We start from the raw sequence: 47953 nt of genomic DNA, 5'->3' as shown, positions 1-47953 counted from the left end.
AAACTCCCCCCCTATCGTTAAATAGAATATTAATAGAGAAATACATTAGAAAGGGAGCCTTTCTGATAAAATAAGTTAAAAGTATTCACCCTGAAAAACGTTAAAATGCTATGAAAAGAAAGAAATCAGCGTATTCCGTTTACAGCGATGGCAAAGTGTTTTATCGCATCGAAGAGATGAACGAACAGTCGGAAGAAGTTGCGATGTTAATCAAAGAGTCGACAAGTAAAAGACTGATTGATAAGCCAGTATTTGTTTCGATACCCGAAAGGAATGGCTTCCTTTTGCCTTGGATTTGGCTTTGTTACAATCCGCACTCGTCCTTGAAAGCATGCGGTCCGCAATTTTTCGCGGAGCTTCTTTCACTTTTCACAAGGTTTGAAAAGCGAGGGCCCGATGGATGTTATCTCACTGTGGCAGAGATTAGTAGAGCTTTGCAAACGGCCCATCGAGCCTGGCACGATAAGCAATAATTGCTAACTACGTTAAAATGGCCTTTTTGAGCGAAAAAGACGTTTTTATGTTTTCAGTAGAAATCCATTCCTTTGCAATCGGAAATACAACCAACGCTTCCCCCGTTCAGTAGGGGGAAGCGCAAATTTTTAACCCGATGAACCGACTTAACACATGGATTTAAACAACTACAGCACGAAAGAATTGGAAATGACCTGCTACAAAGGCTACTCCAAAGTGATTACCCAAATTAGTGTGAAACATTTTATAGAACTGATTCACGGCGGCTTCTACCGCAAGTCGGTAGATGAAATCAGGAAGGCTTTGGTGGTTGGTGATTGCCTGAAAGCCAACGGATTGAAATGCAACCTGCCCTATTACACCATTACCGCCACCTATCGCGAAGAGCGGCTGGCCTACAGCCTGGTTCGGTACAACGACCTCGTGATGCTCGATTTCGATGATATGGAGCCCGAAGACCTCGCCGAACTCCATAAGCTTGCGGATGCCGACCCCTACACAATCGCCGATTTTATCAGTCCCCGGCAACACGGGTTGAAAATCCTGACCTACATCACCTCAGCCGATGCCCTTTCCCTGCGCCAACAACTCGAAGCGAAGCAGCAAGTCTCCTACGCCGAACTCGAAGAATACCACAAACAGATGTTCACCCTGGCCGGTAACTACTACGCCCAACTCCTGCACAGCAAGGTCGATATAAGCGGAAGCGACCTCTCCCGGGGAGTTTACGCCTCCTATGATCCGGACGCGTTTTTCTCCGACGAGCGGATGAACGCCGTGAAGCCACTCAACGTCATCGTCTCGCTACCCACCCGCGAGGAATGTTCGTCGAAGAAGAGCAAGCGTAAATCGAAGTCCGAATCCTCGCCCGACCTCTCCGATATCAGTCAGCAAGCCAGTCTGGATTACAGCAAAGCCCTTGCCTACACCCGTCGCAAATACCGTTTTGAAGAGGGTGGACGCGACAACTTCATCTACTGTCTGGGCAACCAGTGCTACGTTCGTCATGTGCCCGAAACGGCTGCCGTCCGGATGGCCATTCGTGATTTTGGCGGATCGGGCGACTTCGATGTCGAGACTCCTCTGCGCAATGCCTACGTCTACACCTCGCAAACGGACGCTGCCGATCAGGAAACGAAGAAGAATCGGGTGGATCAGATCGTCGATTTCCTGAATGAAAACTACTCCTTTCGGTACAATGTGGTGCGTGATCAGGTGGAGTTTGCTAAGAAGAAAGAGGGAGGAAAGGTCTACAATTCGGTACGTTTGCGCGATCTCAACTCGTTCTATATGGAACTCGTTCGCGCCAATATATCGTGTACGTTGGCGTTGGTGAGGTCGTTGATCGAGTCGGATTTCGCCCCGGACTACAACCCCTTCATCGCTTATTTCGAATCCCTCCCTCCGTGGGATGGGAAGACGGATTACATCAAGCAGTTGGCCGATACCATCGATACCCCCGATCCCGCCTTTCTGCACGATGCCCTCAAACGTTGGCTCGTGGGCATGGTAGCCTGTGCGATTAGCGATCGGGAAGAGAATCAGCTGTTGTTGTTGCTCTACAGCAAGCAGGGTAAAGGGAAGAGCCGTTTCATCCGCAACCTGCTGCCCAGCGAGTTGGAAGGTTACTACCGCAACGGGATGATCAATCCCGACAATAAGGACCATATGTTGATGCTCTCCAGTTGTCTGATAATCAACCTTGAAGAGTTCGATGGGGTAAGTTCGAACCGGCTGGCGGACCTGAAGCGTGTTATCACGCAGGACAGGGTGACGGAGCGTAAAGTGTTCGATTTCCAGTCGCACGCCTTCGTCCGCCGTGCCTCCTTTGCGGCCAGTACCAACAATCCCCACTGTTTGCAGGAGATTGCTGAGAATCGGCGCATCCTCTTCATCTCGGTCGATAACATCCGGTATCGCATGCTGGTGAATCATGCGGGGCTTTATGCGCAGGCATTAGCGCTCTACTACGAGGGTTTTCAGTATTGGTATGAGGGTGATGAAATCAAGATGTTGAACAAGCGTAACGAGCGTTTCCGGCTCAAAGATCCGGTTGAAGAGAACCTGTTCTTCTACTACCGTGCCGCTACTGCCTGTGATTTTACGGCTAAATGGCTTCCTGCCGCTACGTTGTTGGCAACAATCAGTCTCAACGGCCGGGTACAATCCAATCGTCAGGCTCTTCAAACACTGGTTTATGTACTTGAGAACAACAGCTTCCGCAAGCGTGTCAACGCCAACGGGGTGACCGAGTATGCCGTAATGGAATACACCGTTGAGGAGCGTGCCGACAACGCTACGCGGATTGTCAATATGGGTGAAAGCCAGCAACCGTTAGCGTTCGATGAACCTTCTGAGGAGGCATAAGAAGTAGTGTTTTAGGGCAAAAGTATACTTGTTTGGGTGTCTAACTATACTTGCTTTGTGTTTCATGTTTTGTTTGTTGTGATGGTCACCGCAGTTCGAAATCTAGTTTTTACCAACCAGTCTGTAAGGGCTTGTTTCGGCTGCGGTGATAAACCTTTTTCGGGATTCAACCGTCCCCCCATTTCAAGGAGGTCTCTGTGATGAAAGCCTCGGTCTTTGACATTTTGTTTATTCCTTTCGGGGCTTGTTCCCGGTTGGATATTTGGCGTTCAACTTCAAATGCTTTGTCTGATTCGTTGAGCTTGTGTTAAATATCAGCAAAAAGTGAAATTTAGTTGTTTGATTGTATTAATTTAGTTACATTTATACGGTGAAATAAGCAGCTGAAAATAACCGAACGGATTGTAAAAGACTTTGAGTTATGAGAAAGTTGGATGAAACGAAATTAGCCCGGTTGCATACGGCAAGCGAACTACTCGAAGAGGAGTATGGGGGGCACGGAATCTCGAACCGCTTTCCAGCAGCAGACAATCAGATGGCCGTATGGCGAGATACTTCGGGATCGCCGGCAACAGCTTCAGATAACCCGGAAGAGTTGGCGGATCAGGTTGGCACGGCAAGAAGTTACATCGCCCGTGTAGAAAAAGGAGAGACCGGTATGCAGCTTTCGAGCTTCTTCCGCATCGCCCGTACGCTTGGAATTGCGTTTACGCCGACGTTTTATGATTAACCGAAAATAATTGAAATAAAAGATTTGTTTTACAATTGACTTACAGTCACAAAACTAGGGAGGACTTGAATGTGTTGAATGAAAATTTGATCGATTGTCGGTTGGGAATCAGATGGGTAACTGTGTGTGTACTCCTTGCTCTCTTTGCGTTGCCTGCGCTTGCGCAGCAATCCATGTCGTTTAATGCCTTTAAGCGATATACATCGAAGGTGTATGACATTCGGTATACGGAACCGAAAGGGTTTACCGACATGAAGACCGTAGCCTATTGGAGACTTGATGCCGGATGGAGAGGGACTGTGTCGCTGCATAGTTTCGTTTTTCAGTCGAATGACGGCAACTGTCTGCTCATGTATCCTCATTTTATCGAATCTCTCTTTACATGCGCGCCTCCATCAATCGAGCATAAGATAACCACCGAGATAAAGGCGCTTCTTGGACGTACTGATTCGGACGGACGTACACTTGCCGGTGACATCGACTTCGATAAGTACGTCGAAATAGCATCCGCTGAAGAGGCTCGTCGTTGTTTCAATGCGGACTCTGTTTACGTAGCCCATTTACCTCTCAGGGAAGCTTACGAGGGACGGTACGAGCACTGTATCGGGGTGTATGTCGGCAAGAAAGATCGTCCGCGGCTGTACTTCAAACTCTTGCTGACCAAAGAGGGAATGATGCACGAAAAGAGGTACTTCCGAGAGTTGTGCAACAGCGTATCTTATCGAAACGATAATTGGGTGTACAACGAAGAGATGGACAAAAAGGCGCGTATAGATATCGTATACAAAGATCACTATAAAAAATAACCGATGTCGATTTTCAATGAGCCTGTTTTTAGTACACGCAGCTCAAAAAAAAATCAGGGCTCGCTCGAGATGAGTATAGCCCTGATTGTATCGCATGGTTTCTTTTAGTTAGAACGCGTAGCCAAACCCTACATTGAGATAGATGGGGTACATGGCGAATGTAACTGTGTCGAAGTCCTTCTTGAAGATGTCGTTCAGTCCCCAAGTCAGGTCGGCATACACATTGAGGTGTTTGAATGCTCTCCACTCACCACCCAACTGCATACCCCATTGGAACTTCCGAAGATCACTGGAGAAGTCATAGGTCGCAATACTTTCACCGGTAAAGTCGACCCTCGAACCGGTTTGATCCGGAGTACGTAAGTGGCCCTCGTACACATGGCCGGAGAAGTCCTTCTCCAACAGATAGGACACGTACGGGCCTGCCGAGATCTTCCAACGGTTGCTCACCTTATAGTTAGCTACAACCGGCAGCGTCAGGTAGGAGTTCTTCACTTTGGTTTTCACACCACCGGTCCAGATACCTTCCAGTTCCCCACCGTTCGTGTTGATGATCTTCATACCATAATTCTTCACGGTAGCTTCGGTGGTCATATTCTTGTTTTCCAGTCGGAGACCGACAGTCAGCCCCCATTTCTTCTGTTCGTCGAACCATTTGGTGGCGTTACCCTCGATGGAGATGGCGATACCCGGTGCATAGCTGTCTATCTTACGGATCTCGTTAGTCAGCGGGAGTGGAGTAGTTCCACCTACGCTGAATCCGGCTTTTATGCCATATTCCCATCCATGCAGGTACGACCAGATGATTCCCTGATTTCTCTCTTCCTGCGCCAATGCGGAGAAAGTATTTACACATAACAGTGCTGCCAGCAGGCTGATTACTTTATATTTTTTCATTGATTCCTTTTTATTTAGTCTTCACAAACAATTTCAATCTCGTCTACATACAGCGTACTGCCCACAGCTCCTTTAAAGTTAGCTCCGTCTAAACTGGATGAGAGCACAATGGCTAGCTTGTATTTGCCGGCATTCAGCTTTTGCGGATCAATAGTAAGTCCATTCTTGCTTCAAAAGGTAAGTTGAATTCAGTCCACTCATTCGACTCTACCACATCCTCTTTCGCCATCCGTGCCAATGATACCACCTTGGAAGAGGTAAATACATCATCTCCATTCAACATGAATGAGTTGTCGCTTGCTTCGTACATCACCGCGTAGATGTCGCATTTGTCTTTTATACCACTTTGGGGTTTTCCCTCTGCGGTAAATACATCTCCGGCTTTGTATTTATAGTACCCCTTTAGCGTTGTAGGCTTTTTATAAAACTGAAAACCGAATCGGGTCGCTTTACGGGGATCTGTTAATGCATCAGTTACCTCGAACGAGCCGATAAACAGGTTACCCGCAGCGATATACATTTTCACCATCGCACCGAAGCTTCCCGTATCCCGAGTCTCCAGCTTGACGCATTTTCCAACCTTACCGGCAGCTGCCTGTACAGTAGGGTAATCGTTTTTATTGTTAGCCATACCGGTCAGTTTGAAGCCGGGGTTACCGCTCGACCATTGCACCAGCTTGGAAATTTCCTGCGATGAACCCTGATCGAATTCGTAGAATATCTCATAAGGGGTATTGTTCGATTCGAGCAAATCTTCGAAATGGTAAGTCAAAGGCATCTCTGTGAGAACCACGTTTACCTTATACGTAGCCGTCCAATTACCGTCTTCCGAGGTCACGGTAAAATTACGGGAGTGATCAGAGGCGCTGAAGTCGTATGTCGTTGCCGTATCGCCAGCTTTTGATTCGCTAGGTTTGAGCGAAGCTCCAAAGGGAATCGTGAATGTTAATTGCTGTTTAGCTAAATCGGCCCCTTTGTGCACATATACGTTTACTACTTTAGAGTCGGCATTGATATTAGCCATTTGCACATCACTACCTACACAGGCGTCGATGGCAGCTTCGGAGTTTAAGGCCTCGTCTCGTATGCACGACGACAAAGCCAAGGCAAACAAGAAGCAAGTGGTCAGAGTCTTGATTTTCATCTGATTCATTTTTTAGTTACTAATTCAGTCTTTTTTTGTAAAACTTGGCTGCAAAGTTAAGTTTCTTTTTTGAAATAGAACATTTTGACACCGATAATACAACATTTTATAACGAGAACATTTTTTGGGAGATTATTGTTTACCGACGCTTGTCTTCTTGCACCCTTCCCTTCCTAATTCAATCGTGCGCGCGACACCCGCGGTTGGCCGTGAACGATAAAAGATGCTAAAAGGGCGTATCTTTATAACATATTCTCTATTTTTGCATTAATTTAAAATTTGAAGCTCTTATGACGGAATCGGAAAGAAAACAGATCATCGATCTGGTGAAACAGGAAGTAGTTCCTGCCATCGGTTGTACGGAACCTATTGCCGTGGCACTTTGTGTGGCCAAAGCAGCCGAAACGCTGGGCAAGCAACCGGAACAAATTAAAGTGTCGTTGAGTGCCAATATCCTCAAGAATGCGATGGGTGTAGGTATTCCGGGAACGGAAATGATCGGTCTGCCCATTGCGGTAGCGTTGGGAGCGTTGATTGGGAAATCCGCTTATAAGCTCGAAGTACTCAAAGAATGTACACCCGAGGCGGTGGAAAGAGGTAAGCAATTCATTGACGAGAAGCGGATTTGCATCTCGTTGAAAGACAACATCACCGAGAAGCTATACGTTGAGGTGACCTGTGAAGCCGGAGAGGAGTGGGGCACTGCCATCATTTCCGGCGGACATACCACCTTTGTATATATAGCGTCCGATAAGGGCGTGCTACTCGATAAACAGGAATGTGCCAAGGAAGAGGTGGAAGCCGATGCGTTGGAACTCAACCTGCGTAAAGTGTACGACTTCGCCGTGACCGCTCCGCTGGATGAGATACGTTTCATACAAGATACAGCCCGGATCAACAAAGCGGCTGCCGAACAGTCGTTCAAAGGAAACTACGGGCACGCGCTGGGTAAGATGCTGCGCGGTAACGGTTCCCAAGACAATAAGATGATGGGCGACAGCACGTTCTCCCACATCCTGTCGTACACCTCGGCAGCGTGCGATGCCCGTATGGCAGGCGCCATGATTCCCGTGATGAGCAACTCCGGCAGTGGCAACCAGGGAATATCCGCCACACTCCCCGTCGTGATTTACGCCGAAGAGAACGATAAGACCGATGAAGAACTGATACGTGCCTTGATGCTCAGCCACCTCACCGTGATCTATATCAAGCAGAGTCTGGGCCGTCTGTCGGCGCTCTGTGGTTGTGTGGTAGCCGCCACCGGATCGAGCTGCGGCATTACCTGGCTGATGGGTGGAACCTACGAACAGGTATCGTATGCGGTTCAGAACATGATAGCCAACCTCACGGGGATGATTTGCGACGGAGCTAAACCGAGTTGCGCCCTGAAGGTGACTACGGGCGTATCGACTGCGGTCCTCTCTGCCGTTATGGCGATGGAAGATCGTTGTGTGTCTTCGGTGGAAGGAATTATCGACGAAGATGTTGACCAAAGCATTCGCAACCTGACCCGAATCGGTTCCCAAGCCATGAACGAAACCGACCGGATGGTACTCGAAATCATGACCCATAAAGGGTGCTGAGCATAGATAGTAGCCTCATTTAATGGTATTTGTCCGGCGTGAATTTGTATGAATTCACGCCGGACTTCTTTTGTGTCCCCTTCCTGCCCGTTCCTTTTTGGTAAATATTGTTTTAAAACAGGTAATATCTGTTTGGCGACAATTAATCCTCTTCTTGCGATGATTATTGAACCACGCCTGCCGGTGCCTCCTCTATTTTTGTGAAAAGCCGAACTCCTTTTGGGGAAGTTGAACCCCTTGGGAACTCGCTTTAATAGCAATGTTTAACTTTAAATTCTAGTAGTATGAGGTACAGGATTCTAGTTCTATTGGTTACCTTCATGACGTTTGTCGGGAACATGGCTGCCCAACAGCCAACCGGACAACAAGGTAAGGCGCGCACAGTGAGTGGACTCATTGTTGATAAAAATGGAGACCCCATTATCGGGGCGAACGTAAAGATTGTAGATGCGAAAGGCGGAACGATTTCCGATGTTGACGGACGTTTCTCCCTATCCGTTCCCGAAGGTCATAAGCTAAGCTTTTCGTACATCGGCTGTGTCACCCAAGTGATCAGTCCGAAGAAGAATGAACTGAAAATCACCCTTCAGGAGGATGTGAACGTACTCGACGAAGTGGTGGTTTCGGTAGGCTATGGGACACAGAAACTAAAGAATATAACCGGATCTATTGCCAGCGTACAGGGTAAAGATCTGGAAGATATTCCCGTATCGAACCTATCCGAGGCGTTAGACGGATTGATTCCCGGACTATCCGTGGAAGGTGGTAGCGGTCGCCCGGGTGAATCGGCTTCGCTCTATATCCGGCAGGCCAAAGACTTTGTCACCATCCCCAAGCAGGCGGAACTTCGTTGCCGTTGGTGATCATTGACGATGTGATTCAGGTCGATGCGCAGGGACAGCCAACGCTGAGTACGCTCAACATCCTGAATCCGGTAGATGTGGAAAGCATTTCCGTACTCCGGGACGCGAGTGCGGCCATTTACGGTTCACGGGCAGCTCAGGGAGCGATAATCGTAAAGACGAAACGGGGACATTCGGGGCCTCCGCGAATCAGTTATTCCGGTAAATACGGGGTGATGGATGCGGTGAGTCATGCCAAACAGATGAACGCCCATGAATACGGAGTCTTTGCCAATAGCTTCCTGTTGGCCTCCGAACGTGTGAAAACCGGCGATTCCGGCTATATGAATAAACTCTTCAGCGACAACGAACTGGAGGAGATGAAAGGACTCGACTACAACTGGCTCGATAAGGCTTGGAAAGCCGCCTTTACGCAGAGTCACTCGGTCAACGTGAGTGGGGGTAGTGAGAAAGCGACCTATTACGCCGGAGTCTCCTACTATAAACAAGGAGCTAACCTCGGCAATCAGGATTATTCGAAGTGGTCTTACCGTACGGGAATTGACATCACGCTGACCTCCGACCTGAAGTTCAGCGCGTCGCTCTCCGGAAATACCAGTCAGAAGGAGACCTCTTTTACGAAAGTAGCCAATGTGAATGACGGCAGTTATGGCTCGAAGGTGAATGGCGTGGTGGACTACGGGTATCTGGCGCATATGCCCCGCTACATCCCGTGGAGCATGGATTTGAATGGCGAAGAGGTGTATCTGTCGCCCTCGTTAGGCCCTCACCAGACGACAAGTGATATTAACGCGAACGGTAAATTCGGTGCCTGGAACTACTATGCGCTACTCAACAGTGGCTCGGCTTCGATCAACGATAGCAACGGTTGGGATGCTAACTTCTCGATGACCTATCAGGTTCCGTTCGTTCAAGGGCTTTCCCTGCGGGGTAGTTACGCCATTTCGCGTTCCACCTCCGACAATGAGCAGATCGCTCTGCCCTATACCTTATATTATAACCGGAACATGGTGAATGTGGATCAGCATCTTTATGGTGCTTGGCAACCGACTGACTTCGTGAAGACGGATATTACGGAGAAGTCCCGCGTGAGTTACAACGACGGAATCAGCAAAAGAAGTCAGCTGAACTTCTTCGTCAATTACCAGCGTCAGTTTGGCGATCATTATGTGACGGGGATGTTTTCAGTCGAACGAGGAGAGTCGTACGGACATGACAAAAGCCTGCTCTACGAGAACCCTGTGAAGGATCAGTACAACGGGATGTACAATACCGCCGGAACGCTCTCGAACAATACCACCAACGGGAAGAACGAAGCGGGCAGCCTCTCGTATCTGGGACGTGTCACGTACAACTACGCCAGTAAGTATATGCTCGAATTCTTATTCCGTTCGGATGCGTCTACGAAGTTCGCTCCGGAGAATTATTGGGGATTCTTCCCGAGCCTGTCCGCCGCATGGATCATGTCGGAAGAGAGATGGTTTAAGCGTGTTAAGTGGATCGACGGGCTGAAATTCCGCATGTCGTGGGGACGAACGGGACGTGATAACATCGCGCCTTGGTTGTGGAAGCAAACCTATCAGATGAAGAACGACGGAGGCTATAACTTTGGAACGGCACAGGGTGGAACTTTGGGCAGTGCGCTGGCCGCTAATAAATCACCGAACCGCAGCATCCATTGGGATAAGGTGGATAAGTTCAACTTCGGTATCGATGCCCGTTTCCTCCGCTCCCGATTGAATTTCGGACTCGATATCTATTACGACATCAATGATGAGTTACTCAATCAGGCTACGGTGAACGAGCTGGGCACTCCTTTCTTTGCCGGGGGAAGTGTGGCGGATTCGAACTTCGGACGCATTGATACCTACGGGGCTGACGTCTCTATTAGTTGGGCTGATAAAGTGGGACAGGTGAAATACAACGTGGGGGTTAACTTCTCGTTGAATGGCAACCGGGTGAAAACATGGCCGGAATCGGTGGTGGGTTATCCGAGCGACAATACCATTTCCGAAGGATCGAGAACCAAAGACTATATGCCTTGCTGGGGTTATAAGGTCTGGCGGAGAACTTCCTCGGGTGACGGACTGTTGCGCACGAGTGAGGATATCGATAATTACTGGGCTTACTTGACGGAGCATGCCGATGCGGTTGGCGGTACACCCAACTACTTCGGGAAGAAGAAAGAGGAGATGCGAGTCGGTATGTTGGCTTATCAGGACTTGCACGGGCCTATGGAAGATGGCGTACTGACCGAAGCTGACGGCAGATAACGAACAAAGTGGACTTCGCCGAGATCTCTAAGAATAGCCGAAGCAAGGGATTTAATACCTCGATCGGACTGGAATGGAAGGGCATCCGCTTTAAAACTTCCATCGCGACTTCTTGGGGAGGTGCTCCGCTGTACCTCGATCTGATCAAGCTGAAGGCGAGTAAAGACACCGAACCTTTATGGGCACCCGAATATTTCTGGGTGGATATGTTCGACGCGGAGCATAATCCGACGGGTAAGTACCGAACCTGGGACTGGAAAGCAAAGTGGGAGGGTCGGTGATCGCGGATTCGGACTTCTGGAAAATCAGTAACTTCCGTTGTTATGTGCGCAACATCAGTCTCAACTATACGTTGCCCGCCAAGTGGGTGAAGCCGTTGCATATCAGCAATTGTGCCGTTGGGGTGGTAGCCGAGAACCTGTTCGACTTCTACAACCCGTACCCCAAGCGTTATCGGAATATGTACAGTGCTTCCTACGCGTATCCTAAATTGAGGAATATTTCCATGAGCTTAAATGTATCATTCTAAAGAGTAAAACGATGAAGACAGCAAAAATACGATTCTATGTAGCCGTGTTAGTAAGCTCCCTGCTTACCCTAAGTTGCAGCGACCAATTTCTTGAAGACAAGAAGATGTATAAGAGTCTGGAGGATAAAATCTTTACCAACCAGACGCAGACCAATCAATATCTGTCCGGGCTGTATAAGAACTATTTCAGCGGGCTTACCCGTCCCGACGTGAGCATTTGTGGCAAGTACGAGAACTTCAATAACCTGACCGAAGAGGCCGGGGGACTGTCCACACGTACCAAATCGACCGAAGAACTGACACTGGCTTCGGAGTGTAACGCCTATGTAGGTAATCGGTTGAAGGCGAGTATCGAAAATGTACCCTATACACGCATAAGGGATTGCAACTGTTTGCTGGAGCGAATCGATGATGCCGGTGGTGATGTGAGCGAAGTATTCCGCAAGCAGGCCAAAGGCCAGGCACTGGTGTTGCGTGCCATTCAGTATTTCGATCTGGTACGTTTGTACGGCGGTGTTCCGTTGGTCACCAAGGTGTTGGATGCTGACGCGCATAACGAAGCTTCGAAGCTCCCCCGTGCCAGCGTGACTCAATGTATCGAGCAGATTGTGACGGACTTGAATCAGGCAGCCGAATACTTACCCGATTCGTGGGGAGCAGAGGACTACGGACGGTTTACCCGTGCGGCTGCGTTGGCTTTGAAGAGCCGGGTACTGTTGGTGTACGCGAGCCCGATCTTCAACCGGGATTGGGAGAACTCATCCAACGATCGGTGGGTAGCAGCTTTGGAAGCCGGGTTGACAGCCGAAACGGAGTTGTCAAAGGCCGGATATGGGTTGTATGGCTCGTCGGCTAAGGATTGGGAAGAGATGTTTCTGCTCGATAATACGCCCTGTAAAGAGGCGATTGTTGTTCAACTATGCTCTCCGGAGTTAAAGTTGGCCATCAATAACGGATGGGAAAACGCTATTCGGATGGTTAGCCAGAACGGTGGTGGTGGATTGGCCGTGCCGCGGGATCTCTACGACAACTTCCCGTTGGCTGACGGCAGACGGGCGGTTGACCAGGCAGGTAATGCGATCAATGGCTATGATTCGAAAGAGTTCTTCATGGATCGCGACCCTCGTTTCTACCGTACATTCGCCTTCAACGGTACTCTTTGGAAGGTTGATAATAAGGCCGATACGGTTTGGTTGTATCGGTGGATGTACCCGAATCCGATCGATCCGGAGAAGTTGAATGTGAAGTACACGGAGGATAATAATAAGAACAGTCCGGTGGTGGTTCGTAAGATGTCGAACCCGAAAGCTCTTTCGGCCGATTTGGGACATTCGGGGATCGATGTATTCGAGTATCGGTATGCCGAGTTGTTGCTCAACATTGCCGAATGCTATGCCGCAACGGGAAATGTAGAGAAGTGCATCGAGTATCTGAGTAAGATACGCAATCGGGTGGGGATTCCATCGGCTCAGAACTATGGGCTTGGCAACTTCTCCGATAAGTATCAGGCTATCGAGGCGTGTTTGTACGAGCGTCGGGTGGAACTGGCCTACGAAGGCAAACGTTGCTGGGATATTTGGCGTTGGTTGTTGTACGAGGGTGGGAAGTCTACGGATGATCTTTCCCTGAGCGAGAAAAGTACGTGTGAAGCGTTGGGTGTGAAGCCGTTGAACGACATCAGTCGGCAGGGCGCGTATGTGGATGCGAAGTCAGTCAACGGCTCTCCGTTTACCGAAGCGGATCCTTTGTGGACAGCTCGTGCTGCCGTTTGTCTGGACCCGGACTCCGAACGATTTGCCGAACAACAGCTTGCCTTGCGTGACTTCTATCGGGAGAACTTCGAGATAACGAAGCTCACCACGCCGATGGATAATATCGGTACACCTATTTATGGGGGCGACGGAACGACCGTGGTTGGTTATGAGGAAGCGAATATCAGCTGGCGGTCGCACTATTATATATGGGGCTTCCCGGAGAATCTGTTGAACTTCAATACGTGGTTGGAACAGACCGTCGGGTGGAAGGATCATAACAATGCACAGGGGACTTTCAGTTTTCAGGATCGCGAATCTCTAACCGTGAAATAATAGATCTTATACTCCAAGATTCATAGGTGTTAGGGAGGGAAGGCCGGTGTCTGCTAAGGTGATCCGGCCTTCTTATTTGCTTGTTGCCCGTTTCTACATCGTCAAGTTGAAGAATCTGATCTGAAACGTGTCACAACAGTTACCTATGCATGTCACAGTTGTGCCACCACGTTGGCACAGCCTGTCACTTCGGTTCATCTGTCACTTAACAGGTAGGGAAACAAAGTTAAAGCGCCTTTCTCCAACCGACTTCCAACCGTCTGGAAGAAAATCCCCTCCTGAACCTATTACTCTTTGAGGGGTTACCCCTTCTGTTCTTTATACTGAGAAGGGGTGACTCCGGTTTGTTTCTTGAAGCATCGGCTAAAATACTTCGGGTCATTAAAGCCGGTCATAAAAGCGACTTGGGCAATGTTTGGTTCACCTCCGTCGAATAACTGAATCGCTCGTTTAATCCGGATCTCGCTAATCAGGTTGATGGGAGATATGCCGATAACCGCTTTTACCTTCTTATAAAAGGCTGTTCGTCCCATAGCTACTGCGTTGGCAATCTCGTCGATCGTCAGTTCCGAGTTACTCATATTCTCTTCAATGATATTCATAACCTGTTCGATGAAGTTCTGATCATAGGGGATCACCTGAGGTGAAGAAGGAGACAGATCGAGGCTGCCCGGCATTGGCTGGTTAGATAGGAGAGTCAGGCGATAGTTCTCCTGCAACAGCTTTCTTTGTTTTAACAGGGAGGTGATGCGCGCTTTCAGGTAGTTGGTGCTGAAAGGCTTCGTCAGGTAATCGTCGATGCCGTACTCCAATCCTTTGATCCGGTCGTCGAGCGAAGACTTGGCAGACAGCAGAACAATCGGTATATGACAAATCTCTCGGTTCCCTTTGATGGCTTTCACCATATCCAACCCATCCATAACCGGCATCATCACATCGCTGAGAATGATGCAGGGATATGCTTGCTGTGCCTGCTCGTAACCTTCTTGTCCGTTACCGGCTTCGATTATATGATATTCTTTCGAGAGGATATCAGCCAGGAATCTCCGTAGCTCAAGATTGTCTTCCACAATGAGAATGGACAGCTTCTCTTCATTTTCCTCTTCCGAAGCGTTGGTTACCTCGTTATCCAAAGGTGTAATAACTGCTTCTGACATATCTGAAAGAATGAACTCCGTCTGCTTATCCTGCATGAAATGCGCTTTTCCTTTCAACATCCGAACCGTAAATCGACTTCCTTTTCCGATCTCACTACTCACGCTAATATCGCCGTGATGTATCGCTACAAGCTCTTTGACAAGCGAAAGCCCGATACCCGAAGAAGGCTCCAGCATATTCCGGTGGATAATCGTTTCGAAACGTTGGAAGATGGTTTCCAGCTTGTTTTCACTGATCCCTTCTCCTTGGTCAATGACCGAGATGTAGACGGAATCTTCAGCCGATTCTATTTTCAACAGGATAGCTTTATCATTCGGCGTGTATTTGAAGGCGTTTGAGAGCAGGTTGAAAAAGATCTTTTCGAATTTATCCGTGTCGATCCACAAGAGCGAACGGTTACAGCCGGTCTCGATCTTTAAATCGATGTTCTTCTCTTCGGCAATCACCTTGAAGTGTTCGACAACGGTAGGCAGCCATGCAACGATATCGGTTTCCTCAACCAAGAGCTTCATCTTCTTGTTCTGTATCTTTCTGAAATCGAGTATCTGATTAACCAGGCGTAGCATCCGTTCGGTGTTCTTTTGAACAATGCCCAGGTATTCTTTCGCCTTGGATGACAGCTCTTCGTTTTGCAACACTTCGGTTACCGGACCGTTGATGAGCGTTAGCGGCGTACGCAGTTCATGCGAGATGTCGGTAAAGAAATGCAGCTTGATATTGGCTATTTGTTGTTCGACATTCACCCGGTGACGTAGCCGGTAAATATAAAAGAGGATGTAGACAACGGTGACTATAAACAGCGTTAAAATGAACGTATAAAGCATCCAAGCCCAGACCGTCTCTCGGAACTTAGGCGTTACATGGATGGTGAGCGTGTACGTATTATCTGTCCATACCCCGTCGCTGTTGGTCGACTTGATAAGCAGGTTATAGGTTCCGTGCGGCAGGTTGATGTAATTGGCCGAACGCTTTCTGCCCACATAGTTCCAGTCCGAATCTACGCCATTCAGCTTGTACGCATAGCGGATATTCTCCGGGTTGACGTAATCCAAGGCGGCAAACTCGACGGTGATGTTACGTTGTCTGGGCGTCAGCGTGAATTCCGACAGGTCGTTACACGGTATGGGGCGTGAGTCATTGAGTATTTTGATATTTGTCAGCACGATGGGAGGCACGTACTGACTCTTACGGAGTTGAGCGATGGGAAGCTCCATGAAGCCGGTGCTTGTGCCGATAAACAGTTCGCCCTGCGAGTTGATGACGGGCAACGCTTCGGAGTAGAAGGATTTGTGTTTCAGGAAATCACGGCTGTAGTTGTCGAATTGTTCAGTCCGAGGATTGAATTTGGAAAGGGTGTTTTCGGAGATAAACCATAAGTTACCTTTGGCATCTTCAATGGTGGAGAGCACCCAGTCGAAGGGCAAACCGGACTTCTTGCTATACGATTTGAAGGTCATTTGATCCGGCGTAAGGGGACTGGAAACGATCTTATTTACCCCTCCTCCCAAGGTCGAAATATAAACCTCCCTTTTGCGAGTCGTATAGATGTAGATCACATTGTTGTTACTTAGGCTGGAAGCATCGTTCGGGTCTCGTATATGTGTATAGAAACGAATCTGATCCGGAGTCTGGAACGTAGACGAGAAGCAGACCAATCCTTTGGTGGTGCCTACCATGATGATTCCCTCCGCTGTTTCGGCCAAGCAACGGACCTTCGAGAAGTCTGCGTGTGGGTAGAAGGGGAGTTGGTTTCCGCTGTGAATAAATTGTAAGTCCTTCCCGGTTGCAGGCCTTACCAGATTGATCCCTCCACCAAAACAACCGATCCAGATGTTCTTACGACTGTCTTCGAGAATGGAGTAAATATCGTTATTACTGATGCTATACGGTTGAGAAGGATCGTGTTTGTAGGCTCTACCTCATACTGCTTGGCGTCATGCCCCTTTTGTCGGAGAATAAATAACCCATCCCCTCTGGTTCCTAACCAGATGCTACCGTCCGCTAATTGCTTGATGCAATAGACATTGGCCTTAAAGAAATTCTCGGAAGAAGCGACCTGTCCCTGCTTGGTAAGATAGCCTATCAGCTTTCCTTTCGCATCGTAGATTCTGACTTTTTGGTCCTTGGTGGCTACCCAGAGCCTACCCGCGCGATCATATAAGAAGGCACGGGTCTCTATGCCTAGGTCCGAAATCGTGTATGGCGTCTGGAGGAGACTGATCTTCTCCAACTCCCTGCTGCTGGTGTTCAGCCATAGGTTTCCTTGTCTGTCGGGGAAATAGGTATGTGTGGAGGTGTTCAACGCGAATCGATCATCATCTGTCTGATCATGAAAGCTCTGCAATCTGTCATGCTCTCTGTCGTACAGATTCAGACTTCCGCCTTTGGGTTGTATCCATAACCTCGCATAACAATCCTCAAAGATAAAATAAGCTTTATTGTATTTCTCTTCGGTGTATCGACTTGGTAGCGGAGGGAGGTAGGAGAGCTTTTGTTGGGCATGGTTCCATTGGGTAACTCCGAAAGAGGCTGTCGAGATCCATAAAATATCTTTCTGATCGGTATAAAGCGTCTGTACTTCATTTGAAGGCTGTCGGGGTGTTCGCAGGTCTATCGTTTGAAAAGACTCCCGACTGATATCATACAAGAGTAGTCCGTGTTTTTGGGTACCGATAGCGAGTGTCGAATGGCCGATCTCTCTCAACGCGGAGATCTCAACAGACGGTATAGGTAAGGGAATGGTGTGTACGTTTCCCGTTCGTTTGTCGTATCTGGCCAACTGTCCGTCCAGTGTAGCCAACCATATTTCGCCGTTTACCTCTCGCAGATGACAGAATGGTAGGTTGGACCGGATTTGCTTCTTGCCGACAATAGTCGCTCCTTTGTTGGTTAATATCCATTCGTCTAATCCGGAGTCTTGTACGATATTATAGATGGTATCTCCTCGGATGTTCTTCTTAGCGATGCTGTATTGCTCAAATTTAGCTGAGTCTTTGTAGGCTGTTTCGTCAAAACGGAAACAGGAGGCATAGTCACAAATGAGCCATATCACCCCATTCTTGAATGTGGTGAGCCGTCTGACTTGTGCTTCTTTGGGTGGAACAGACTTGAGAACGTCGGTGAATGTTTCAGTCTCCGGACAGAAGATGTACGCTTTCAGATCGTATGTCCGGCACCATATCCGGTTGTACTTACCACTTGCGATGTATTCGATTCGGTTATCATCCAGCGTACAGCCATCCCCGGATTTGGCTTTGAAAGTCTGGAAGGTATAGCCATCGAATTTATTCAGCCCGTTCCAGGTAGAGAACCACATATAGCCTTTTGCGTCTTGGGCAATGCCCATGATCACGCCTTGGGCCAATCCGTCATCAATGGAGTAATGTTCTATCCGGCTAAGTGGTTGGGCGTTGAGTGGAATTAGAAAAGCGAGAAGTAATAGCAGTAGGAGAGTGGTTCTGTTTTTCATAGTATTAGCAAATATCTGTGTTTTTCTTTCACAAATATAAATTAAGATACTGAAATAAAAAAAGATTCTGTCCAATCATTCGTGGACAGAATCTTCAATATGTCTGCAATACTATGCCAATTGATTAGTGGCAGCTACCACCGCATCCGCAACCTTCGTCGCTACAGCCGTCGTCACCGCATCCGCCTCCACAGCTATCGCCGCAGTCGCCTCCGCATCCGCAACCACCTTCGCCGCTCATCATCTTCACCAACTCCTGAATCTCTTCGTTAGTTGCCGGACGGCTTTCAATTACTTGGCCTTCGAAGCTCAAAGCAGCACCGGCAAGTGGGTGATTCAAGTCAACAACCACTACTTCGGGTTTGATTTCAACTACGCTGGCATTCACACGTTGTCCGTCTGAAGTCATCAAGGGAACAACACTTCCTTCTTTCACACGTTCGTTGTCGAAAGAACCGTCAATCTCGAAAACCTGTTTCGGCAATTCGATAACGTGAGCTTCGTCGTACTCTCCGTAGGCATTTTCGGCCTGGATCGTAAAGTCGAACTTATCACCTTTGGCTAGAGCCACTATCTGTTTTTCAAAGTCGTCAAGTGTTGTACCCAGGCCTGAGATGAATTGGAATGGGTTTTCAGCGGCGGCTTCTTCGAATAATTCCTTTTCACCATCTTCCATTGTATATAGTTTGTATGCAACGGTAATGTACTTGTTTTCTACTGTTTCCATTATAATTATGTATTTCTGAATTAATAAATACCGGGTTACCGGGTGCGCAAAGATACAAATAATTTAATTCGACTTGGATATGGTAGCGTAATTTTCAGATTATTAAGTGCTTTTGATGGTCTACAGTGTAAACAATACGTCTGACTATTAGTTGTGTTTCCAACTAAAAAGTAATAGAATAGAGATTAATCACCGTTGTTATCTTACGATTAATCGTTTTTCTTCGTTTTTTTTCTTCGATTTGTTTGGAGATAATAAAAAAGCCCTTACCTTTGCAGCAAGAAATAAAGGAAATAAGATTATGAACAACCTGCATACTTCAATTAACCTGGCAGTCCTGCATATTATTCTCGTCGTGGTGATTCCATCAAGAGCGTGAGGAAGGTTATTTGTGTATGTGTTCGTAACGTATAAGATAAAATTTAGAGCCTTTCTCACTACTGTGGGGAAGGCTCTTTAATTAAAAGCTAGTTTGAAATGAAAAAACAATTACGCAGTTCGTATAGTACGCAAGGCCGCAGAATGGCAGGAGCTCGTGCACTGTGGGCAGCCAACGGCATGAAGAAGAGCCAGATGGGTAAGCCGATTATAGCTATTGTAAACTCGTTCACTCAGTTCGTGCCCGGCCATGTACACTTGCATGAGATCGGACAACAGGTAAAAGAAGAAATTGAGAAACTGGGTTGTTTTGCTGCGGAGTTCAATACGATTGCCATCGACGATGGAATCGCCATGGGGCATGACGGAATGCTCTATTCACTCCCTTCACGGGATATCATTGCCGACAGCGTAGAATATATGGTCAATGCGCATAAGGCCGATGCGATGGTATGCATCAGCAATTGCGATAAGATCACTCCGGGGATGCTTATGGCAGCCATGCGACTCAACATTCCGGCTGTATTCGTGTCCGGCGGACCGATGGAAGCAGGTGAGTTGAACGGAACACATCTGGACTTGATCGACGCTATGATTAAGTCGGCAGACGACAGTGTGAGCGACGACGAAGTGGCACAGATCGAACAAAATGCTTGTCCTACTTGCGGCTCTTGTTCGGGAATGTTCACCGCCAACTCGATGAACTGCCTCAATGAAGCCATCGGCTTGGCACTTCCGGGTAATGGTACAATCGTTGCCACACACGAGAACCGCAAACAACTCTTTAAGGATGCCGCCAAACTCATCGTGGAAAATGCCATGAAGTATTACGAAGAAGGTGACGAAAGTGTCCTTCCCCGTACCATTGCCACCCGTCAGGCATTCCTGAACGCCATGACACTCGACATCGCTATGGGTGGTTCTACCAATACCGTACTCCACCTATTAGCTATCGCGCACGAAGCCGAAGTCGACTTTACCATGGACGACATCGATATGCTTTCCCGCAAAGCTCCCTGTTTATGCAAGGTTGCTCCGAACACACAGAAGTATCATATTCAAGATGTAAACCGTGCCGGAGGTATCCTTTCCATTATGCATGAATTGGCGAAAGCCGGTTTGGTAGAAACAAACGTGCACCGCGTAGACGGAATGACCTTGGCACAGGCGTTGGATCAATACGCCGTTACCAGCCCCAACGTTTGTCAGGAAGCGATCCAGAAATACACAAGTGCCGCCGGAGGTAAATTCAACCTTGTACTCGGCTCACAAGATATGTACTACAAAGAACTCGATACCGACCGTGCCAACGGATGCATCCGCGATCTGGAACACGCTTATAGCAAAGATGGCGGACTGGCCGTACTGAAAGGAAACATAGCCTTGGATGGTTGTGTGGTCAAGACAGCCGGTGTGGCAGAGAGTATCTGGAAATTCACCGGCCCCGCTAAGGTGTTCGACTCACAAGATACCGCCTGCGAAGCAATCCTGAAAGGAAAAGTAGTCAGTGGTGATGTTGTAGTCATTACCAACGAAGGCCCCAAGGGAGGCCCCGGTATGCAAGAAATGCTTTACCCCACATCCTATATAAAATCACGTCACCTGGGCAAAGAATGCGCCCTGATTACCGACGGACGTTTCAGTGGAGGAACCTCCGGATTGAGTATCGGACACATCTCTCCCGAAGCTGCTGCCGGCGGTAACATCGGCAAGATTGTTGACGGAGATATTATCGAAATCAATATTCCCGAAAGAACGATTAACGTCAGACTGACGGAAGAAGAACTGGCTGCCCGCCCAATGCAGCCCGTCACCCGCGACCGATACGTGCCCAAGAGCCTGAAAGCGTATGCCAGTATGGTAAGTTCGGCTGATAAAGGAGCGGTGAGAATGATATAAAGAACCTCTTTTCCGGTTCCCCTCTCCGATAGGAGTGGAAAGAAGGAGATCGGTTCGACTAATATTAATTTGGTAATTTGTGAATAATATGTCAAGTGAAAATAAAACAACAGCAACTTCTCCCGCTCTCCCCCAAGGAGAGGCACCCCAGATATCGGGTGCCGAAGCTTTAATGCGTTCATTGGAGCACCAGGGAGTGAAGACAATATTCGGTTATCCCGGCGGTTCCATTATGCCGGTTTTCGATGCCTTGTACGATCACCAAAGAGCCTTGCATCACATTCTCGTTCGTCACGAACAGGGAGCGGCACATGCTGCGCAAGGTTATGCCCGTGTTGCGAATGAAGTCGGTGTCTGTTTGGTAACAAGCGGTCCGGGAGCAACTAATACGATCACTGGCATTGCCGACGCGATGATCGACAGCACCCCCATCGTAGTCATTGCCGGACAAGTAGGAACCAGTTTCCTAGGAACCGATGCGTTTCAGGAAGTCGACCTTGTAGGTATTACCCAACCAATCACCAAGTGGAGCTATCAGATTCGTCGGGCAGAAGATGTTGCCTGGGCGGTAGCCCGTGCTTTCTATATAGCCAAAAGCGGTCGCCCCGGTCCGGTGGTGCTCGACTTCGCAAAGAACGCACAATTGGAAAAAGTAGCCTACACGCCCACTAAGTTAGATTTTATTCGCAGCTACGTCCCTGTTCCCGATACGGAAGAGGAGACTGTGATTGCTGCTGCCGATTTGATAAACAACGCCGAACGCCCCCTTGTACTGGTAGGCCAAGGCGTGGAACTGGGCAATGCGCAGGAAGAACTGCGTACCTTTCTGGAGAAAGCCGATATGCCCGCCGGATGCACGCTGCACGGCCTTTCCGCTTTGTCGACCAACCATCCGTTGAATAAAGGAATGTTGGGTATGCACGGCAACCTCGGCCCGAATGTCAACACCAACAAATGCGATGTACTGATAGCAGTCGGTATGCGTTTCGACGACCGTGTGACCGGTAACCTGGCAACCTATGCCAAGCAGGCTAAGATCATTCATTTCGACATCGATCCCGCTGAGGTCAATAAGAACCTGAAAGCGGACATCGCTGTGTTGGGCGACTGCAAGCAAACGCTGGTAGCCGTGACCGAACGGTTGAAAAAGAATCAACATACCGAGTGGCTGGATAGCTTCAAGGTATACGAGGAGATGGAGGAAGAGAAAGTTATTCGCCCCGAACTGTACCCGAAAAGCAAAACCCTGAGTATGGGCGAAGTCGTTCGTGCGGTAAGCGACGCGACCAACCACGAAGCGATTCTGGTGACCGACGTAGGCCAGAACCAGATGATGGCTGCCCGCTACTTTAAATATACCAAAGACCGTAGCATTGTTACCTCCGGTGGATTGGGAACGATGGGATTCGGACTTCCGGCTGCCATTGGCGCCACCTTCGGCTGTCCCGACCGTACCGTTTGTGTATTTATGGGCGACGGTGGTTTGCAGATGAATATACAGGAACTAGGCACCATTATGGAACAGCAGGCTCCCGTGAAAATGATTATTCTAAATAATAACTACCTGGGCAATGTACGCCAGTGGCAAGCGATGTTCTTCAACAAACGCTACTCGTTTACGCCGATGCTCAACCCTGACTACATGAAGATTTGCGAAGGATACAACATTGCATCCCGGAAAGTCTACACCCGTGAAGAGCTAAAGGCTGCGATTGATGAAATGCTGGGGGTAGACGGCCCGTTCCTTTTGGAAGCCTGTGTGGTGGAAGAAGGCAATGTGATGCCGATGACCCTCCGGGCGGATCGGTTAACCAGATGTTGTTGGAGTGCTAAAAAGAATAAAGGTATGGAGAAAACATTATATACAATTATCGTCCATTCGGAAAACTTTGCCGGATTGCTGAATCAGGTTACGGCCGTATTCACCCGTCGTCAGATTAATATCGAAAGCCTGAACGTGTCGGCATCCTCCATCAAAGGCGTGCATAAGTACACGATCACTACCTTGGCGGATAATGATACGATAGAGAAAGTTGTGAAACAGATCCGGAAGAAGATAGACGTGCTGCAAGCACATTACTTCACCGACAGTGACATCTACTTCCACGAAATAGCGTTGTACAAGGTATCTACGCCCGAATTTCAGGAAACTCCCGAAGCATCGAAGGTGATACGCCGGTACAATGCACGGATTGTAGAAGTGAATCCGGTGTTCTCGATTGTAGAGAAGAACGGTATGAGCGAAGATATAACCTCGCTTTACGAAGAATTGAAGGCACTTAAGTGTGTGTTACAGTTCGTTCGTTCGGGACGTGTAGCCATCACCACCAGCTGTTTCGAACGGGTGAACGAGTTTCTCGATGACCGGGAAGCGAAATACAATCAAAAACTGGAGGCGAAATGAGTGAAAACAGTAAAATAGGGACTTACAACTTTGTAGCCGAACCGTTTCACGTTGACTTCAACGGGCGGTTGACCATGGGGGTGCTGGGTAACCATTTGCTGAATTGCGCAGGTTTTCATTCGGCCGATCGTGGATTTGGCATCGCTACCCTGAATGAAGAAAACTACACGTGGGTACTTTCACGTTTGGCGATCGAGTTGGATGAGATGCCCTATCAGTACGAAGACTTCCAGGTGCAGACCTGGGTAGAAAACGTCTACCGGCTCTTTACCGACCGTAACTTCGCGATTATCAATAAAGACGGTAAGAAGATCGGTTACGCCCGTTCGGTATGGGCTATGATTAACCTCAACACCCGTAAGCCGATCGACCTATTGGCCATGCACGAAGGGGCGATTGTCGATTACATTTGCGACGAGTCTTGTCCCATCGAGAAGCCTTCGCGCATCAAGGTCGCGAATACCGATCCGTCGGACAAGCTGACGGCTAAGTATAGTGATATCGATGTCAACGGGCATGTCAACAGCATCCGGTATATCGAACATATTCTCGATCTGTTTCCGATCGACTTCTATAAAACGAAACGTATCAGACGTTTTGAGATGGCTTATGTAGCCGAAAGCTACTACGGAGACGAACTATCTTTCTTCTGCGACGAGGTAAATGAGAATGAGTATCACGTAGAAGTGAAGAAAAACGGGAATGAAGTAGTTTGCCGTTCGAAAGTAATCTTCGTATAACGAGGTTACCGGGAACAACTAAATATAGATAATTCAACTTAATAACAGATGGCGTGAAAGCCATCATAAACAAAAACAAAAAAGAAAATGGCACAGATGAATTTTGGCGGTGTTATGGAGAATGTAGTAACCCGCGAAGAATTTCCATTGGAGAAAGCTCGTGAAGTATTGAAGAACGAAATCATCGCCGTAATCGGTTATGGAGTGCAAGGCCCCGGCCAGTCACTTAACCTGCGTGACAATGGTTTCAATGTAATTGTTGGACAACGTAAAGGTGGAAAAACTTGGGAGAAAGCCGTAGCCGATGGTTGGGTGCCGGGTGAAACATTGTTCGACATCGACGAGGCTTGCCAACGCGGAACAATCATTCAATACCTTCTTTCTGACGCTGCACAAATCGAAGTATGGCCGACTGTAAAGGCAAACCTGACTCCGGGAAAGGCTCTGTATTTCTCTCACGGTTTCGGTATCACGTATAAAGAACGTACCGGTATTGTTCCTCCGGCTGATGTAGATGTTATCCTGGTTGCTCCGAAAGGATCAGGTACTTCACTTCGCACGATGTTCCTTGAAGGTCGCGGACTGAACTCTTCATTTGCTATCTTCCAGGATGCAACAGGCCACGCACACGATCGCGTGGTTGCTTTGGGTATCGGTGTAGGTTCGGGTTACCTGTTTGAAACAACTTTCAAACGTGAAGTTTACTCTGACTTGACAGGCGAGCGTGGTTCGTTGATGGGAGCTATTCAAGGCCTGTTGTTGGCTCAATACGAAGTACTTCGTGAAAATGGCCACACACCTTCTGAAGCTTTCAATGAAACTGTTGAAGAATTGACTCAATCCCTGATGCCGTTGTTCGCTAAGAACGGTATGGACTGGATGTATGCCAACTGCTCGACTACCGCACAACGTGGTGCACTCGACTGGATGGGCCCTTTCCACGATGCCATCAAACCGGTTATGAACCAACTGTATGATAGCGTTAAGACAGGTAATGAAGCACAGCTTTCTATCGATAGCAACTCACAACCTGATTACCGTGAAAAGCTGAACGAAGAGCTGCGTCAGTTGCGCGAAAGCGAAATGTGGCAGACAGCTGTTACTGTACGCAAACTTCGTCCGGAGAATAGCTAATCAGCATTGAATAGATAAAGAGAACAAGGAGCTGCCCCGAAAACTGCTCCTTGTTTTTTTATGTCTATATCCGAACACCGGATTGATTCCATTTAATTCCATCCATCATTTATATACGAATGAAGGTTTATTTCAGGCTCTAAAGGTCGTTGCCGATCATCTCAAAGAAGGAGGAACCTTCCTGTTAGATTGCTTTAATCCGAATATTCAGTATCTAGTTGAAGCTGAAAAAGAACAACAAACAATTGCTGAGTATACAACCAGCGATGGAAGGGAAGTGTTGATAAAACAGACCATGCATTATGAAAAAGCAACCCAGATTAATCGCATCGAATGGCATCATTTTATCAATGGGGAGTTTCATTCCATTCAAAACCTGGATATGAGGTTGTTTTTCCCTCAAGAATTGGATTCATACCTCGACTGGGCTGGATTCAACGTTATTCACAAGTTTGGAGGTTTTGAAGAAGAAGCCTTTACCGATCAATCCGAAAAACAGATCTACGTTTTAGCACTTAAACCCTGATATTACAATCTTAGGTATATTGCCATAGAAGTAGGGCTGCCCTTTTGGAAAGGCAGCCCTACTTTTTTTGAATGATGAATGGACTTTATCCCGGTGGATTAATCAGGCCTAGTATACTTGTCAGATCGATATACATCTTATCCAACTTGATTGTACTTGAGGTAGTGGAGAGGTCGATCAATTGGCTGAAATCGTTTACCACTCCGATATGCGTAATCACACGACCGTCCGGCTTGAAGGTACATTCGCCCTCGTTGTTGAAAGTCACTGCTTGCAACTTCGGACGAGTTCCACCTGCACCGTTCGATTCGGTCAGTTTGTTATCATAATACAAGTAAATCGTTGTGTTCGGAGTCCCTTTGAAAGTCGGGTAAGCCGTAACCGCAATGTATTCGCCTGATACCGGTTGTCCGGTTGTCCAGTCGGTTACCGTGACCGGAGAGAAGGCAACCTGGTTGCCTTGCAATGTGAAATAGTAACACCTGTTGCTTGCAAATGCCGTAGTTCCTACGGTAAACAGATAGGTGATCGGGCTTGCCCCTGCGGCGGAATTGTCCATCGTCTTGATCTTTACCACCGGAGCTGTGCTAGTCGTTTCCGGTAAGATAAGCAGATACTCTTGATTACCGGTAGTGGTTCCCGTCTTCTGCACCTGAAAAGGTGTGTATTCTTTGGCTGTAACTCCCGTACCGACTACCACTGTAACGCTGGCAATATCGGCATGTACCACATCGCTGACGATGAAGTCGAGCATGGAACGTTGGTGATTTACCGAAATGCTTCTTGTTGAACTGCCGCTGGTAGCATAGATCATGTTATGCGCAATTTGTACCGGCTCATTATTCTTGAATAAGATATCCTGCGCCATCAGAGCCGCTGAGGTTGACTGATCGAGCTCAACAGCTGCCGGATACGCTACACCTGCCGGATCGGGATAGATCAGCAGATTGGCTGTGGGATGAAAGTAGTTCGGGAAATACCACTTGTCCGTGCCCCCTGTGGGAACCGGCCGCCAGTATTGCTTATCTGTCGCCGAATCGTAAATGCCGCCGAGGAAACTACCTGCTAAATATTCAGTAGTTGCACCGCTTGACTGATAGAAAAGCTTGAAATCCAGTTTCCAGTTAGTCCGAAGCTTAGGATCCTTATTAGTCGGATCGATCGAAGAGTTGATGGAGTAACCTGAAACGGTGGCTCTTGTGCCGGTTTCTATCGTTGCCTGAGAACTCTCCAATGATAAAGCAATCCCTTCCACCGGTGTTGTTTGAGTCTCCTCGCCGGCTTGGTAGTCGTCTGTCTGGCTGCACGCACCTCCCATGAAGGCGAACGCAACTACACTCATGACAATATAAATATGATGTTTCATTCTATGATTCTCTTTAGTTGTTGAATAAAGCAAAGTTGGTATCGGGTTCTAAAGCGTCCGGTATCACCTCCTTGTTAAAGTGACTCTTTAGCGAAGCGTCGATCGGGAGGAAGTAAAGCTTCCCATTGACCGACATGGCTAAGTTGTCGTCGATCACGTACTGATAACTTTTCCAGGTAGCCGCATCCTGTCCCTTGATGTATCCTCCTGCCAATAAGCGGGAAAGGGTAACCAATTGAGTTACGGTGTTGATCTTGTAGTTTCCTTCCGATATCAGTTCCGGCATTTGAATCGGAATACCGATATAGCCTTCGTCAGGTACGAACGTTTCGATGGTGATATGGGCAGACAAACCGTAACCCTGTGGAGTCAGTGTTACCAGATAATCCGTGCAGGCTTGCAATGTGATGCTGGTTGAAGCCGGGATATAGACACCACCCCGGAAGTTTAGGGCGTTATTGTCTTTGTTTCCCACGGTAACCAATCCAATCATCAGCGGATCGCTTACCCCTTTGAGCTCAACACCCGGAGGAAGTATCAGTTCGGCCATGCCATCGTCTTTGCAATAGGCCCAGAAGGCGGTAGACTTGGCTGCTTGGCCGTCTACGCTTGCCATCAGTTCCACGATAAGCGCTTTGATATACAAGCCGTTTGCGTTCTGGCCTGCCAAGCGGAAAGTCAGTCGGCTCTGTTCGTGCTTGAAGTTAAGCGGAATCGGTTCGGAAGTAGGTAAAATATTGTTCGTATTAGCCTCTGCTTTCAAGCGGTCGGCTTTCCGGTAGTCCTCCAATTTACGCTGGTCGGTAATGAGAGGCAGTGCCCGTTCAGTGGCGCTGGGCCATACGGCTACTAAACTCTTCATATACGTATTGTCCAGTTTGAACCGGAGGTTGCCGGTAAACGTCCCGGTAGTAGCGTTATATGTGTATGCACTTGACGTTTCTGGATCTCCCGGGCGACTGGTAGTCGACTTGATCGTAATCTGGTCGCCTGTGTTGAAGAAAGCACCTGCGGCACGCGTTGTGCCTTCCTGATTCATACTCGCTATCGTAGGATAGAAAGAAAGCGTGGTCTCTTCGGTCTCTGCCGGATTTTCGTTGTCACTCTGGCAAGCCGACAACAAGGAAAATGCGGCAAGCGTTGCGAAAGTATATAGGATTGAATTGATTTTCATATCTATCACCGTTTACTTGTTTTCAATATAAAGTGGATGCTCCCATATCAGTGTAGGATAGGTAGTAGGAGCGGCACCGACGTCAGCCCACGAGTTGTTCCAGCTAAGAGCCGGCCATTTCGACTTACCGTTTGAAGTAGGGTCACCCTCGAACAACGGCCAACTCGGCCATCCGCTAACGAAAGACGTTACCCCGTTTGTGGTCGAGTTCGGTATTTCAGTGTATGCATTGGCGATGCTTGCGGATGATCCGGTAGTTATGTTACAGAATCCGTTGGCAATCTGTTTCGACCCGATTGTTGGCGGATTATTTCCTGTGCCCGGCGTAACTGTTCGCACAAAGCCGGTGACGTGTGTAGTAGTCATCGCGCTATAACTGTTGGTAATAGTACCTGCACTCAGTAAGCCGCAGAAGCTACCCACAGATGCGTTGGAGTATTTACTTTTCACCTCTTCCGTATCAGCGTTTACCGAGATAATAGCAGTCGAAGAGACTGATTGCGAAACATACGAGTCTTTGATAGAAGCCAGATTCTTTTGATTACCCGCTTCTCCGCAGAGTCCGCCTGCAATTACATTCTCACCATCGACTACGATATGCGGATCACTTACTTTGCATCCACGTATGGTGCTGGTTGTATTGGCATAATTCTGCATGCGTTCCTCCATCAAGGCTTCACGTATAGCACCCGAAACTTCGGGTGGAACATCGATTGTGATTAATTGCTTGATGATATCTTCGGGAATGGCCGGATTCACAATACCGCATAAGCCACCTACATAGCAGGTATCTTTCAAGGCTGTGTTTGTAAAGTCGACTGTTATCGAAGGAGAAACCAGGTTGATATTCTTCAAGGTTGCTTCCCCGATCACGCTACCGAATAAGCCGAAGCCTTGTTTGCCTGTTTGATCGGTGTTGTTGCTCGTGGGGGCAGTGTTTATGACCAGATTCTTAATGGCATGGCCGCCACCGTCATAGGTTCCCATATAGTATTTGGGAGATACCCAGTTGGTTATGCCTCCTGCTGCCAAATCGATGTCGCACACCTGATAACCACCGCCTCCGCCTGAAGCGGTTGCCTGAAGCGTCTTAGCGTCGTAAACCAGATTTTCGGAAGTTGGAATGAAGATCTCTCCCGAATCCATATTGTATCCGTAGCGATATACAATTCGTTGTCCGAAGTCCAGCGTTTCGGGAACTATCAGTGTCAGTTCATCGCTTTGGAAAAGCAAGTCGCCCTTCTCAATCTTGTTGTCATCGTGATTCTTACCGTCATGATGTTTGCTGTTCAGGGTACTCTTCCAGATATAAGCGTTGTAGCGACGGACATACTTTCCTCCGCCATCCGGTACGAAGTTATCCATCCGGTCTACCCAATACTCGCGGCGGTCAACACCGGAAGTGTAGGTGGTGCTATACGGGTCGATACTCGGCAATAGCTTGATGTCGCCATTCTTGTAACTGGTGTCGGTCGTCTTCGGAAAGCTGGCGGGGTTGTTGGCAACTAATACCACTTCTACCTTGAACGTTTGTTGTGGTACCAATTCGAGAGCTACATAATAGGCGTTTGTCGGATTTACATTGGCCTGCGCACGGTAGGGAATGTAAGTCTGATTCTCGTAATTGCTTTCCGTGATGGGGTACTCCGTTTCGTCCGACTGTACGGCGAAATCGTGTACGAAATCCTTGTTGTATGGATAAAAGGCGACAATCGTCATCCGGTCATAGATGTAGATGCTGCTTCCGTCTACGGGAACCAACTGCGAACCGCTAATCTTACATTCGAGGTTACGGATGTAAGGTTTGGTTAGGTTGTTGGCACTGTAATCGTCCTGATAGTAAACATAGAGGCCGATGTGGTTTTTGTTATCGACCAGGTCGTTTATCTGACTCGGGTTCGTCAATTCTCCCAAACGGGTAGTGGCCCCGGTGGTACTGCCTACATATAGGTTGAGGGCAGTACCTTTAGATGCAGGGGTATCCAGCGTCTCTTCCGAACATCCGTGAAAGGAGAGAGATAGTAGGATTACTCCCAGACAGGCAATATATTTCATTGTTTTATTCATCGCTTCGTTTTTTTATTATGATTCGGGTTATGGCTTGCGCACGGGAATCGGCCAGGAAGAATCTGCTGCTACCAGCTGGAAGCCCCAAACGCTTCCGCCGGCTACCGACAATTTGTCGATAATGGTTGCACTCCGAATGGTTGTTGCGGGAAGTTCCGCTGCTTCTTGTGTGAAGCTGCCAACAGTGGCCAAGGTTTTGTTTCCAATAGCGACCTCATCGCTTACTGCCTGGTTCTTACGAGCTGTTCCTGTCAACCAGAAGCATGTGTTGATCACCTTGCTGGCGGCTCCCTCGTACTTACCGCAGATACCTCCCAGATTCGTAGCGGCTTTGTTGAGAGATCCCGTGCTGATACAAGCGGTGATCGCTCCGGCCGTGGTGCTCAAGTTCTCTCCACAGATACCTCCAACGGTAGTGGCATTCAATATGTTTCCGGTGCTAAGGCAAGCAAGTACCCGGCCTGCTGCCTGGTTTACTCCACAGATACCACCCGCTATTTGCGCCGTACCGGCTTCGATATCAGCCTCATTTACACAGGCTTCGATCGTTCCCAGATTCTCGGCACAGATACCACCGACGTAGCCCGTAGTTGTTGCCGGCTTAATCTTACCGGAATCGATGCGAACATTTCTCAAGATTCCCCGGTTGGTCGTAACCAATCCGGTGCCCGCTGTCTGGAAATGAAGGATGCTGAATCCGTTGCCGTCCAGTGTGGATCCGCTGGGGAATGCTGAAGGGCTAAAGGTGAGCGGACTGTTGTTCATATCGATGTCGTTGATTAACCGATACTCTTTGGCTTCCGGGCTCTTCATTAGCAAGGCGAATTGCAGCGGTGTGCCGACTTCATAATATGCGCCCTTCTGCACCAATCCGTTTGGATCGAGTGTGAAAGCCAAGCCGTTGGTAGTGTCATATGTGATTGCCACGTTCTTGATAAGCAAGCCACTGTCTGTGTACAAGTCAGCGGTTAAGCCAGTTGCAGTATCCAGATTTTTCGGGAGGGTAACGAACTTCATGAACGTGTTCGAACCGTCAACCTCTGAACTGCCAATGTATTGGTACGTGCTTCCACCGTTGGTGTGCTTCAACACCATCTTCTTGATCAGGTTGGCGGAAGCATTAGTATAACCTCCTTCCACAGTCACTTTGGGTCTGTAAGGATCGTATCCCCAGTTACCGGAGGTGGAAGACGTTGCCCAGTCGTTCAGTGTCAACGTCAAGCCAATCAATTGCAAACGTTTGATGTGGAAGGTGAGTGTATAGGATAAGCCCGGTTGCAATACAAAATCAGATTTTACAGTTCCGCCCACACCATTGTCTTTCTCCGCTTGCGGTATATTTATTCCATCAAGATCGGCAGCCGTAGCCACATAGTCGTCTATTTTGACGTACGAGAATACCCGGCTGGCGGCATCGTTCAACTTAGCGCCCGAAGGTAGCAAATATTGTGTTCCGACACCGAGAGTGTAATCGCCCGACCCGGCTGTACTGGTTGCTACACCGGTGAACATATTATAAGTTCCCCGGTTGAGTGCGGCCGCATTGCTGAGTTTCAAAGATAACGTGCGCGGTTGTTGGTTTTCCACACTGCCGTCCACCTCGATTTTAATATCGACCTTCGTCATTAAATGTTTGAACGTGATGTATTTGATCGGGTCTTCCGAATAACCGGAGATTACCGTGCCCGATTCATTGCTTCCCTTTCCCAATAAGACGTCGTTGGCCCACTGGCTGGTTCCCGAGGTTAGCGGTATTTCTCCATTGGTTGCTGCTGCGCCCGTATGAGCGAACAGATTGATGGCTGTCTTGCCCAAGGGATAGTATACACCGGAGATCAACTCATTTCTACCACCCGAAGCGTCCTTTCCTACACTCATGGCCATGTTGGAGAAGTATGTTTTGTCTGATGCGGCCGTACGTGCAGAGAGGAAGAACTTTACATTCTGAGTCTGATAGTCGGCTAAAGGGTTACCGGTATTAATCAGCTGCCCGTCACCTGTGGCGCGTGTCAGGACTCCTGAGAGTTCTACAGGAGTGTTTCCCTGCGTGAGATTGTCATCCTCCAACTGCTCGTTGGAACAAGCGGCGAGGAGAGTGAGTAGCAGGCAGGTAGTACACCTTTATATAGTTGTTTACACATGTCTTTATTCACTTTACTTTGTTATTCAATTACTACCGTACTCGTTCCCTTGTAGTCCCATTCAACCAATTGTCCTTCGATCTTGATCGTTGGCGTGATAGGCGGAATAGCTGTGTATTGCAGCTTGACCAATAGAACGGTGGTTTTACCCATCTCAAGAGTAACAGGCGTCTCGTCGAGCTGCTTGAACTGGTCTAAAGTGTATTCTCCACCCACCTCAGTATCGATGCTTGTGTCTTTCACTTTGAAGACCAGACTGCTCAAGGCTACCGTATTCACACCGGCGGTTTGTGGCAATAGATAACTGGTTGAAGTTGTGGAGTTATCGTATGGTATCGTTGCCGGAGTTCCCGTTGGCGATACCAGCGTATAGGCTGTTTGCGAGGCCGCTCCACCTGCCGGGTTGGCCAGTGTCCACTGCGAAGAAACCAGGTTGAAACTACCCTGTGTAACTTTCGTGTTAACAATCAACGACGTGATTCGTAACTGATTCACCGGATGTCCGCTAGAGAGCACATTACCGTCCTGATCTACTGCGATCACTCTTACCACCAATTTAGCCATGGCATGTTTGAAGTCGAGTAGAACCGAAACCCTTGATTTATTATAGTTGCCCACCACGTTGGTGTATAGCAAATCGGGGAAGAAGCTACCTGCAGTACCATTCTGTACAGTCAGGTTCATATCACTTGTCGGACGAGTGATCCGGGATTCAACGCTCGGTATGGGGCTGTATGCCACGAAACCCAGGTATTTGTTAGGTTCGAAAGGCCAATACTTGACCGAACTTAACGAGATGGGGTATTCCAAATATCCATGTTCCCAAGTAGCGTTACCGATTGTACCCACTTCATGATTCAGGTATAAGTTGCTTGTTAGCCATCCTGATGCGGCGGGTAACGGTGATTCGGTCGCAACATTGGCGGCTACGATACCCACCTTGTCACCGTTGGTGAACGTGGTGGCACGTGTCATGCTTGCGACCGCAGCTGTCGGAAGATTGGTGTTGAAGGATATAGGAACTAGCTCCGTGTCCGGTGCTGCAACTTCATTGTTGCAGCCGGACAAAGCCAATAGTCCGAATATTCCCATCACTGTAGTATGATAAATATATTTCTTCATTATCTTGAGCTTTTCGGATTATTGTATGATGATACTTCCACCCGTTCCATTAAGCCATGGGGCTACGGTTGCACTGATTTGTAACTCCGTCTTTGCTAATGTGATGTTGAATACATGGTTCTCACCTGCCTTGAAGTTGTAGCTCTCAATCTCGGCATTGTAAGTCTGTCCGTTCAGCGTTATAGTAGCAATTGCGGTCTTGCTGCCACCGACTGTTCCGATAACCTGAGGCATAACCAATGCTTGATAGCTAGCAACGGCCGTACCCTTACCCTCAACTGTGTTCGGAGTAATCGATGTCGGAGAGAAGGAAGCGGTTGCTGTGCCGGTAGGAGTTGCCGTGCCGGCCACTACATTCACGGTACCCGATAGCTTGAAGTTAGTCAGTTTAATAACACTCGGAACCAAATCGGAAGCGGTAAATCCTGCACCGTTGAATAGGTTAATCGTTACCTTGCTCAATACGTGTTGGAAGTTCAGTGATACATTCGCGCTACCGGCGTTAATAACTCCGTTAGTGCCCGAAGGAGCAGCGATTATAATATCGTCTTTATGTGCATTGGTAACCCCGGTGCTCTTGCAAACCCATGGGAAAGTACTAGCACCCGAAGCAACCGTAGGCAGATCTGCGGAGAATACGCCGGTTAGCTTCTCACCTGTTTGGAAATCATCTCTGAACCAAGGAGAAGTCGAAGTGATAGCATTGTTGTTGTAGGTATAAATAGTCTGTGCACTTGTCACATTGCTACCCGATACTTTGTAGAATTTAATCTGGTCACCGTTCTCAAAACCACTAGCTGATGCGGCTGCCTCTGCAAATGAAAGGAAGAGGTTGTGCATCTGGCTTGTCCAATCGGTTACGCTAACAGATACTTTCAGGTCGGATGCCTTGATGTCGATAATCAGGTTGGTGATCTCTCCGGCTTTGTATACGATATTCGCGTCATGCGTAAGCTTATACTGACGATTGCCTACGAGTGGGAAGTCGATAACAACGATATTCGATCCGGTAGTAACCGTCTGTGGTTGCAAGTAAGCCGAAGTAACGATGTCGGTATTGTTCGGAGAATCCAGTGTGATTGTACCTACCTGAGTTCCCGGTGTATATACACCTGATTCATCGTTCCACCGATTTGATAGCCCGGAAGGGTGATCTTAGCTGCTTTCAATTGAGCCGCTGTGTAGGTGCTCGATGTCAGTTTGATTCTTACCTGAGCAACACGGTGTGCCATGTTCAGGTTGAGAGCCGTATTGGTTTTACCGCCATCGTTTACCAGCGGAGTAGCTGTGATATAATCTTTCGATTGATTGTTAGCCGGAGTAGCGTTTATTTCCGGACGTGTGATCGAAGCATACAGCAAACCGGTATTATCGATGTTCTCCCAATAGAGAGGAGCGGATGAATCGCTGTATTGCCAGTCGTTGGCTGTTGAGTTGTAGGTGAAGTGGCCCGGAACCGCTGCGCTGCTTGTGTACAGGAAGAGTTGGTCGCCATTCTTCAAGTCGCCTTCATTAGTTGCGAGGGTTGCTTTACCGATTTGTACCGTCTTGTTGATCGCGTCTTGTTCTACCCAGTCAACCACCTTGGTGCTGATTAAAACATTGGCTTTCTTCACGTCCAGAATCAATTTGTAAGCTGTTCCCGCTTGGTAGATAAAGTCGGAAGCGTCTTCTTTCACTTCATACGTACGGCCGTTGATAACTACTTTTGCAAGTAGGTTTCCTTTGGCAATGGTTTGCGGAGGGAATATGGCAACCCCGTTTTCCGGAGTGATCGTTCCCGTGCCTGTACCTACTACGAATGTACCTGTTGTTTCGTTCAATGTACCGCTGTTCAGGTAGTTCGGCAAAGTAACCGCTGCCCCTTTCAGGTCGGCTGCTGTAAATGTTCCGTCAGTCGATTTTAGTTCGACAGTCAGTTTGGAACCAACATGCTTCATCAATAGGTTTACCCCTTTGTATTGGCCTACGGCTACATCGTCCGAAACCAAAATATCATCCATCTGTGTACTGTTTAGTTTGGCAGCCAACACAGAAGTAGCGCGGAAGTCCACCGGATCTCCATAGATGTTTTCCCAATAAAGCGGGGCGAGTGGAGTCCATAGATCGGCTGTTTCGTTATAGGTAAAGTTACCGGCCAATGCAAATTCCGGATTGGCTACGGCGGTACCTGTTGACGTTTGAGTCTCTTTCAGGTAAAGTTTCAGTTGTTCGTTATCTTTAAAATCGGCGTTCGTACCCAGATCGGTTACCAAACGTACCACTTCCATCGACTTCGTAGTGCCTTCGCTCCATGGTTCGATTGTAGCTGTAATCACCGCCGGAGTAGTTCTCAGCTTCACGTTGAACGTGTATTTATAGCCGCTTTTCAATTCGAGATCGCTAGCCATCGTCGCTGTGTAGGTACCTCCGGCAGCTGTTGTAACCGCGAAAGTAACTCCTTCACCAACCGCGCGAGGCAGCAAGATACCTTGTCCGCTGTTGTTCTTCAACGGGATTTGGATATCGGCATTGGAGTCGTCTTTGACCGACAGCTTTTCGCCCATCAGGTCGTAGTCGGCTTGGGTCTTCATCCCTTTCAGAACGAGTTTACAACCCGTCAGGTCGATAGGCGCGTCTGCATCTAAGTTTACAATCACCTTTGATAGGCGGTGGTAGAACTTCAGATCCACATTCGGCTGATCTTTCGAATTGCTATTGTTGGTATGCACCGCTGTCATCAAGTCGATAGATGCCAAATCGGTCTGGCTTACCACATCGACTGCTTTCACGAAATTGGCAGGCAGTGAGCTGGTGTACGGATAGTATGCTTTGAAAGTAACTTGGCTTCCGTTGACCGGAAAATACATGATCTTATCTACCGAACTTGGCATGAACCGTCCGTCGCCGAGCGATGTCAGGTAGTCTTGGTTGCTGTAACCCTGCACAACACCCACAGGTGGTTGTCCGCTTCTCTGTGCGGGTAGGGGATACTCTAACATGGTAATTCCGATGTGGTCATTAGCTGCCCAAACAGCATCTGTGGCGCGAGTAACGCCGCTTTTCTCAGACGAACCGACTCCTGCTGAAATGTTGGCAGGGGTTTGATCCGTTATGGCTGAAAGTTGCTCATCCGAGTTGCAAGCTGTAGCCAAAATGGTCAGTACAGAACAGCCTAGGATTGATTTATGAATAACTGATTTCATACGCTATTGTAATTATAAGATTTTCTAAAAATTAATAAGGTTCATTCTCTTTGTTAATGGGCGTCCATCCATATCTCAGGACCGGACTTCCAATCTTCTATCGTAACTTGGAAGTCGGCTCCCAACTGGATGACAAGCTCGATAACCCAGGGAGAAGTAACCTCCTTGGTATGGAAACCATCCAATTCTTGAGTCAGGTCGAAGGTGTATGGTTTGCTAAGCCCTCCGTTATAGTTGAGGGTTAGGTCGAGTATCTGCGATACGTTTCCGTCCACACCCAACAGGCGGCGTCCATTCGTCTGAAAGCCTTTGTCGTCTGTCGAATTGAGCGGGTAGTTGACCGATCCGGTAGATAGAGCGGGGTGCTCTTTCGGACCATTGTTGGCGAACGCTTTGTTCAAGTCACGCGAAAGTGTGACTCCCTTGATTATACCTGAGAATGAATTGATAAACGAAGTGTTGTTCCCTACGAACTTCACTTTGAGAATCAAGACACGCGTCTGTACCAAGGTCGGTACGTCGTAGTTGATTATTTGCCAATCGGGAACGGTTGCCGGAATATCAATGTTGCGGTAACCTCCTACAAAGTCGCTCGGATCGAGTACCGTACCGTCGGTATCGGTGGCTACACTTACTACGGTGCGGTCAACGGTAACCTTATCGTCAGCCCCCTTTACAGGGATCACTGTATGGGTGCCTTTATACAATTCGAGCACCTTGTCACTACCTATCTCTACCGGCTGGGCGCTGCCATTCGGGAAGATGATGGTGGTCTGGGTGTTCTTCAACTCCACGTGATCGCCCAATCCCAGTTCCACCGGGGTGATAGGCGTTATGGTGTATTGCCCGTAACAGTTCTCCGTATCGTAATCCTTTTTGATACAAGAGTTTAGTAGCAGAGGCAAGACTGCCCATGAAATCTTATAGATTGATTTTATCATTTCTGTTCCTCCTCCAATAAGGTGATGCGTTTCATATTACTTTGAGCAGCCGGTGAACTCATATCCGCTTTCTTCAGGTATTTCTTCGCTGCTTCCAGGTTGCCGCGTTCCAGCTCCATGGCGGCCGCGTTCAGGTTAGCTTCGGGACTATCGGGGAACACACGTACGGCGGCTTCCATGATTTCGTTATACTCGGCAGAACCCTTTTCACAGAGCTGGGCTGCGTTGTACATCTCGAAAAGACTCAGTTGAGACGGATCTTGTTTAGCCATGATGCGCGCCTGTGCCGGGGTGAAGTTCGGAAGAACGTATTCGATTTCATAGTCCGAATGGCGGAGTGCCGGGAACCAGTGCTGGCTGATGTATAGGTAGGTTTCGCCCAAGCGTTTGAGCAACTGCTCTTTGTTGTCCGGGTGGATGTCTTGATGAGCGATTTCGAGAATGCGGTCTCTGTCTTTCAAGTCCGATTCTCTGGCAAAGCGGACAAGGCCCTCCCAATCTTCCGGTGTATAACCAGTGGTAAACAACGAGTCGGCCATGCCGAATTTATCGATGATGTATTTCTTGAGTGCTTGTGTACGCTCTTTCGCTAAGAAAGCATTGTGCGTATACGGACTCTCGGGTGAAGCATATCCGTGAATGCTTATCGACCGTACATCTCTGTTCTTAAACCCTTGCAGGTACTGTCTATCCGTGCCAATTCTACCGGATTCTTGCGGTAGTCGGGGTAAATCACGGTCTTGTTTACCGGGAAGTCAATGTAGGCTGTTCCTTTGAATACACGACGTTTTACCGTTTCATTAACCGGGGTACAGTATTGAATTTCAGGTATTTCGTATAGCTTCGGAATACCGGTCAACTGGTTGGTTGTCGTTTCTTCCTGATTGTTGCCGCATGCGCATAGTTCTTGTTCCAGTAGGACGTTTCCGCCTTTCATCCAAGCTTCATAGGGCACTGAGCCTTGGTAGTTGATCACTTGTTCCTTGTGGTTCTTGCGACGTAGTACCTGACTACCTGCTATCGGCAAACGGTTCTTTCTTTTGGAAATGATTTCGCGTTTCCGTCCGTATATGTACACGGGTGTCAACAGTGCTTCCTGACTGCCGTTTCGTACAACGGGCGTGATGATCAGCATACGGTTCGAACTGATTTTCAAGTCTTTCGGCAATACCAGATCCATATTCACGTCTAAGGTCTTCTTATCGGATATTCGGACGTCAATATTCTCCGTTCGAGCTTCTTCTATGGAGAGATTCTGCCCATTTGCATAATTACATAGCAAAAGGGTACAAAGTAGGAGTAGATTTTTCATTTACTTGATTGGATTTTAGAATAAATAGACGAGACTGAGCGCAGCTTTGGTCGGACCGAAGTAGTTTTTAGTCTGGTCTTTTTTAAGTCGTTTGCCGCAGTCTTTACACTGGTACTTGTCGTAGTGAATGAGCGCATATCCGGCACCGATGTTGGCTTCCAAATTCCAATGTTTGCCTAGCACCCATTGGTATCCATAGGAGATACCGGCTCCGATAAACTCGCCTTCGTAGCGGTTGTCCTTCAGCTTGGTCCACATCCCAAAGGGCATGTCAACACCTCCCACGTTGAAAACGCCGGCATGAGCATGTATACCCACGAAGGAACCACTGAAGCGTTCGCAGAACCAAAAGCGGTATTCCGGTTGCACCATTAGAAGTTTGAAAGACTTATTATCCCCAAAATTCCAAGGATTGTAGTTCACATAGAGATCCAACGTCCTTTTTGGGGAAAGCCCGATCTCTGCTGCTAGATTTAGAGTTGTAGTTGCGTCGGCTATCACGTTTGATTTCAGAGCAACATCCTGAGACCTAGCTGAGTTAGCAATGCATAACAAAGCCACGATAATAAAAAAACCTTTAGATTTAACCATTATTTGAATAAATTACTTGTATATACTGTCCCTTTTATTTATATGTCTTTAGAATGTACAAGTGCTAAGACAAATAAGTGTAAGAAATGGATTAAAATGCAAACGATATTTTATCTATTTTAACTTTAGTGAGGATTTAAACTTGATTTAATTAATTAAATATTACGGAAGTTGACTAAAATATACAAGTTTAAAATGCCGGTTGACGTAAATTGTTTGCACTTTTTAACTCAACTATCTATTTGGATCGATGATATTGCTTCAGAGATACCCTGAGCGAACCTGATGAGTTAGTTGGTGGATTGAAGGTTTGCTCATCCTTGAGTAGAAAATACAAGAATTTGGTGCTATCCTAATCATTAGCCCCTCTTGGCTTTGAAGAAAACTTGTATTTCTTCAAAGCGGTAATTCCGTAGGATTGAGTATTCGTTTTAAGTAAACTGAGCATTTGAGTGAGGTAAACCGCGTAGTAGGTTGGGGCAACCTGAGTACTTGGGCTGCGTAACCGAAGTTCTTGATTCAGGTTACTTGAGTTTTAAACTGTTAATACCTGATGAATAGAGTATTAATAGCTAAAGCCCAAGCTATTAATACTTGAAAAGTTGGCCATATTAAACCGAATTCAAGTGATTCCAGAACCATTTGGATGCTAAAACCATCTAAATATCCGGTAACTATTGGGCTAAACGAAAGCTAATTTGCACCTAAAGTGAGGAAGGACCCTAAGCTTGTTGTACTAAATATCGCGAGCGGGCTTTATCAGCGGATGCCCGCGTGAGTTCTTATTACCGGTTGATAAACTCCAGCAGCTTCCGGTAGAAGGGATGTTTGGCTAAAGTCGTAGCCTCTCCCAGGATAACCAGTTTCATCCGGGCACGTGTGATGGCTACATTCATTCTTCGCAGATCGTTGAGGAATCCGATTTGTCCGCTTTCGTTAGCACGTACCAGACTGATAAAAATCACGTCCCGTTCTTGTCCTTGGAAACCGTCGACTGTGTTCACGGTGATAAGGCTACGGAAAGGCCGGAAGAAACTGTTTCCCTTTATCTTGCCACGTAGGTATTGTACCTGAGCTTTGTAGGGAGAAATCAGTCCGAAGTCGATGCGTTCATCCAAGATGCGCTGTTTGCCGATATGCAAGATGTAAGCTTCCAGTTTTTCCAGCAACAGGTTTGCTTCTTGCTTGTTGATACGTCCGAAACTTTCGCCAACGAACTCTTCGTGATAATCCAGTTCCGACGTATCTATCCAACTCATGGGATCGTCGAAGTCGAGTATTCCCCGGTGACGGATTTCGGGCGCAGCTTCTAACTCCCCGTGATAGAACCACTCGGAGGAGAAGCGCATGATCTCTTCGTGCATCCGGTATTGCATCTTCAACAGAGAAACGGCATCGGGCTTCCGGTCGACAACTTTTTCCATCAGTGTGTGGTCCAACCCTCCCCGGATTGCTTCGATACATTTGATCGTAGGAGGTAGTTGACAGTGGTCGCCCGCCAGCACAACCCGGTCGGCTTTGCGGATGGCTATCCAGCAAGCAGCTTCGAGTGCTTGTGCAGCTTCGTCGATAAACAGGGTAGGGAAGCGGCGGCCATTGAGTAGCCGGTGACTGCTGCTTACCAGTGTGGAAGCTATCACGCGGCTCCGTCGAATAGATCGGCATTGATCAGAATCTCCAACTCGGTGGCCCGATCGCGTAGCCGGCTCATGCGGTTGCGCAAACTCTCCCGTTCGGAGTAGTTCTTCCGGCGCAGCTGACCGTTCAGTTCCCGGATTGACTTGCGGATTCCCCAAAGTTCGGGATAAGCGGGATGATTCTCGAAACGTCTCTCGTAGGTGAACGACAACATCTTATCATTCACTCGGGAAGGGTTGCCGATGCGGAGTACGGGTACACCACGGTCGACCAACTTCTCGCTAATCCAATCCACGGCCGTGTTGCTTTGTGCGCAGACAAGCACTTGCGGTTCGCGGTGAAGCGTTTCATAAATAGCCTCTACCAGCGTAGTAGTCTTTCCCGTTCCCGGAGGACCGTGCACGATGGCTACGTCCCGGGCACATAATACCTTGTTGACGGCTGTTTCCTGGGTACTGTTCAACCACGGAAAGCGTACCGGATGAAGTTCACGGAAACCGGGCTTGGCTGTTCCCAGTAAGATTTCCCGGAGTTCCGCCAGGCGATTCCCTTTGGCAGCGAGCACCTCTTCCAACGCATCGAACATGGCGCGGTAAGACGTTTCGTCAAAGTAAAGCTGCACGCCCAGTTGCTCTTCGGCCTGTATGTCAGCCAAAGCGCTTGCACCGGGTAGTACCACCACCATCCGCTCTTCATCGGCATAGCTGACTGCGGCGGTGAAGTTCATATAGGTCACTTTCCCGTCGAACGATTGTCGGAAGAAGCAGACCGGACGCCCGAATTCAAAAGCGTGTTCGATCTCCTTGTCCTCATTCCGTAGGATCTCTATCACCAATTGGTTCAGTGAGTTATAGTAACTCTTTCCCGGGTAGGCGGGATACCAGCAGAGGCCACGTTTTACTTTACGGGCCACTCCCATGGTTTCGGTTTGTCGTTGGAACTCCTCCTTCTCATACTCATACTCCATCCGGAGCAGAAGCTGTTGTCGTTGAAGGTCGGCTATCGGGCTTTTTGAATCATTATTCATAACGGGCTCAAAGGTAATAATTCTTCGCCCTGAAGCGGAAAAATATTACATTTTGTTAAACATAACCGGCTTATTGTTCGTTCTTTTTATAGATAGACATTAAAAAAGACAGCAATATGATGTATGACGAGAAAATGTTGGAGGCCTTCTATTCAACTTACAAGGGAAAGATAGAACACGTGCGGGCCGTTTTGAAACGTCCTTTAACGTTGGCCGAAAAGATTCTGTATGCTCATCTGTATGACGTGAGCGGTTTGAAAAATTATAAGCGTGGCGAAGACTATGTTAATTTCCGTCCCGACCGTGTGGCTATGCAGGACGCAACTGCCCAGATGGCGTTGCTCCAATTTATGAATGCGGGACAAGAACAGGCAGCCGTCCCTTCGACGGTACATTGCGACCATCTCATTCAGGCGTATAAAGGGGCGCAGGAAGATATTGCTACTGCTACCCGGACCAATGAAGAGGTCTACGACTTTTTGCGTGATGTCTCTTCCCGTTACGGAATCGGTTTCTGGAAACCGGGAGCGGGGATTATTCATCAGGTAGTGCTCGAGAATTACGCCTTTCCCGGCGGTATGATGGTGGGAACCGATTCTCACACGCCCAATGCCGGTGGATTGGGTATGGTAGCCATTGGAGTAGGCGGAGCCGATGCCGTGGATGTGATGACAGGTATGGAATGGGAACTGAAGATGCCCAAGATTATTGGTGTAAAGTTGACCGGTACACTCAACGGATGGGCCTCACCGAAAGACGTGATCCTCAAGTTGGCAGGCATCCTGACTGTGAAAGGCGGTACAAATGCCATTATCGAGTATTTCGGCACCGGAACCTCCTCACTGTCGGCAACGGGTAAAGCTACCATTTGTAACATGGGTGCTGAAGTAGGTGCTACCACCTCGCTCTTTCCTTACGATGAGCGTATGGCTGTATATCTGCAAGCCACCGGAAGAAAACGGATCGTCGAGTTGGCGGAATCGGTTGTTGCTGACTTGCGTGCCGATGAGGCTGTGATTAGTGAACCTGAAAAATACTACGATCGCATTATCGAGATCAATCTAACTGAGTTAGAACCCTATATAAACGGACCTTTTACACCGGATGCGGCAACGCTATTTCCGAGTTTGCCGAAAAGGTGTTGCGGAATGGTTATCCGCGGAAGATGGAAGTCGGACTGATTGGTTCGTGTACCAACTCTTCTTATCAGGACTTAAGCCGTGCCGCTTCGTTGGCGCGTCAGGTAGCCGAAAAGAAATTGTCTGTCGCTTCCCCGCTGATTATCAATCCCGGTTCCGAACAGATCCGGGCCACTGCGGAGAGAGACGGCATGATGGATGAGTTCCAAGAGATCGGAGCCGTGATTATGGCGAATGCCTGCGGACCCTGCATCGGACAGTGGAAGCGTCATACCGACGACCCCACCCGTAAGAATTCCATCGTTACCTCGTTCAACCGTAACTTTGCCAAGCGAGCCGACGGCAACCCGAACACCTATGCGTTCGTTGCTTCGCCGGAGTTGACTATGGCTCTTACCATTGCCGGTGACCTCTGTTTCAATCCGCTGAAAGATCGGTTGATGAATCACGATGGAGAGAAAGTAAAATTGGCCGAACCGGTAGGCGACGAGTTGCCGTTGCACGGTTTTACCTCCGGAGATGGCGGATACATGGCTCCCACCGGCTCCGGAACGGCAGTCGAAGTGAATCCCGCGTCCCAGCGTTTGCAATTGCTCACACCTTTTCCCGCATGGGAAGGAAGTGACCTGCTCGATATGCCTTTGTTGATTAAGGCACAAGGCAAATGCACCACCGACCACATCTCTATGGCAGGCCCGTGGTTGCGTTTCCGGGGACATCTGGAAAACATTTCCGACAATATGCTTATGGGAGCGGTAAACGCGTTCAACGGTGAGACGAATAGCGTATGGAGTCGTTTGACGAATGCGTACGACACCGTTTCCGGCACAGCCAAGGCGTATAAATCCGAAGGGATCTCTTCCATCGTTGTAGCCGAAGAGAACTACGGTGAAGGTTCCAGCCGGGAGCATGCCGCCATGGAGCCTCGTTTCCTTAATGTACGTGTGATACTGGCTAAGAGTTTTGCCCGTATTCACGAAACAAACCTCAAGAAACAAGGCATGCTTGCCCTTACCTTTGTCGATAAAGCCGACTATGACAAAGTACGGGAACACGACCGCTTGTCCGTTACCGGGCTGAAAGAGTTTGCCCCCGGACGTAACCTGACCGTTACCCTTCACCATGAAGACGGAACGAAAGAGAGTTTTGAAACACAACATACTTATAACGAACAGCAGATTGCCTGGTTCCGTGCCGGCTCTGCCCTTAATGCCAGATGATAGATGAGTAAAATAAGCATGCAAGCCGACGGTACGCTTCGAGTACCGGATTATCCAACCATTCCCTATATTACGGGCGATGGGGTAGGGAGTGAAGTGACTCCTGCTATGCAACAAGTTGTTAATGCCGCTGTTCAAAAAGCCTATGCCGGTAAACGCCGGATTGAATGGAAAGAGGTCCTTGCCGGCGAACGAGCTTTTCAAGCTACCGGTTCGTGGTTGCCGGACGAAACGATGGATGTCTTCAACGAATACCTGATCGGTATCAAAGGACCGCTTACCACGCCGGTAGGTGGAGGAATCCGATCGCTCAACGTAGCCTTGCGGCAGACACTCGATCTGTATGTATGCCTTCGTCCCGTACGTTGGTACACCGGTATTCATACGCCGCTGAATGAACCGGAGAAAGTGAATATGTGCATCTTCCGTGAGAATACTGAAGACATCTATGCCGGTATCGAATGGGAAGCGGGAACCCCCGAAGCTGAGAAGTTCTATCGATTCCTGCGCGACGAGATGGGCGTTACCAAAGTCCGTTTCCCGGAGACCTCCTCTTTTGGCGTGAAGCGGTATCCCGCGAAGGGACTGAGAGACTGGTACGTGCCGCCTGTCAGTATGCGATCGACAACCATCTTCCCTCCGTTACTTTGGTGCATAAGGGAAATATCATGAAATTTACCGAAGGCGGTTTCAAGAAGTGGGGATACGAATTGGCGCAACGCGAGTTTGCCGATGCCCTGGCCGACGGCAGTCTGGTCATCAAAGACTGCATAGCCGATGCCTTCTTGCAAAACACCTTGCTTACGCCCGAAGAATATTCCGTCATAGCTACTTTGAACCTGAATGGAGATTATGTGTCCGACCAGTTGGCAGCCATGGTCGGTGGTATCGGTATCGCTCCCGGAGCGAATATCAATTACCGTACGGGGCATGCCATCTTTGAAGCCACCCACGGTACCGCGCCCAATATTGCCGGTAAAAACGTAGTCAATCCCTGTTCCATCATTCTCTCAGCCGTGATGATGTTGCAGTATCTGGGTTGGGACAAGGCCGCTGTTCTGGTAGAGAAAGCGTTGGAAGAGAACTTTATGAACGGTCGGGCTACTGCAGACCTGGCTCGTTTCATGCCCGGTGGAGTAACCTTGTCCACGACAGCCTTTGCCGATGAAATAGCAGAAAAAATAGAGAGTGTAAACAAATAAATGAATACGAAGATGAAAAAGGAATATGTGATTTATAAACTCTCCGAGGAGATGAAGAAAGCTACCCGGATTGACAATGAGTTGTTCACAAAGTTCGATGTAAAACGTGGGCTGCGTAATGAAGATGGGACGGGAGTTCTGGTTGGATTGACTAAGGTTGGCAATGTGGTTGGTTACGAACGTGTACCCGGTGGTGGCTTGAAACCCATTCCCGGCAAGTTATTCTATCGAGGCTACGATGTGGAAGATATCGCCCATAATATGATGAAAGAGAAACGCTTCGGTTTTGAAGAAGTGGCCTATCTGCTTCTCTCCGGGCATTTACCCAATAAAGAAGAACTCAGCTCGTTTGGCGAACTGATTAACGACAATATGCCGTTGGAGCAGAAGACGAAGATGAATATCATCGAGTTGGAAGGCAACAACATCATGAACATCCTGGCCCGTAGCGTCCTCGAGATGTACCGCTTCGACCCGGATGCCGAAAGTACCACCAGTGATATCCTGATGCGTCAGAGCGTTGAGTTGATCTCCAAGTTCCCCACCATCATTGCCTATGCGTACAATATGTTGCGCCACGCTACCCACGGACGTTCCTTGCATATACGTCATCCGAACGAGAACCTCTCCATCGCCGAGAACTTCCTCTATATGTTGAAGAAAGATTTCACCAAGCTCGATGCCCGTACGCTCGATATGCTGCTTGTGCTTCAGGCAGAACATGGCGGAGGTAATAACTCCACCTTTACCGTTCGCGTGGTATCTTCCAGCCGCACCGATACTTATTCGGCTATTGCCGCCGGCATCGGATCGTTGAAAGGGCCGCTTCACGGAGGAGCCAATATACAGGTGGTCGATATGTATCACCACTTGCAGGAAAACATCAAAGACTGGAACAGCGTTGAGGAGATAGACACCTATTTCACCCGTATGCTGAACAAAGAAGTCTACGATAAAAGCGGACTGATCTACGGTATCGGACATGCGGTTTACACCATTTCCGATCCGCGTGCACTTCTGCTTAAAGAGTTGGCGCGCGATCTTGCCCGTGAAAAAGGGAAAGAACTTGAGTTCGCCTTCCTCGAACTGCTCGAAGAACGTGCGATCGAGATATTCGGCCGCGTGAAGAACAACGGTAAAACAGTGTCCAGTAATGTTGATTTCTATTCCGGCTTTGTATACGAGTTGATCGGCCTGCCACAGGAAATCTACACCCCGTTGTTCGCTATGGCACGTATCGTAGGCTGGTGTGCGCATCGCAATGAAGAACTCAACTTCGAAGGCAAGCGTATCATTCGTCCGGCTTACAAGAATGTACTCGATGATGTGGCTTACGTACCTATCAAGAAGCGGTAAGCGTTTTTAAATAATTTTCCTCTCACTTCAATATCCGTTGTATCCTCTTTTGAAGAGCGTATAGCGGATATTTTTTGACCCTTTTATTCAGTGTTCTCTTCGGTATCTGTGGTTTTTTTTGTACGGTTGCTAGGGACCTGTATGTTGCTCTATAACATTTGATACCCTTTGCGGCAACATTTAACAACTCCGGTTAACCAATCATTATATCAGCCTTAACAATACCGGTACATTCTTTTGGAAAGAATCTTCTACTTTTGTTTTAGCTCCAAACAGATTTTGCT

29 protein-coding genes and 8 pseudogenes are annotated in these 47953 nt (G+C 48.2%); 20 read left to right on the top strand and 17 right to left on the bottom strand.

What is annotated here, in order from left to right; genetic code table 11:
- The first annotated feature begins 110 nt into the window (after positions 1 to 110).
- The 5 genes and pseudogenes from JCM10512_RS13735 to JCM10512_RS13720 all read left to right on the top strand — a co-directional run bounded on the left by JCM10512_RS13735 (position 111) and on the right by JCM10512_RS13720 (position 4377).
- On the top strand, positions 111 to 473 hold the full coding sequence (locus JCM10512_RS13735) for a hypothetical protein (RefSeq protein ID WP_044163884.1): 363 nt from the start codon (positions 111 to 113) through the stop codon (positions 471 to 473).
- A 154-nt stretch (positions 474 to 627) separates the two neighbouring features.
- A pseudogene (locus JCM10512_RS24730) lies at positions 628 to 1170 on the top strand (BT4734/BF3469 family protein); the annotation flags it as partial.
- Between the two features lie 72 nt (positions 1171 to 1242).
- Positions 1243 to 2841: a VapE domain-containing protein gene (locus JCM10512_RS13730; protein WP_304523438.1), complete on the top strand. Its 1599-nt coding sequence runs from the start codon at positions 1243 to 1245 to the stop codon at positions 2839 to 2841.
- A 421-nt stretch (positions 2842 to 3262) separates the two neighbouring features.
- Positions 3263 to 3571, top strand: a pseudogene (locus JCM10512_RS13725) (helix-turn-helix domain-containing protein).
- Positions 3572 to 3642: 71 nt separating this feature from the next.
- Entirely contained in the window at positions 3643 to 4377 is a 735-nt protein-coding gene (locus JCM10512_RS13720; protein ID WP_148298405.1) for a hypothetical protein, read from the top strand.
- 108 nt (positions 4378 to 4485) lie between these two features.
- Here the strand turns inward: JCM10512_RS13720 and JCM10512_RS13715 are convergent, their stop codons facing one another.
- Positions 4486 to 5274: a porin family protein gene (locus tag JCM10512_RS13715; protein WP_044163878.1), complete on the bottom strand. Its 789-nt coding sequence runs from the start codon at positions 5272 to 5274 to the stop codon at positions 4486 to 4488.
- 14 nt (positions 5275 to 5288) lie between these two features.
- Positions 5289 to 6418 (bottom strand): annotated as a pseudogene (locus JCM10512_RS13710) (PCMD domain-containing protein).
- A 290-nt stretch (positions 6419 to 6708) separates the two neighbouring features.
- Here JCM10512_RS13710 and JCM10512_RS13705 point away from each other — a divergent pair.
- The 6 genes from JCM10512_RS13705 (at position 6709) to JCM10512_RS13695 (ending at position 13753) form a co-directional block, all read left to right on the top strand.
- A complete protein-coding gene (locus JCM10512_RS13705; protein WP_044163876.1) occupies positions 6709 to 8001 on the top strand; it encodes an L-cysteine desulfidase family protein in 1293 nt (430 codons plus the stop codon).
- A gap of 284 nt (positions 8002 to 8285) precedes the next feature.
- Positions 8286 to 8864 carry a carboxypeptidase-like regulatory domain-containing protein gene (locus JCM10512_RS24650; protein ID WP_262482611.1) on the top strand — a complete coding sequence of 193 codons (579 nt, stop codon included), beginning with the start codon at positions 8286 to 8288 and terminating at the stop codon, positions 8862 to 8864.
- On the top strand, positions 8861 to 11137 hold the full coding sequence (locus tag JCM10512_RS13700; RefSeq protein ID WP_262482612.1) for a SusC/RagA family TonB-linked outer membrane protein: 2277 nt from the start codon (positions 8861 to 8863) through the stop codon (positions 11135 to 11137). Before JCM10512_RS24650 ends, JCM10512_RS13700 begins: the two co-directional genes overlap by 4 nt.
- A gap of 8 nt (positions 11138 to 11145) precedes the next feature.
- Entirely contained in the window at positions 11146 to 11418 is a 273-nt protein-coding gene (locus JCM10512_RS24115) for a hypothetical protein (RefSeq protein WP_052517224.1), read from the top strand.
- Positions 11415 to 11666: a TonB-dependent receptor gene (locus tag JCM10512_RS24110; RefSeq protein WP_052517223.1), complete on the top strand. Its 252-nt coding sequence runs from the start codon at positions 11415 to 11417 to the stop codon at positions 11664 to 11666. Before JCM10512_RS24115 ends, JCM10512_RS24110 begins: the two co-directional genes overlap by 4 nt.
- A gap of 11 nt (positions 11667 to 11677) precedes the next feature.
- Positions 11678 to 13753 (top strand): RagB/SusD family nutrient uptake outer membrane protein, encoded by a 2076-nt coding sequence (locus JCM10512_RS13695; protein WP_044163874.1) that lies wholly within the window; start codon positions 11678 to 11680, stop codon positions 13751 to 13753.
- 302 nt (positions 13754 to 14055) lie between these two features.
- Here JCM10512_RS13695 and JCM10512_RS24105 read toward each other — a convergent pair whose 3' ends face one another.
- The 3 genes from JCM10512_RS24105 to JCM10512_RS13685 form a co-directional block, all read right to left on the bottom strand.
- Positions 14056 to 16767 (bottom strand): hybrid sensor histidine kinase/response regulator transcription factor, encoded by a 2712-nt coding sequence (locus JCM10512_RS24105; protein WP_244437209.1) that lies wholly within the window; start codon positions 16765 to 16767, stop codon positions 14056 to 14058.
- Positions 16704 to 18380, bottom strand: coding sequence for a ligand-binding sensor domain-containing protein (locus tag JCM10512_RS24100; RefSeq protein WP_244437207.1), 1677 nt, complete (start codon positions 18378 to 18380; stop codon positions 16704 to 16706). Before JCM10512_RS24100 ends, JCM10512_RS24105 begins: the two co-directional genes overlap by 64 nt.
- A 124-nt stretch (positions 18381 to 18504) precedes the next feature.
- Complete coding sequence (locus JCM10512_RS13685; protein WP_044163873.1) at positions 18505 to 19107, bottom strand: FKBP-type peptidyl-prolyl cis-trans isomerase; 603 nt, start codon at positions 19105 to 19107, stop codon at positions 18505 to 18507.
- 477 nt (positions 19108 to 19584) lie between these two features.
- Between JCM10512_RS13685 and ilvD the strand changes: the two genes are divergently transcribed.
- The 6 genes and pseudogenes from ilvD to JCM10512_RS13655 all read left to right on the top strand — a co-directional run.
- Entirely contained in the window at positions 19585 to 21384 is a 1800-nt protein-coding gene (ilvD, locus tag JCM10512_RS13680) for a dihydroxy-acid dehydratase (RefSeq protein ID WP_044163871.1), read from the top strand.
- A 172-nt stretch (positions 21385 to 21556) separates the two neighbouring features.
- A pseudogene (ilvB, locus tag JCM10512_RS13675) lies at positions 21557 to 23217 on the top strand (biosynthetic-type acetolactate synthase large subunit).
- A gap of 13 nt (positions 23218 to 23230) precedes the next feature.
- Positions 23231 to 23788, top strand: a complete 558-nt coding sequence (gene ilvN, locus JCM10512_RS24095; protein ID WP_044163869.1) for an acetolactate synthase small subunit — start codon at positions 23231 to 23233, stop codon at positions 23786 to 23788.
- Entirely contained in the window at positions 23785 to 24528 is a 744-nt protein-coding gene (locus JCM10512_RS13665) for an acyl-[acyl-carrier-protein] thioesterase (protein WP_044163867.1), read from the top strand. Before ilvN ends, JCM10512_RS13665 begins: the two co-directional genes overlap by 4 nt.
- Before the next feature lie 87 nt (positions 24529 to 24615).
- Positions 24616 to 25662 (top strand): ketol-acid reductoisomerase, encoded by a 1047-nt coding sequence (gene ilvC / locus JCM10512_RS13660; RefSeq protein ID WP_044163865.1) that lies wholly within the window; start codon positions 24616 to 24618, stop codon positions 25660 to 25662.
- 85 nt (positions 25663 to 25747) lie between these two features.
- Positions 25748 to 26188: pseudogene (locus JCM10512_RS13655) on the top strand (class I SAM-dependent methyltransferase); the annotation flags it as partial.
- An 85-nt stretch (positions 26189 to 26273) separates the two neighbouring features.
- Here JCM10512_RS13655 and JCM10512_RS13650 read toward each other — a convergent pair.
- From JCM10512_RS13650 to JCM10512_RS24645, 12 genes and pseudogenes are all read right to left on the bottom strand, one after another.
- Positions 26274 to 27554, bottom strand: a complete 1281-nt coding sequence (locus JCM10512_RS13650) for a hypothetical protein (RefSeq protein WP_148298403.1) — start codon at positions 27552 to 27554, stop codon at positions 26274 to 26276.
- A gap of 13 nt (positions 27555 to 27567) precedes the next feature.
- The gene (locus JCM10512_RS13645; protein ID WP_044163862.1) at positions 27568 to 28728 is read right to left on the bottom strand and encodes a fimbrillin family protein; all 1161 of its coding nucleotides are present in this window, start codon (positions 28726 to 28728) and stop codon (positions 27568 to 27570) included.
- A 12-nt stretch (positions 28729 to 28740) separates the two neighbouring features.
- Entirely contained in the window at positions 28741 to 30795 is a 2055-nt protein-coding gene (locus tag JCM10512_RS13640; RefSeq protein WP_044163860.1) for a fimbrillin family protein, read from the bottom strand.
- Between the two features lie 27 nt (positions 30796 to 30822).
- Positions 30823 to 32862 carry a fimbrillin family protein gene (locus tag JCM10512_RS13635; protein ID WP_044163857.1) on the bottom strand — a complete coding sequence of 680 codons (2040 nt, stop codon included), beginning with the start codon at positions 32860 to 32862 and terminating at the stop codon, positions 30823 to 30825.
- Between the two features lie 95 nt (positions 32863 to 32957).
- Positions 32958 to 34058 carry a fimbrillin family protein gene (locus tag JCM10512_RS13630; RefSeq protein WP_044163855.1) on the bottom strand — a complete coding sequence of 367 codons (1101 nt, stop codon included), beginning with the start codon at positions 34056 to 34058 and terminating at the stop codon, positions 32958 to 32960.
- Positions 34059 to 34076: 18 nt separating this feature from the next.
- On the bottom strand, positions 34077 to 35090 hold the full coding sequence (locus JCM10512_RS13625; protein WP_044163853.1) for a fimbrillin family protein: 1014 nt from the start codon (positions 35088 to 35090) through the stop codon (positions 34077 to 34079).
- Positions 35091 to 35143: 53 nt separating this feature from the next.
- A complete protein-coding gene (locus tag JCM10512_RS21440; protein WP_052517222.1) occupies positions 35144 to 37243 on the bottom strand; it encodes a fimbrillin family protein in 2100 nt (699 codons plus the stop codon).
- 53 nt (positions 37244 to 37296) lie between these two features.
- The gene (locus JCM10512_RS13615; protein ID WP_044163851.1) at positions 37297 to 38184 is read right to left on the bottom strand and encodes a hypothetical protein; all 888 of its coding nucleotides are present in this window, start codon (positions 38182 to 38184) and stop codon (positions 37297 to 37299) included.
- Positions 38181 to 38723: a hypothetical protein gene (locus tag JCM10512_RS21435; protein WP_052517221.1), complete on the bottom strand. Its 543-nt coding sequence runs from the start codon at positions 38721 to 38723 to the stop codon at positions 38181 to 38183. Before JCM10512_RS21435 ends, JCM10512_RS13615 begins: the two co-directional genes overlap by 4 nt.
- Before the next feature lie 104 nt (positions 38724 to 38827).
- Positions 38828 to 39496 (bottom strand): DUF3868 domain-containing protein, encoded by a 669-nt coding sequence (locus JCM10512_RS21430; RefSeq protein ID WP_148298402.1) that lies wholly within the window; start codon positions 39494 to 39496, stop codon positions 38828 to 38830.
- Positions 39497 to 39511: 15 nt separating this feature from the next.
- The gene (locus JCM10512_RS13605) at positions 39512 to 40087 is read right to left on the bottom strand and encodes a DUF3575 domain-containing protein (RefSeq protein WP_044163848.1); all 576 of its coding nucleotides are present in this window, start codon (positions 40085 to 40087) and stop codon (positions 39512 to 39514) included.
- 785 nt (positions 40088 to 40872) lie between these two features.
- A pseudogene (locus JCM10512_RS24645) lies at positions 40873 to 42752 on the bottom strand (AAA domain-containing protein).
- A 116-nt stretch (positions 42753 to 42868) separates the two neighbouring features.
- On the opposite strand from JCM10512_RS24645, the pseudogene JCM10512_RS13595 reads away from it, so the two are divergent.
- The 3 genes and pseudogenes from JCM10512_RS13595 to JCM10512_RS13585 all read left to right on the top strand — a co-directional run bounded on the left by JCM10512_RS13595 (position 42869) and on the right by JCM10512_RS13585 (position 47669).
- Positions 42869 to 45111, top strand: a pseudogene (locus tag JCM10512_RS13595) (aconitate hydratase).
- Positions 45112 to 45114: 3 nt separating this feature from the next.
- Positions 45115 to 46313, top strand: a pseudogene (gene icd / locus JCM10512_RS13590) (NADP-dependent isocitrate dehydrogenase).
- A 12-nt stretch (positions 46314 to 46325) separates the two neighbouring features.
- A complete protein-coding gene (locus JCM10512_RS13585; protein WP_044163905.1) occupies positions 46326 to 47669 on the top strand; it encodes a citrate/2-methylcitrate synthase in 1344 nt (447 codons plus the stop codon).
- Positions 47670 to 47953: the final 284 nt, after the last annotated feature.

This window comes from Bacteroides reticulotermitis JCM 10512 (assembly GCF_000517545.1).
GTDB classification, from domain to species: domain Bacteria; phylum Bacteroidota; class Bacteroidia; order Bacteroidales; family Bacteroidaceae; genus Bacteroides; species Bacteroides reticulotermitis.
Note: the sequence above shows the minus strand (reverse complement) of the source record. Positions and strands in the feature narration are given on the sequence as shown.

Bases quoted from the DNA above. Each gene is read 5' to 3' on its own strand.
- JCM10512_RS13735 (WP_044163884.1), top strand. From the start codon at position 111: ATGAAAAGAAAGAAATCAGCGTATTCCGTTTACAGCGATGGCAAAGTG.
- JCM10512_RS13730 (WP_304523438.1), top strand. From the start codon at position 1,243: ATGAACGCCGTGAAGCCACTCAACGTCATCGTCTCGCTACCCACCCGC.
- JCM10512_RS13715 (WP_044163878.1), bottom strand. From the start codon at position 5,274: ATGAAAAAATATAAAGTAATCAGCCTGCTGGCAGCACTGTTATGTGTA.
- JCM10512_RS13705 (WP_044163876.1), top strand. From the start codon at position 6,709: ATGACGGAATCGGAAAGAAAACAGATCATCGATCTGGTGAAACAGGAA.
- JCM10512_RS24650 (WP_262482611.1), top strand. From the start codon at position 8,286: ATGAGGTACAGGATTCTAGTTCTATTGGTTACCTTCATGACGTTTGTC.
- JCM10512_RS13695 (WP_044163874.1), top strand. From the start codon at position 11,678: ATGAAGACAGCAAAAATACGATTCTATGTAGCCGTGTTAGTAAGCTCC.
- JCM10512_RS24100 (WP_244437207.1), bottom strand. From the start codon at position 18,380: ATGAAAAACAGAACCACTCTCCTACTGCTATTACTTCTCGCTTTTCTA.
- JCM10512_RS13685 (WP_044163873.1), bottom strand. From the start codon at position 19,107: ATGGAAACAGTAGAAAACAAGTACATTACCGTTGCATACAAACTATAT.
- ilvD (WP_044163871.1), top strand. From the start codon at position 19,585: ATGAAAAAACAATTACGCAGTTCGTATAGTACGCAAGGCCGCAGAATG.
- ilvN (WP_044163869.1), top strand. From the start codon at position 23,231: ATGGAGAAAACATTATATACAATTATCGTCCATTCGGAAAACTTTGCC.
- JCM10512_RS13665 (WP_044163867.1), top strand. From the start codon at position 23,785: ATGAGTGAAAACAGTAAAATAGGGACTTACAACTTTGTAGCCGAACCG.
- ilvC (WP_044163865.1), top strand. From the start codon at position 24,616: ATGGCACAGATGAATTTTGGCGGTGTTATGGAGAATGTAGTAACCCGC.
- JCM10512_RS13650 (WP_148298403.1), bottom strand. From the start codon at position 27,554: ATGAAACATCATATTTATATTGTCATGAGTGTAGTTGCGTTCGCCTTC.
- JCM10512_RS13645 (WP_044163862.1), bottom strand. From the start codon at position 28,728: ATGAAAATCAATTCAATCCTATATACTTTCGCAACGCTTGCCGCATTT.
- JCM10512_RS13640 (WP_044163860.1), bottom strand. From the start codon at position 30,795: ATGAATAAAACAATGAAATATATTGCCTGTCTGGGAGTAATCCTACTA.
- JCM10512_RS13630 (WP_044163855.1), bottom strand. From the start codon at position 34,058: ATGAAGAAATATATTTATCATACTACAGTGATGGGAATATTCGGACTA.
- JCM10512_RS21440 (WP_052517222.1), bottom strand. From the start codon at position 37,243: ATGAAATCAGTTATTCATAAATCAATCCTAGGCTGTTCTGTACTGACC.
- JCM10512_RS13615 (WP_044163851.1), bottom strand. From the start codon at position 38,184: ATGATAAAATCAATCTATAAGATTTCATGGGCAGTCTTGCCTCTGCTA.
- JCM10512_RS21435 (WP_052517221.1), bottom strand. From the start codon at position 38,723: ATGGCCGACTCGTTGTTTACCACTGGTTATACACCGGAAGATTGGGAG.
- JCM10512_RS21430 (WP_148298402.1), bottom strand. From the start codon at position 39,496: ATGAAAAATCTACTCCTACTTTGTACCCTTTTGCTATGTAATTATGCA.
- JCM10512_RS13605 (WP_044163848.1), bottom strand. From the start codon at position 40,087: ATGGTTAAATCTAAAGGTTTTTTTATTATCGTGGCTTTGTTATGCATT.
- JCM10512_RS13585 (WP_044163905.1), top strand. From the start codon at position 46,326: ATGAAAAAGGAATATGTGATTTATAAACTCTCCGAGGAGATGAAGAAA.